This window comes from Acinetobacter endophylla (assembly GCF_053543775.1).
In genome coordinates this window covers 1-40,578 of record NZ_JBLVOM010000313.1, presented here as the reverse complement: position 1 = coordinate 40,578, position 40,578 = coordinate 1, and the positions used below count along the sequence as shown (strand labels likewise).

Annotated in this window: 37 protein-coding genes, 3 pseudogenes and 1 other annotated feature; of the genes and pseudogenes, 19 read left to right on the top strand and 21 right to left on the bottom strand. The window is 41.6% G+C overall.

Annotated elements, in window-relative coordinates; genetic code table 11:
- The 3 genes from ACNPNW_RS17240 to dxs form a co-directional block, all read right to left on the bottom strand.
- Window positions 1-1,192: DEAD/DEAH box helicase (locus ACNPNW_RS17240; RefSeq protein WP_448767230.1), on the bottom strand; the 1,192-nt coding region annotated here is incomplete at its 3' end.
- A 549-nt stretch (window positions 1,193-1,741) separates the two neighbouring features.
- Window positions 1,742-2,572, bottom strand: coding sequence for an inositol monophosphatase family protein (locus ACNPNW_RS17235; RefSeq protein ID WP_448767229.1), 831 nt, complete (start codon window positions 2,570-2,572; stop codon window positions 1,742-1,744).
- Between the two features lie 114 nt (window positions 2,573-2,686).
- A complete protein-coding gene (gene dxs / locus ACNPNW_RS17230) occupies window positions 2,687-4,597 on the bottom strand; it encodes a 1-deoxy-D-xylulose-5-phosphate synthase (RefSeq protein WP_448767228.1) in 1,911 nt (636 codons plus the stop codon).
- A 308-nt stretch (window positions 4,598-4,905) separates the two neighbouring features.
- On the opposite strand from dxs, the gene ribA reads away from it, so the two are divergent.
- On the top strand, window positions 4,906-5,508 hold the full coding sequence (gene ribA / locus ACNPNW_RS17225; protein WP_004645027.1) for a GTP cyclohydrolase II: 603 nt from the start codon (window positions 4,906-4,908) through the stop codon (window positions 5,506-5,508).
- A 138-nt stretch (window positions 5,509-5,646) separates the two neighbouring features.
- Here the strand turns inward: ribA and hemN are convergent, their stop codons facing one another.
- A complete protein-coding gene (hemN, locus tag ACNPNW_RS17220; RefSeq protein ID WP_448767227.1) occupies window positions 5,647-7,020 on the bottom strand; it encodes an oxygen-independent coproporphyrinogen III oxidase in 1,374 nt (457 codons plus the stop codon).
- A gap of 238 nt (window positions 7,021-7,258) precedes the next feature.
- Here hemN and hemF point away from each other — a divergent pair, with 238 nt between their 5' ends.
- From hemF to ACNPNW_RS17195, 5 genes are all read left to right on the top strand, one after another.
- On the top strand, window positions 7,259-8,215 hold the full coding sequence (hemF, locus tag ACNPNW_RS17215) for an oxygen-dependent coproporphyrinogen oxidase (RefSeq protein WP_448767226.1): 957 nt from the start codon (window positions 7,259-7,261) through the stop codon (window positions 8,213-8,215).
- A gap of 134 nt (window positions 8,216-8,349) precedes the next feature.
- Window positions 8,350-8,556, top strand: coding sequence for a hypothetical protein (locus ACNPNW_RS17210; RefSeq protein WP_448767225.1), 207 nt, complete (start codon window positions 8,350-8,352; stop codon window positions 8,554-8,556).
- 99 nt (window positions 8,557-8,655) lie between these two features.
- The gene (gene aroE, locus ACNPNW_RS17205) at window positions 8,656-9,444 is read left to right on the top strand and encodes a shikimate dehydrogenase (RefSeq protein ID WP_448767224.1); all 789 of its coding nucleotides are present in this window, start codon (window positions 8,656-8,658) and stop codon (window positions 9,442-9,444) included.
- A 398-nt stretch (window positions 9,445-9,842) separates the two neighbouring features.
- On the top strand, window positions 9,843-11,666 hold the full coding sequence (locus ACNPNW_RS17200; protein ID WP_005249863.1) for an acyl-CoA dehydrogenase C-terminal domain-containing protein: 1,824 nt from the start codon (window positions 9,843-9,845) through the stop codon (window positions 11,664-11,666).
- Between the two features lie 347 nt (window positions 11,667-12,013).
- The gene (locus ACNPNW_RS17195) at window positions 12,014-12,223 is read left to right on the top strand and encodes a cold-shock protein (protein ID WP_004281542.1); all 210 of its coding nucleotides are present in this window, start codon (window positions 12,014-12,016) and stop codon (window positions 12,221-12,223) included.
- Window positions 12,224-12,439: 216 nt separating this feature from the next.
- Here ACNPNW_RS17195 and ACNPNW_RS17190 read toward each other — a convergent pair whose 3' ends face one another.
- Window positions 12,440-13,141, bottom strand: a complete 702-nt coding sequence (locus ACNPNW_RS17190; RefSeq protein WP_448767223.1) for an IS1 family transposase — start codon at window positions 13,139-13,141, stop codon at window positions 12,440-12,442.
- A gap of 302 nt (window positions 13,142-13,443) precedes the next feature.
- Here ACNPNW_RS17190 and ACNPNW_RS17185 point away from each other — a divergent pair, with 302 nt between their 5' ends.
- The gene (locus ACNPNW_RS17185; RefSeq protein ID WP_004278917.1) at window positions 13,444-13,650 is read left to right on the top strand and encodes a KTSC domain-containing protein; all 207 of its coding nucleotides are present in this window, start codon (window positions 13,444-13,446) and stop codon (window positions 13,648-13,650) included.
- 11 nt (window positions 13,651-13,661) lie between these two features.
- Here ACNPNW_RS17185 and ACNPNW_RS17180 read toward each other — a convergent pair whose 3' ends face one another.
- Together ACNPNW_RS17180 and ACNPNW_RS17175 are read right to left on the bottom strand one after the other, a co-directional pair.
- Window positions 13,662-14,252: an O-methyltransferase gene (locus ACNPNW_RS17180; RefSeq protein ID WP_448767222.1), complete on the bottom strand. Its 591-nt coding sequence runs from the start codon at window positions 14,250-14,252 to the stop codon at window positions 13,662-13,664.
- Window positions 14,253-14,276: 24 nt separating this feature from the next.
- Window positions 14,277-14,495, bottom strand: a complete 219-nt coding sequence (locus ACNPNW_RS17175) for a DUF1653 domain-containing protein (protein WP_004278919.1) — start codon at window positions 14,493-14,495, stop codon at window positions 14,277-14,279.
- 233 nt (window positions 14,496-14,728) lie between these two features.
- On the opposite strand from ACNPNW_RS17175, the gene ahpF reads away from it, so the two are divergent.
- The 3 genes from ahpF (at window position 14,729) to ACNPNW_RS17160 (ending at window position 17,177) form a co-directional block, all read left to right on the top strand.
- Window positions 14,729-16,294 (top strand): alkyl hydroperoxide reductase subunit F, encoded by a 1,566-nt coding sequence (ahpF, locus tag ACNPNW_RS17170; protein WP_448767221.1) that lies wholly within the window; start codon window positions 14,729-14,731, stop codon window positions 16,292-16,294.
- A 286-nt stretch (window positions 16,295-16,580) separates the two neighbouring features.
- Window positions 16,581-16,826 carry a hypothetical protein gene (locus ACNPNW_RS17165; RefSeq protein ID WP_004278921.1) on the top strand — a complete coding sequence of 82 codons (246 nt, stop codon included), beginning with the start codon at window positions 16,581-16,583 and terminating at the stop codon, window positions 16,824-16,826.
- Window positions 16,827-16,970: 144 nt separating this feature from the next.
- The gene (locus ACNPNW_RS17160) at window positions 16,971-17,177 is read left to right on the top strand and encodes a hypothetical protein (protein ID WP_005106537.1); all 207 of its coding nucleotides are present in this window, start codon (window positions 16,971-16,973) and stop codon (window positions 17,175-17,177) included.
- Here ACNPNW_RS17160 and ACNPNW_RS17155 read toward each other — a convergent pair.
- Both ACNPNW_RS17155 and ACNPNW_RS17150 read right to left on the bottom strand, forming a co-directional pair.
- The gene (locus ACNPNW_RS17155) at window positions 17,161-17,799 is read right to left on the bottom strand and encodes a LysE family transporter (protein WP_448767220.1); all 639 of its coding nucleotides are present in this window, start codon (window positions 17,797-17,799) and stop codon (window positions 17,161-17,163) included. The genes ACNPNW_RS17160 and ACNPNW_RS17155 overlap by 17 nt on opposite strands.
- Window positions 17,800-17,916: 117 nt before the next feature.
- On the bottom strand, window positions 17,917-18,483 hold the full coding sequence (locus ACNPNW_RS17150) for an FxsA family protein (RefSeq protein ID WP_005247360.1): 567 nt from the start codon (window positions 18,481-18,483) through the stop codon (window positions 17,917-17,919).
- A gap of 125 nt (window positions 18,484-18,608) precedes the next feature.
- On the opposite strand from ACNPNW_RS17150, the gene ruvC reads away from it, so the two are divergent.
- On the top strand, window positions 18,609-19,154 hold the full coding sequence (gene ruvC / locus ACNPNW_RS17145; protein ID WP_004278925.1) for a crossover junction endodeoxyribonuclease RuvC: 546 nt from the start codon (window positions 18,609-18,611) through the stop codon (window positions 19,152-19,154).
- 3 nt (window positions 19,155-19,157) lie between these two features.
- On the opposite strand, the gene ACNPNW_RS17140 is transcribed toward ruvC, so the two are convergent.
- Window positions 19,158-19,430 carry an acylphosphatase gene (locus ACNPNW_RS17140; RefSeq protein WP_448767219.1) on the bottom strand — a complete coding sequence of 91 codons (273 nt, stop codon included), beginning with the start codon at window positions 19,428-19,430 and terminating at the stop codon, window positions 19,158-19,160.
- 10 nt (window positions 19,431-19,440) lie between these two features.
- Window positions 19,441-20,898, bottom strand: coding sequence for a bifunctional ADP-dependent NAD(P)H-hydrate dehydratase/NAD(P)H-hydrate epimerase (locus ACNPNW_RS17135; RefSeq protein WP_004731509.1), 1,458 nt, complete (start codon window positions 20,896-20,898; stop codon window positions 19,441-19,443).
- A 23-nt stretch (window positions 20,899-20,921) separates the two neighbouring features.
- Between ACNPNW_RS17135 and queG the strand changes: the two genes are divergently transcribed.
- The 3 genes from queG (at window position 20,922) to bioB (ending at window position 23,487) form a co-directional block, all read left to right on the top strand.
- Window positions 20,922-22,016 carry a tRNA epoxyqueuosine(34) reductase QueG gene (gene queG / locus ACNPNW_RS17130; protein WP_448767231.1) on the top strand — a complete coding sequence of 365 codons (1,095 nt, stop codon included), beginning with the start codon at window positions 20,922-20,924 and terminating at the stop codon, window positions 22,014-22,016.
- A gap of 132 nt (window positions 22,017-22,148) precedes the next feature.
- Complete coding sequence (locus ACNPNW_RS17125; RefSeq protein WP_004278929.1) at window positions 22,149-22,352, top strand: hypothetical protein; 204 nt, start codon at window positions 22,149-22,151, stop codon at window positions 22,350-22,352.
- Window positions 22,353-22,485: 133 nt separating this feature from the next.
- A complete protein-coding gene (gene bioB / locus ACNPNW_RS17120) occupies window positions 22,486-23,487 on the top strand; it encodes a biotin synthase BioB (protein ID WP_004278930.1) in 1,002 nt (333 codons plus the stop codon).
- Window positions 23,488-23,494: 7 nt separating this feature from the next.
- Here bioB and ACNPNW_RS17115 read toward each other — a convergent pair whose 3' ends face one another.
- The 3 genes from ACNPNW_RS17115 to ACNPNW_RS17105 all read right to left on the bottom strand — a co-directional run bounded on the left by ACNPNW_RS17115 (window position 23,495) and on the right by ACNPNW_RS17105 (window position 26,277).
- Complete coding sequence (locus tag ACNPNW_RS17115) at window positions 23,495-23,731, bottom strand: hypothetical protein (RefSeq protein ID WP_004278931.1); 237 nt, start codon at window positions 23,729-23,731, stop codon at window positions 23,495-23,497.
- An 836-nt stretch (window positions 23,732-24,567) separates the two neighbouring features.
- A complete protein-coding gene (locus ACNPNW_RS17110; RefSeq protein ID WP_005103523.1) occupies window positions 24,568-25,254 on the bottom strand; it encodes a metallophosphoesterase in 687 nt (228 codons plus the stop codon).
- A 33-nt stretch (window positions 25,255-25,287) separates the two neighbouring features.
- A complete protein-coding gene (locus ACNPNW_RS17105; RefSeq protein WP_005103524.1) occupies window positions 25,288-26,277 on the bottom strand; it encodes a hypothetical protein in 990 nt (329 codons plus the stop codon).
- A 103-nt stretch (window positions 26,278-26,380) separates the two neighbouring features.
- Here ACNPNW_RS17105 and ACNPNW_RS17100 point away from each other — a divergent pair, with 103 nt between their 5' ends.
- Window positions 26,381-27,253, top strand: coding sequence for a competence protein CoiA family protein (locus ACNPNW_RS17100; protein ID WP_005103526.1), 873 nt, complete (start codon window positions 26,381-26,383; stop codon window positions 27,251-27,253).
- Window positions 27,254-27,375: 122 nt separating this feature from the next.
- On the opposite strand, the pseudogene ACNPNW_RS17095 reads toward ACNPNW_RS17100, so the two are convergent.
- The 4 genes and pseudogenes from ACNPNW_RS17095 to ACNPNW_RS17080 form a co-directional block, all read right to left on the bottom strand.
- Window positions 27,376-28,653 (bottom strand): annotated as a pseudogene (locus ACNPNW_RS17095) (McrC family protein).
- 12 nt (window positions 28,654-28,665) lie between these two features.
- The gene (locus ACNPNW_RS17090) at window positions 28,666-30,804 is read right to left on the bottom strand and encodes a DUF8426 domain-containing protein (protein WP_005263363.1); all 2,139 of its coding nucleotides are present in this window, start codon (window positions 30,802-30,804) and stop codon (window positions 28,666-28,668) included.
- 33 nt (window positions 30,805-30,837) lie between these two features.
- On the bottom strand, window positions 30,838-31,107 hold the full coding sequence (locus tag ACNPNW_RS17085) for a hypothetical protein (protein WP_448767218.1): 270 nt from the start codon (window positions 31,105-31,107) through the stop codon (window positions 30,838-30,840).
- Window positions 31,108-31,416: 309 nt separating this feature from the next.
- Entirely contained in the window at window positions 31,417-32,391 is a 975-nt protein-coding gene (locus tag ACNPNW_RS17080) for a calcium/sodium antiporter (protein ID WP_005103529.1), read from the bottom strand.
- A gap of 172 nt (window positions 32,392-32,563) precedes the next feature.
- On the opposite strand from ACNPNW_RS17080, the gene ACNPNW_RS17075 reads away from it, so the two are divergent.
- The 3 genes and pseudogenes from ACNPNW_RS17075 to ACNPNW_RS17065 form a co-directional block, all read left to right on the top strand.
- Window positions 32,564-32,659 carry a hypothetical protein gene (locus tag ACNPNW_RS17075; protein ID WP_410110854.1) on the top strand — a complete coding sequence of 32 codons (96 nt, stop codon included), beginning with the start codon at window positions 32,564-32,566 and terminating at the stop codon, window positions 32,657-32,659.
- Complete coding sequence (locus tag ACNPNW_RS17070; RefSeq protein WP_005263365.1) at window positions 32,653-33,177, top strand: TIGR00645 family protein; 525 nt, start codon at window positions 32,653-32,655, stop codon at window positions 33,175-33,177. The genes ACNPNW_RS17075 and ACNPNW_RS17070 overlap by 7 nt, the downstream gene beginning before the upstream one ends.
- 322 nt (window positions 33,178-33,499) lie before the next feature.
- A pseudogene (locus tag ACNPNW_RS17065) lies at window positions 33,500-33,613 on the top strand (ArsB/NhaD family transporter); the annotation flags it as partial.
- 36 nt (window positions 33,614-33,649) lie between these two features.
- On the opposite strand, the gene ACNPNW_RS17060 reads toward ACNPNW_RS17065, so the two are convergent.
- The 3 genes from ACNPNW_RS17060 to ACNPNW_RS17050 form a co-directional block, all read right to left on the bottom strand.
- Window positions 33,650-36,904, bottom strand: coding sequence for a type I restriction endonuclease subunit R (locus ACNPNW_RS17060; RefSeq protein ID WP_448767217.1), 3,255 nt, complete (start codon window positions 36,902-36,904; stop codon window positions 33,650-33,652).
- A 34-nt stretch (window positions 36,905-36,938) separates the two neighbouring features.
- A complete protein-coding gene (locus ACNPNW_RS17055) occupies window positions 36,939-37,856 on the bottom strand; it encodes an Abi family protein (protein ID WP_448767216.1) in 918 nt (305 codons plus the stop codon).
- A 186-nt stretch (window positions 37,857-38,042) separates the two neighbouring features.
- Window positions 38,043-39,386: a restriction endonuclease subunit S gene (locus ACNPNW_RS17050; RefSeq protein ID WP_138742853.1), complete on the bottom strand. Its 1,344-nt coding sequence runs from the start codon at window positions 39,384-39,386 to the stop codon at window positions 38,043-38,045.
- 108 nt (window positions 39,387-39,494) lie between these two features.
- Between ACNPNW_RS17050 and ACNPNW_RS17045 the strand changes: the two are divergent.
- Window positions 39,495-40,555 (top strand): annotated as a pseudogene (locus tag ACNPNW_RS17045) (IS3 family transposase); the annotation flags it as partial.
- Window positions 39,611-39,727: a sequence feature (AL1L pseudoknot), on the top strand. (Overlaps the previous pseudogene by 117 nt.)
- Window positions 40,556-40,578 lie beyond the last annotated feature (23 nt).

Below are 40,578 nucleotides of genomic sequence, written 5' to 3'. Positions count from 1 at the left end.
CATCACGACTACCGCGTGCAGGAGGTGGAGATGGCTCAAGGCCTTCAATTTCAGATACGTTCAGACGCGCATCAAGGAAGTCTTCCAAAGCACGGATTTTACCGCGTTCACGGTAAGTCGCCAAAGTAATGGCTTTACCAGTACGACCCGCACGACCTGTACGACCGATACGGTGTACATAGTCTTCGTTCTTCATTGGAAGACCGAAGTTGATTACGTGTGAAATAGTTGGTACGTCAAGACCACGTGCCGCAACGTCAGTTGCAACCAAGATCTTCGCACGACCTTCACGAATGCTACGTAAACGACGGTTACGAACCGTTTGTGGCATAGCACCATGAAGCGCTACAACTGATAAACCTGCTTCAGCAAGCTCTTCAGCCAACATATCTGTGTCTTCTTGAGTTGACGCAAATACAACTGCTTGATCAACGTCTTCTTCGTTTAACCAGTGAGTCAGTAATTTTTTCTTGTGTTCGAAACCGTCAGTCCAATGCAAAGTCTGAGTAATATCAGTATTTGTAGAGTGACCTGTTTCGATCGAAATACGCATTGGATCATTCATCATGCGTTCAGCAAGTGTAATGATACGTGGTGCAAACGTCGCAGAGAACATAAGAGTCTGTTTGCGGTTTGCAGCCAACTCACCAATTGCTTCCAAGTCTTCAGAGAAGCCCAGGTCAAGCATACGGTCAGCTTCATCGACGATTAACGCGTCAACTTTATCCAAATTGATTTGACGACGATTCACCAAGTCAAGTAAACGACCTGGAGTTGCAACAACAACTTGCGCGCCTTTTAACTGTTGAATTTGCTTACCAAAAGGCATACCGCCCATGATTGCTGCAATACGAACACCTTTCATATGACGTACAAGCGCAATTGCGTCTTGACACACCTGTTGTGCCAATTCACGAGTCGGTGAAATCACCAAAATATTCGGTTGAGTAACCGCTTTCATACGGTCTTTAAACGGTACTAATGTATCTTGGTTTGCCAACGCATTTAACGTAGGCAGTAAGAATGCAGCAGTTTTACCAGAACCTGTTTGGCTTGATACAAGAAGGTCTTTACCTTCAAGTGCAGCTGGAATCGCTTGTTCTTGTACAGGAGTAGGAGTAGTAAAGCCTAAAGCGTCGAGAGCCTGGGTTAGAGATTCGTCGAGAGAAAAATCAGCAAAAGTTTTGCTCATAGAGAGTGTTCACCCTGAAGTGGGTGCTCCATTAAATAAATTACAATATGGACATCGGCAAAAAGCGGCACAGCAAATAGAGCTGAAAAAGTTAGGATTCAGCAGCGATCCGAATAACGACGATGTGGATATAACGCACGTATATGATTACGGCCGCAAACCTGAAGGAATCGCTTAAGCGATTGGGGCGCGAAGGATATGTCCTCTCTATGGACAGAACGCGCATACAATGATTAGAAGATAGTGTTCAGGTAAAGAACGGAAAATTAAGTGCGTGCCGAAATTATAGCAGAATATTCCACAATGTCATTAAGTTTTAAAACTAATTTTCTTTATTCATAAATTATGTATAATTTTCTTATACTTAAAGAATTATAAAAGTGTAGTTATTGGTCTAAAAAGTCAATTTTCTGTAATTCACCGGACATTTCCGATATCTAGTCAGTGTTAAAAATATAGACATTACCCGATTAAAAGAAGATAAGTATATAAAAAAGGCATCCCGAAGGATGCCTTTTAGAATATTAAATCTGCTTCATCTAAACCCGATTATTTTGCTGCTTCACCCCAAGCAGGAACAACTGCTTGCATTAAAGGCTTAAGCATTTTCATTGAACAAGCCAAAACTTGACCATTTTCCATAGAGTCGCTACCACCACGTGCATCAACTACAGTACCGCCTGCTTCTTTCACGATCAATTCACCCGCTGCGATATCCCAAGGTTTCAAACCAAGTTCAAAATAAGCGTCGAAACGACCGGCAGCCACATAAGCCAAATCCAATGCTGCAGAACCTGAACGGCGATATTGCGCACCAGCTTCAGTTACGTTTAACAAGGTTTGAAAATGGTTCTTGGCATAAGACACAACTTCGCCATTACGCTTGGCACGATAAGCGTGACCAACAGCCATAAAGGTATTTTCCAGGCTGTCTTTAACATTCACACGAATACGGCGCTGGTTCATCATGGCACCACGACCACGACTGGCAGAGAATAGCTCATCTTTCACCGGGTCATAAATCACCCCGTGTTGAGTAATGCCTTTGTGCTGAACTGCGATAGAGATACAGAAATGCGGGAAACCGTTAATGAAGTTTAAAGTACCATCTAGCGGATCGATCACCCAACACCAATCGGCGTCATGACCTTTCCCTTCCTGATAGCCAAACTCTTCACCAAGGAAACTGTGATTTTTATAGCTTTTACGTAGGGTATCGATGGTCAACTGTTCCAAATAACGATCTACACGCGTTACCGGACCATCAATTCCTTTTTCTTCGACTTGTAGATCGAGTTTATGACGATTCTGATGCGCTTTTAAAAGCTCTTGACCAACTAACTGAGCCGCACGCGCAGCCATCACCACCATAGGTTCCATTGAACACCCACTACAAATTTGAAGACACTGATAAAGAATAATGCATAAAAGCCCCGATATCTTAGCAAATATCAGGGCTTTTTTGGGAAAAATGTGTCTAAAATTTTTAAGATATTATGACAAGACGCTTTGCCCTAGGTTGGACCAAGCATGATTGATTGATTTTTCAATACCTTGCGCATCCAGCCCCGCCTGCTGTAACATCTGTGCATGAGTCGCTTGTGCCATAAATGTATCATCCAGACCCAAATTCAGTATCGGTTTGACAATCTGCGCTTCTGCCAGATATTCATTCACGGCACTACCCGCACCGCCCATCACTGCATGTTCTTCCACCGTGACAAACAGACTGGTGCTTAAAGCGAGATCATCGAGCATTTGAGTATCCAGTGGTTTGACAAAACGCATGTTAACCACACGCACGCCAATCTCATGTTTCACGGCAAATGCTTCAGCAGCGTCGACTGCAGCCTGTACCCGGCTACCAAATGCCAGTACAGAAATATATTCATCATACTGCCCATTAAAGCTGGCCACAATTTCCGCCTGACCGATCGGAATCTCGATCATCTTTTGCTGGATATCGACGCCCAGTCCATTGCCACGCGGATAACGTACCGCTGCCGGCCCTGGATACAAATACGCTGTATGCAGCATTTGACGGCATTCATTTTCGTCTTTCGGCGCCATGATCACGATATTCGGGATAGTACGCATATAGGCATAGTCATAAGCACCGGCATGCGTCGGGCCATCTTCACCAACCAGACCGGCACGATCAATACCGAAAGTAACATCCAGATTCTGCAAAGCCACGTCATGTACCAGTTGATCATAACCGCGTTGCAGGAAAGTCGAGTAAATTGCAACCACCGGCTTCAAGCCTTCACAAGCCATACCGGCAGCCAAGGTAACCGCATGCTGTTCGGCAATCGCGACATCAAAGAAACGTTCTGGATATTCTTTGGCAAACTTCACCATGCCTGAGCCTTCGCACATGGCGGGAGTAATCGCGAGCAAACGTGTGTCTTGTGCCGCTTCATCGCAAAGCCATTGCCCAAATACATCCGAATATTTCGGTGCAGTATTGCTGGCGGCAACGGCGTTGATTTTGCTAATCGCGTGATATTTGATTTGATCGGATTCTGCCGGAGCAAAGCCTTTGCCTTTTTTAGTATAGACATGAATCAGGCGTGGGCCTTTACGCTTTTTCAGCGCATTAAAGACATGCACCAGCTGTTTGACATCATGACCATCGTACGGGCCAAAATAGTCAAAGCCGATGGCTTGGAATAAGTTATCTGCAGCATCGGTTGCTGCACTGTGCAAACGCGAGTTATACAACCATTCTGGATGTGGCTGTACATATGCCTCACCCTGCTCGGTAACATTAACGAACTCACCGCGCTCCCAAATGGCAGCCAGATGTTTGGCAAAACCACCGGTACTGCAAGAAATCGACATATCATTGTCGTTCAGCACCACCATCAGATCAGCACTGTGTGCCACGGCATCATTCAAAGCTTCAAAAGCCATACCTGCCGTCATGGCGCCATCGCCAATAATCGATACCACTTCACACGGCTTGTTCTGATAACGACGTGCCAGCGCCATACCTAGGCCAGCAGAAATCGCCGTCGAAGAATGCCCTACCCCAAAGGTATCAAATTCAGATTCTTCACGAGCCGGAAACGCAGCCAGACCATCTTTGGCACGAATCGTGGTGAGCTGTTCACGACGACCAGTCAACACTTTATGCGGATAGGCCTGATGACCTACATCCCAGATCAGGCGATCATGTGGCGTATTAAAGCAATAGTGTAAGGCCACGGTGAGCTCAATTACACCGAGGTTGGCACCAAAATGTCCGCCACTTTGCCCGGCAGCATACAAAATGAATTGACGTAACTCATCCGCCACTTGTTCTAGCTGGCTTTGCTCGAGTGCACGCAGTTGCTCAGGATGATTGATCGCATCAAGCAACGGTGTTACAGGGCGTTGAGTTGGGATTTCTGTATACAGCATATTATGGCAAAGCCTTCTAAAGCCTGGCAAATCTAAAGCTAGGTCAATGGGGAGTACCCGATCATATAGCTGAATTGTAGCAGCTTCAATTCAGCTACGCTTCTAGCGATGCAATATTAAACAATGATCTCGTCGGGGTGAAAAATTGCAGCCTACGATTATCCTGAATAATCTTACTATTTATCAACTATTATCGTTCGCTTTCTACAAAAAAGAAAATCTATTGCAGAATTTCGACTTTGCAATTCTACCAATGTTCAATCATTACGCTATACTTTAGCCAATTTCAGGATTTAACGGGTTCAGCTGTGCCAATCGAATTTGTCGCAACGTCAAGATTACCTACCGCTCACGGTGAATTTAAAATTACTGTATTTCAAGACCCTAAGACTGGCGAAGAACATGTCGCACTTTCCAAAGGACTTGAAGAAGTATCAGATGAGCCTGTAGTGGTGCGTGTGCATTCTGAATGTTTAACCGGTGATGCCTTTGCTTCACTCAAATGCGACTGTGGCCCGCAATTGCAAGCGACTTTAAAACTGATCAATGAATTAGGCCGCGGAGTCATTCTGTATTTGCGTCAGGAAGGTCGTGGCATTGGCCTGACCAATAAAATTCGCGCTTATGCCCTGCAAGATCAGGGACATGACACCGTAGATGCCAATTTAATGCTGAACCTGCCAGCAGATGCACGTCAGTATGATATGTGTAGCATCATGCTGGATCATTTACAGGTGAAAGCAGTACGTCTCGTGACCAATAATCCTTCTAAAATTGAAGCTTTAAAAGCCCAGGGGATTAATGTGATCGATCGTGTGCCTTTGACTGTGGGTTTAAACCCTTTTAATGAACAATATCTTAAGACCAAGCACGAACGCATGGCACATCTTTATAAAAAGGATGATTTTTAATATTTTTAACCCCCGTCCCACCTTATTTTAACTTAATCCCTCCAAACCTCCCTTTCTTGCGCTTCGACTTAAAGCCATACTTAAGTCTTGCTCAGGGAGGCTTTCCCTCTTTTTCTTAAAAATGGGGTTAGGGGAAGATTAAATCGTCATGGAAAAAATCCGGTTCTCTGGCATCCGTCGCTTTAAACGTAAATCAAAAGCCATACAAATATTGCGTACAAATGGTTTCCCTTTCTCCAGAATCGTGACTGACGAGTCTGAAAATTGAATCAAGCCATCCTGCGCCATTTCCTCAAGCTGTGCCAAAACCTCATCAATTTCAGGAAAAAGTATCTCGGAATTTTCCCATGAGGTACTAAAGCTGCACATCAAATTTAGAATATGTTGCCGAATGATCAGATCTTCATGATTTAATATATGTCCTCTAAATACCGGAATTTCATTCCGCGCCAGGCATTCATAATATTCTTCAATTGTTTTCACATTCTGCGCAAAGCTGTACCAGCTATCGCTGATCGAAGAAATCCCGAGTCCAATCATCACTTGGGTTTTAGAGGCGGTATATCCCATAAAATTGCGGTGCAATGTTCCAGCTTGAAAGGACTGGTACATCGCATCTTTTTCTAAAGCAAAGTGATCCATGCCAATTTCATGATAACCATGCGCGAGTAACTTCTTTTTACCTTCTTCATAGCATTCCCGTTTGATTGCATCTTTGGGCACATCGGCATCTTTAAAACCGCGCTGACCATTGCCTTTAATCCAGGGCACATGTGCATAGCTATATAAAGCCAGACGGTCCGGCAAGAGCGAATTGGTTTGTTCAATAGTATTTAAAACATCTTCCAGACTCTGAAATGGCAGACCAAAGACCAGATCATGGGAAATCGATTCATAGCCAATTTCTCGCGCCCATTCGGTTACCTGTTTAACATTTTCATAAGGCTGAATCCGGTGAATCGCCTTTTGCACGGTTTCATTATAATCCTGTACCCCATAACTGACTCGACGAAAGCCAAGGTCATATAAACCTTGCAAATGCTCACGCATGGTATTATTAGGATGGCCTTCAAAACTGAATTCATGTACAGGCGCTACATCTGCTTTGGCCAGAATGCCTTGAATCAGTTGAGCCAGATGCGCCATTGAAAAAAAGGTCGGCGTTCCCCCACCCAAATGAATCTCTTTAATGATGGGCTTTTCTTGTAATAGCTCACAATATAAATCCCATTCTTTCAACACTGCCTGAATATAAGGCTGTTCCATTTCATGTTTTTTTGTGACTCTCTTATGGCAACCACAAAAGGTACACAGGCTTTCGCAAAATGGCAGGTGGATATACAAGCTAATGCCTTCGCTTTGATTGGATTCATCAAAAGACTTTTTTAGCGTTTGCTTCCATTGTTCCAGCGAGAAATTCTGCTCTTCCCAATACGGAACCGTAGGATAACTAGTATAGCGTGGCCCGGGAACATTGTATTTTTGAATCAGGGAATTGACCTGTACCGACATGACACCCACCTATTACCATCGAGAAATGCTCAAGCCAATGAGCGCTTGTGAGTTATTGTGCTGAGCTTGAAAGAAGAATTCAACCTAGCCATTTGGTCGGATTTAATCATGCATTCTGCTTATGAATAGTGGAATGTAATGTCTGGGCTGATGAATTGCATCACCAAATTAGACCTTAATCTTTGACTGATTTTATGCTTTGATGTCGTTAGTTTTTTATTTCCCTACGAGGGCTCTGATGCAGCATCCTACATCTACGGATATTCAACACGTTCGTGAATTTCTCCTCGACTTGCAGGCACGGATTTGTGCAGCATTAGAACAGCAGGAACGTGCTGGCGGCGGTACGGCCGAATTTATCATCGATGACTGGGAGCGTCCAGAAGGTGGTGGTGGCCGTTCACGTGTTTTGCAAAATGGTACGGTGATTGAAAAAGGCGGCGTGATGTTCTCCCACATCAACATTTCTAAGCTGCCTGCTTCTGCGACTGAACGTCATCCTAATATTGCTGGCGCCAAAGCACAGGCCATGGGGGTATCGCTGGTGATTCATCCGAAAAACCCGAATGTGCCCACCTCACATGCCAACGTGCGTTTATTTGTCGCAGAAAAAAAAGGTCAGGATCCGGTCTGGTGGTTTGGTGGCGGTTTTGACCTGACTCCGTTTTATCCGAATGATGAAGATGTACTGTCCTGGCATCAAACAGCGCATGATCTGTGCGCGCCATTCGGCGAAGAGGTTTATCCTGAACATAAACAATGGTGTGATAATTATTTTTATCTAAAACATCGCGACGAGCAGCGCGGTGTGGGTGGTTTATTTTTTGATGACCTGAATCAATGGGATTTTGAAACCTGTTTCCAGTATATGCAGGCTGTAGGCAATGGGTATCTGGAAGCCATTCTGCCGGTTTTCCAGCGCAATCAGGATAAGCCTTATACCGAAGCACAACGCGAGTTTCAGTTATACCGTCGCGGCCGTTATGTGGAATACAATCTGGTTTATGACCGCGGCACCCTGTTTGGCTTGCAGACTGGTGGCCGGATTGAATCGATTCTGGTCAGCCTGCCCCCGCTTACCGGATGGTCATATCGCCCTGAATGGGATGAGGGCTCACCGGAAAAACGTTTAACAGATTACTACCTGAAACCACATAACTGGTTAACAGAATTAAAATCCAACGCAATGAAATGATACAAACGGCCCTCAAATAGAGGGCTGTTTTAATAGATATATCCTCTATACTGCTGCATAGAAATACCTGATTTGATCGCGGCACCCTATCGCTACATCGATCATATTCCATTTGATGTCTAGTGAGAATAACAATGCATAATCTTCAATTAAATCTACCTGTGTTGGCCTTTTGGCTTTTTCTGGCTCTCGCCATCAGCGCGATAAGTACCGCAATTTTGAGTCACAACCTGATTCTGGATGGCGCCGCTATTCTGGTGAGTATCCTGACTGGGTTTGGGGTTGTTCTCAGTATGGCGCTGATGTTTGCGGAACATATTATGGATATTTGCAGTTCCTAAAACCCGGATCACTTAACAGCAATTTAAAATCGCGCAGGCTTTAGTCTCTGCGCTTTTTCACGTATATTGATGGCCATTTCCGCACATGGACATTGTGAAATGAGCAAACAATTTTCCGTGATTGGTAACCCGATTGAACAATCACGTTCTCCAGAATTGCATCACGCCTTTGCTGCTAAAACTGGTGTCGACCTGAGTTACACCAAGCGTCTGGCGCCACTGGATGGCTTCGTAGCCAACATTCAGGAATTCTTTAGCAATGGCGGTAGTGGCATGAATGTCACCGTACCCTTTAAAGAACAGGCTTTTGCCCACTGTCAGGTGCTGAGTGAACGGGCCAAAATTGCCAAAGCCGTGAATACGCTATGGATGGAAAATGGTGTGCTGCATGGCGACAATACCGATGGTCAGGGACTGGTTGAAGCAATTCGAGCACTAGATTGGCCACTGGAAAATACAGATATTTTAATTATTGGTGCAGGCGGTGCCACGCGTGGTGTGATTTATCCACTCGCCCAAGCAGGTGCGAAAAAAATCGTAATCGCCAATCGTACCTTGGCACGCGCGGAACAACTGGTCGCTGATCTTCAGGATGCCGTACCTCAAGTCGAATTACAGGCGATTTCACTAGACAATTTAGCCGGTGAATTTGATTTGGTGATTAATGCCACCTCTGCCAGCCTCAGTGGTGATGCTTTGGTTTTACCAGAGGCGTTACAGTTTAAACGGGCCTATGAAATGGCCTATGGCAAACCTTCTTCCTTTCTCGATCAAGCCAAAGTACGCGGTGTACCGACATCTGAAGGTTTTGGCATGCTGGTCGGTCAGGCAATTGAATCTTTTTACATCTGGAATGGTATCAAGCCGGATTTAAAAGAGTTTCTTTAAAACCCCTATCTCTCCAATGAGTTCAGTTCGGGTTGCAACTGCAACCCTTTACTCTCCTCCTACTACTTTTTATAAGCTGAAAAACCATGAATTGGTTTTAATGACATTTTAGAATGAGTTATTTTGCGACCTGAATCCGAGCACAATTCATACAAAAATATACTGGACAAATCACCTTTTAACTCATTAAATTCCATTGATATAACAAGTTTTTAATCTTCCTGTAATGTAAACACCTAATGATGAAATTCGATGATTTCATTCATTAGCCTTAAAAATCGATTCGCTTTTCTGACATTTTTATTCACTGAATTCATCAATGTTTTTTTATCCCGAATGTGAATAATCAAAGAATCGATACAGATAATCCAAAACTAATTTCAATCAGGATTAAACGCATGCCAGCATATAAAGCCCCTTTACACGACATTCGCTTCCTTATGAATGAAGTGCTTGACTACCCTGCGCACTACCAGAATTTGTCGAATGGTGAATATGCCGATGCCGACACGGTAGATATGATCTTAGAAGGCGCTGCAGATTTCTGTGAAAATGTACTGTCGCCGTTGAATCAAAGCGGTGATGAAGAAGGCTGTCATTTTGAAAATGGCGAAGTAAAAACACCGAAAGGCTTTAAAGAAGCTTACGACCAGTTCGTACAAGGTGGCTGGCAAGGTCTGTCTTATCCTGAAGAATTTGGTGGCCAAAACCTGCCAATGTCTTTAAACCTGATCAAATCGGAAATGATGGGGACTGCAAACTGGTCATTCCAGATGTATCCGGGTTTAAGTGTGGGTTGTATCAACACTATCATGCAATATGGTACCGATGAGCAGAAAAACACGTATCTGCCTCACTTAGTTGCAGGAACTTGGGCGGGCACCATGTGTCTGACTGAGCCACAATGTGGTACGGATCTGGGGCAGGTTAAGACCAAAGCAGAGCCGAAAGAAGATGGCAGCTATGCCATTTCAGGCACCAAAATCTTTATTTCCGCAGGTGAGCACGACCTGACTGAAAATATCGTACATATCGTACTGGCACGCCTTCCAGATGCGCCGCAAGGTACCAAAGGGATTTCTCTGTTTATCGTACCGAAATTTATTGCTGCTGCAGATGGCGGGATCGGCGAGCGTAATCCAGTGAACTGCGGTTCGATTGAACACAAAATGGGGATTCGCGCTTCAGCAACGGCTGTACTGAATTTTGACAATGCGACTGGCTACCTGATTGGCGAACCGAATAAAGGCTTGCACGCTATGTTCACCTTTATGAACACGGCGCGTATTGGTACTGCGATTCAGGGTATTTGTCATGCTGAATTGTCATTCCAGGGTGCTTTACCTTATGCTAAAGAACGTATGTCAATGCGTGCCTTGTCTGGCAAAAAAGATCCGGAAAAAGTAGCGGATGCGATCATTCACCATGCTGATGTCCGCCGTATGCTATTGACGCAAAAAGCCATTGCTGAAGGTGGCCGTGCCATGATTTATCATGCAGCAAAAATTGCCGACAACATGAATGATGCTTTGCTGCGTGGCGATACTGCAGCATTTGAACAGCATGATGACCATCTTGGGTTCTATACTCCAATCCTGAAAGGCTTCCTGACCGAAATGGGTTATGAGGCATCAAATCACGGTATGCAAGTCTTCGGTGGACATGGCTATATCAAAGAATGGGGCATGGAACAGATCGTACGTGACTCACGTATCTCTACCCTGTATGAAGGCACAACAGGTGTTCAGGCACTGGATCTGATTGGCCGTAAAGTGCTGTTGACATCAAAAGGTAAAGTTATTCGTGATTACACTGCTGAAATCCTGAAATTCTGCGGTCAGCATGCACGTAATAAATATATGCGCCGATTTGCCTGGGATTTAACCAAGCTATGTGCACAGTGGAATGCATTAACCGTACGTATCATGCTGGCAGCACGTAAGGACCGTGACATCGTCTCTTCTGCGTCAGTCGATTTCCTGATGTTCTCCGGTTATGTGATGATGGCCTACTTCTGGGCACAGCAAGCTGCAGTCGCTTCAGCCAAACTAGCTTCTAATGACGGTACGGAAGTTCCAGAATTCTATAAAGCGAAAATCAAAACTGCTGATTTCTACTTTGAACGTATTCTGCCACGTACTCAAGGTCATGCTGAAGCGATGGTGAATCCCTCTAAAACCATGACGGCACTGGCACCAGAACACTTTAGCTTTGACTACTAAGCTGTAAATTGAGTTAAAAAGGGCGCTTCGGCGCTCTTTTTATTGATGTAGATACCCTTGTTTAACTTAAAAAACCTTTCTGGATAGAAAATATACAAATTTAATTTTATATTTTTCAACATCCTAATAAATTAGCCAAATAAAACGCTTGTATATCTCAAAATAAGCGGTATGATAATCCCAACTAGAAAAATTCTTGTTTTGGTTAGTCTTCTTTTAAGTATCGCAGTTTTAGTCATAAACCTTCGTATTACAGATCAAAAAGCTCCATCCTTTTTATTTTTCAAAGTTACAGTTAGTCATCTGAAATTTTGGCTATAAATTCATACGATTCAATAGGTTATATTATGTCTAATACAGTTAACGGTACAGTAAAATGGTTCAACGAAACTAAAGGTTTTGGTTTCATTCAACAAGAATCAGGTCCAGACGTTTTTGCTCACTTCAGCGAAATCACTGGTTCAGGTTTCAAAACTTTAGTTGAAGGCCAAAAGGTTTCTTTCAGCGTAGCTCAAGGTCAAAAAGGCCCGACAGCTGTAAATATCGTTGCTCTATAATTTAGAAGCAAGATATTGAAAAAAGCACTCTTAGAGTGCTTTTTTTGTGCCTATCATTTCTCTCATACCGCTCGCTTTTAAAGATCATTGGGTTGTTCTAAAAACCGGTGTGCTCTATGCCAGGCTAAAAATACCGGATCAGGGGCAAAACGTTTTGGTACGTCGATTCGTTTACCGTGATAAAGTTTTGGTGGTGTTTCAAAAAGTATGCTGGCGTTAAACAAATCCGTTATTAAGGTAAAAGAAAGTCAAATCAAAGGCTTTAAAATGATTTTCGAGCTTTTTAGAAAAGTTGCAACTTCTCCTAAATCCACGCCTGATTCGATGACGAATTCTACAGTTGTTACCTTCAATACCGACGGTAAAAAACTTACCGATCACTTGCTTGCAACATTGAAATGCTGTGATAAAACTATCCCAGTGATCACTCGCAATTCCAGCATATTGAACCCCAAGCTTTTTAAGTCTAGCTTTAAGACGTTGAACCGTTGCTAAATCCCGCTTACCCCAAACATAAGCAACAATTTCTCCAGATTCTCGATGGTAGGCATAAATAAGCCATTGTTTATTTTTCTTATTCCCTACAAAAGTCCAAAGTTCATCGACTTCAAGACATTCGTAGTGGCTTTGTTTAGGCTGAATCTGATAGATCGATTCACTTAAGGTTCGTAATACCTTGCCAATGCTGATACGCTCGACTTCAGCAATATCTCTTACACCGCTTCCTCTGACCATTAAATGTAATATCTTGCCGGTAATACCTGAGTTACATCCTTGATAGCTTAATGCATGATCACCAATAAACTGACGTTTGCAATCTTTGCATTGATGGTTTTGTTTCCCATCTACTTTGATGCCATTTCTCTTTATATTGTTACTTAGACAGGTAGGACATTTGATTTGTAGCGTTATTTTCATACCTCTATTTTATCAAAAGCCATATTGTTTTTTTCAGCATACTTTTTGAAACACCACCATAAAAATAACTCAAAGGAGGATTTTAAGTATTTAAAACCAATTCTTCAAATGAGGACACGCCCTAGGACTTTAAATATTGCAGTCCTATTTTTTTCTTGATCCATCATATAAAAATTCAGGCATATCTTTTGCTTCGCTTTCTCATAATCCTTACCGATTCTTACAATTGAGCTATACATCTGCAGAGCCATATGGCATAAGTTCAAATGATAAGATAAGAAATATTCAGTGGAGGAACGCATATGCAAAAACTGCTTACCGTGATTTCTTGGAAATACAATCCCTCAAGCCGCCACCTGAAAATTGTATACAGTAATGGTCATACCGAGCTGTATCATCCCGTACCTGAATTTATTTATGACAACCTGCTAAGACGCCAAGACAAAGCCGCATTCGTGGAAAAGTATCTCGAATATAATTTACATTTTAATAAAATTTGCATGGATTGAAGTGAATCCATTTAACGAAATCCCACCATCAGCAAACCTGCGCCTATGGGTACAATACTCATGATAAAACGTGGGTCTTGCTGAATTAAGGCAATAAACTCTTCGACTTCTGCTGCATGTGAAATGACATTATCAACTACCAGTAACCCGCCCTTTGCTTTAAGTAATCGACTCAAATGTGGCCAGTAACTGACATAAGCATCTCGTTCAGCATCTAACAGGATAAAATCAAATATTTCCTGTTCTGCCTCCAGATAAACCTGAGCATCAATTACTTTAAAATTGATTAAATCTGCAAGATCTATTTCTGTCGCATATTGCTTTGCCTGAGTAACCCGTTTTGCATCAACTTCAAGAGTTGTGATCATTGCTTGAGTCTGCCGAGCCGCTTCTGCCAGCCATAAAGTGGAATAGCCGGTAGAGGTGCCAATTTCCAGAATACTTTTCGATTGTTGCGCACGAATCAACATAGACAAAAATTGACCTGATTCTGGTTCTATATTGCGATATCGGTGCAGGCGATCTGCCTGCTTAAGGTCATGCCTCTGAAATTTTTCATATAATTCTTGCATGAATCTTTCAAATTCATCTGAGTTTTGCATCACTCCTCCCTGAGTCTGTTTGGCTTAAAGTGCCTGAATCAATTTAAAACGCTCCACTTCACGATCATCGTGGGTGGTAATGGTTTCAGTGAACATCGTTAAAGGACGTACCCAAATCGAATAATCTCCATAGAGACATTGATAAACCACCAGCTTTTCTTCAGTTTCACTGTGCGTGGCGACATGAAACACCTGATAAAGCTGTCCCTTATAATGTTGATAAATACCGCGTTGTAATTCCATCATTCAAGTCTCAAATATCTTGTTTTAATCTTAGCTGAAAATCCTTATTCTTGCTCTAAACTACTTGAAAATTAATCTTTCGCCCCGATATAGAACTCTGAAATTAATGATGAATTTCTCAATAAATCTGTAAATCCGATCAATAAAATAAAAACAAACTGTTTTAACTATTTATTCAATTCATTTAATATCCTGTTATCAAATAAACATTTACTCCTTTGGAGACGTTAGCAATGTTAGACCAAAATACTTCAGCTCAACTTAAAACCCTATTAGAACGCCTAGAAGGCCCGATTGAATTGGTCGCGACTTTAGATGGCTCTGACAAATCAGCCAAAATCCAGGAACTGGTGTCCGAAGTGGCTGCACTGTCTGACTTAGTCACTGCACGCTTTGACGGGACCAATGCACGTGCGCCAAGTTTTGGGATTGCCAAACAAGGTGAGGAACCGCGTGTGTTCTTTGCAGGCTTGCCAATGGGCCATGAGTTCACTTCGCTGATCCTGGCATTGTTGCAAACCTCAGGTTATGCACCGAAAGTCTCTGATGAAGTACTGGCGAATATTAAGAGCCTGGGTGTTCAATCTAACTTTGACGTGTTCGTATCGTTAAGCTGCCATAACTGTCCGGATGTGGTTCAGGCACTTAACCTGATTGCCATCTATAACCCGGGCACTACAGCGACCATGATTGATGGGGCTTTCTTCCAGGACGAAGTCGAAGAACGCAAGATCATGGCGGTGCCGATGGTATTCCAGGACAACCAGCATATCGGTCAGGGTCGTATGACGCTGGAAGAAATCATTGCCAAGCTGGATAGCAATGCCGCTGCCAAAGATGCGGAAAAGCTGAATGCCAAAGACGCCTTTGATGTTCTGGTGATTGGTGGTGGACCTGCGGGGAATACTTCAGCCATCTATGCAGCGCGTAAAGGCATTAAAACCGGGATCGTGGCTGAACGTATGGGCGGGCAGGTCATGGATACCATGGACATTGAAAACTTTACGTCTGTACAGAAAACTCAAGGTCCAAAGTTTGCCGCAGAGATGGAAGCCCACGTGCGTGAATACGGGGTCGACATCATGAACTTGCAACGCGTGTCTGATATCAAAGGGGCAGACGAAACGGCCAATGGTCTGGTGGAAGTGACTTTAGAGAATGGTGCCAAACTGGAATCGAAAACTGTAATTCTGTCGACCGGCGCACGCTGGAGAGAGATGAACGTTCCAGGTGAGCAGGAATACAAAACTCGTGGTGTGGCCTACTGTCCGCACTGTGATGGCCCACTGTTTAAGGGTAAACGTGTCGCCGTGATTGGCGGTGGTAACTCGGGGGTGGAAGCTGCGATCGACCTGGCAGGGATTGTAGAGCATGTAACTTTGGTGGAATTTGATACCAAATTGCGTGCGGATCAGGTGCTGCAAGACAAACTGAACAGCTTGCCGAACACCACCGTGATCAAGAATGCCTTGTCGACTGAAGTGCTGGGTGACGGTTCACAGGTGACGGGTCTGAAATACAAAGACCGTGCCACAGATGAAGAGCATACAGTAGAACTTGCAGGGATCTTCGTGCAGATCGGTTTGTTGCCAAATACGGACTTCCTGAAAGAAACGGCTGTTGAATTAACTAACCGTGGCGAGATTGTGATTAACGACCGCAACGAAACCAATGTCAAAGGTGTGTTTGCGGCAGGTGACTGTACCACAGTGCCTTACAAGCAGATCATCATTGCCACCGGTGAAGGTGCCAAGGCATCACTGTCTGCTTTTGATTACATCATCCGTTCTGGGCAGTAAGTTTTAGACTAGCTCAAATAAAGCCCGCTTGATGCGGGCTTTATTATGTATATTTTCAAGAGAATTAACTCTTAATTCATTGATTATCATTTGATTAATGAAAATATTTCTTACATTTTAAGAAAATCCTACTGCTTGTGTAATGAATTTTTATACTCTATTGTCTCTATGTAATTATCAGCAATTGCTTATTGCAAGCTGATGCTGCTCTACCTATGATAAAAAACCAATTGAATCATCTTTCATGATCGAAGAATAAAAAGGATAACATCCTGGGAGAAGAACAATGCAGTATCAATATCATTGTGCTTGCTGCGAAAAAGTAGTCGACTCTACAGAAAAATCATGCTCAAACTGTGGCTCACATCATATTCGCAGCCCTTTTGGTTTCTGGATTTTTTGTCTTGTGGCCTGCCTCGTTACAGCAATCGTATTTAAAGTCGTGCATTTGTATGTGCAATCACAACAAGAAGTTCCTATACAACACTCTATACTGGATGTTTTAAAAGAAGAAGATAAAAGACTTCGCTAATTTCATGCATCTCACAGCAAAGACCTGTTAGTTCAAACAAGTCTTTTTATTACTCTTAAATAATTCAAATAGAGATGCGGAAAATAACCTCATCAAATCCAGCTTTGATTTACAATAGCTGTGGATTTGAATGAGAGATGTGCCATGGTTCAGTTAATTAAAAAAGGTGGATTGCGTGAGCGCGCTAACCGTAGTCGCAGTTATCAGGGCTCTGAAAATACTGAAACCACCTTAAAGCCTAATCGTTATCAAACGGCGGTTAAAACACCAGACAATTTAGCCTCCCCTTCCCCGACCTCACCAATATCTCCAGCATTAAATGAAGATACCCTCCTTAATTCATCAGAATAAGTGCTTCATACCATAACGACAATGCAAATAGCAGAAATAGTCCGCCTGACATCATATCAATATAACTCCCCGAACGCTGGTACAAGATTTTAATTTTTGGTTGGGAAATCAACAGCATCAATAAAGTGAAGGTGATAAAAGTCTGCAAGGGAATAATTACCGCTAACTGTGCTTTCAAATAATCGGAAGCAGACGAACTTAAGGCCAGTGAAAATACGCTACTAAAATAGATCAGTGTTTTGGGATTAGAAAGATTGGTCCATAAGCCCAACATAAAATAGTTTTTAGCTTGCACCTGTCCATTTGTATCGTCGTCGGTCTGATGTCCATTTTTAAAGCTATGCACACCACCCTTTAACATGGCCCATCCCATTTTAGCCAAGAATATGCCACCCAAAAGCATTAAGGCGTGCTGGATCCATGGAAACTGGTCAATTAACACAGTAAAACCCGCAAGTGTCAGTACTACCCAAACCACAATACCGGCAGAGATCCCTGCAATAATTTTCAAGGCATTCTGGCGTGTGGTAGATGCGGCACTTTTGGCAATGAGCAAAATATCGGGACCGGGACTGAGTTGAGCAACAAAATGTAGGAGACAGATCGTAAAAAGCAGAGACATTAAAATAAGGTAAATTTATAAAAATATATTATAACGTTTGTTCAAAGAGATTAGAAAGCTCCAATAAAAAACCGAATCATCAGATTCGGCTTAAATAGAATTTTTTAAATAAAACATTTATTTTGGATTGATATCTTTCATTTCAATTTTTTTCGCCTCAGGTCTCACTTCACGTGCTTCACCATCAATAATGTTGGAATCACCGCGACCTGATTGCTGATTTTGCATATCCTGCATTTGACGCATCATCTCGGCAAATGGGTTCTGGCCTTGTGCACCACCCATATCGCCCATCATGCCACCCATCATTTTTTCCATCATGAGTTGCTGACGTTTCATCATCGCTTTCATTATAGCAGCCTTAAAAACCTGCTGAACCGCTGGAATGAGCATCAATACTGCCAATACGTCGGTAATCAATCCAGGAATAAGCAGAAAGAAACCTGCCAGAATTTTAGGTAAATTTCCTGTTAATGCAGGATCTGCACTCATCTGTCCCATCTGCATTTGCTGCATTTGTGGCATTACACCGGCCGAGTATTTACGGATCAGATTCATACCAATAAAAAATGCGGCCACAAACCAGAAAAATACGTACCACATGCTCCCGACGAGGTCACCCACGCCAATCCAGACAAATACTTCTAGGATTAAGCCTGCAAGGATAATAAGAAATAATTTCATGAAAATTAATCTAATCTCAGTAAAATAAATAATAGGATGCTGGAATCAACTGCTTCATCAGGATCAAGCTTTTTTGATACGCTTATGTAACAATATGGGCATTATTCTATTTTTAAAGTGCGGGCATGTCATTAATTATTGGGATTGACCCCGGTTCTCGTTTAACCGGTTACGGAATTATCGAAAAAGACGGCTCCAAACTGACTTTTGTTGATGCCGGCACCATCAGAACAGAAACGACAGAAATGCCTGAACGTTTAAAACGGATCTTTGCCGGCGTGGAGCGCATTGTAAAATTTTATGGTCCCACTGAAGCTGCGGTAGAACAGGTCTTTATGGCACAAAATCCGGATTCTGCCTTAAAACTCGGTCAGGCCCGTGGTGCTGCTGTTGCGGCACTGGTCAATCTGGATTTGAAAGTCGCTGAATATACCGCGCGCCAGATCAAGCAGTCGGTAGTCGGTTATGGTGCTGCCGATAAAGAACAGGTGCAGATGATGGTGATGAATATTCTAAAACTCAGCATCAAACCGCAACAGGATGCCGCCGATGCGCTAGCTGCTGCTATTTGTCATGCCCACGCCTCAGGAAGTATGAGTAAAATGGCGGTATTAAATGCTTTGGGTGGTATGGCACGTGGCCGTAGTCGTGTCAGCAGCCGTCGTCGCTAAGGTTTAACGCAATATTATAAAGTCTTGAACATCTAGGTCCGATTCCAGATGCTTTTGAATAACCGTTTGTACGATGGCACGAGCAGGCCCTTGCCAACTTCGTGTAATCATTTCCTGAAGTTGGGAGTCTGTTCCAGCAATAACGGCCTCCACCTCACCTGTGCTCAAGTTCTTCACATATCCTTTCAGTCCAAGCGCCTGAGCCTGCTCGGCAAACCAGTAAAGGTATCCGACTCCTTGAACTTGGCCTGAAATATTCAGTTTGATGACTGGCACACTATTCTCCTTAGCGATTCACGACCTGATAAATCGCATGTTTCATATCCTGTGCCTGCAAGCCACGTTCGCCATTTTTGGCCAGTTCATCACCTGCAAGTGCATGCAGCGTCACAATTTCATGCAAATAAATTTTTTGCGCAAATTGCGCCTTTAGACTGGCAATCATGCCGGCCAGCACATCCCCCATTCCGCCAGTTCCCATACCGGCATTCCCGGCATTGCAGATGTAAAGCCTTTCTTCCAGAATCAGGCTGCCTGAACCTTTTAGCACCCACTGTCCCTGATATTTTTGTTGCAGGGCATGAATGGCTGCAATCCGATCCATTTCAACTTCCGCAGTGCTACATGCTAGCAAAGTTGCAGCTTCTCCTGGATGTGGTGTGGCATAAGTCTGGGAATTCAAAACTTGAGGCTGCTTGGCCAGAAACCATAAGGCATCCGCATCCAAAACAACCTCCAGATCAGATTGCTGAGTCAGCTCAAACCAAGCTGTATATTGTTGCTCTGACCAAGAATCACGACCTAATCCCATGCCAAAACAGACTGCATCGACCTGCTGAATCAGTGCTTGGCGTTGCTCCTGAGTTAAAAGATTGATATCACGCAGCATAATATTTGGCGCACGTGACAAAATCGCGGTGTGGTGTTTTGCATCACAAACGATCGTCACTTTACCCGCTCCGGCAGCAAATGCTGCCTCTGCTGCCATGATCACTGCCCCCCCCATATCGGCATGACCACCTACAACCAAGACATGACCATAACTGCCTTTATGACCAAAGGCTTCACGCTTCGGCAATTGAATCTGATGTGATGAAAGACAAGCAATTGGTTGAAGCTCAGTATCTGTCGGGATAGCAGAAATCAGTTCGATCTTGCCCGCATATTCTTTGCCTTGTCCGGTAAACAGTCCTGCCTTGAGCCCTAAACCTGTGAAAGTATAGTCAGCTTTAATCGCAACAGGCAAAGGCTGGCCGGTATTGGCATCCAATCCACTCGGAATATCAATTGAGATTTTGAGTCCAGTTTGCTGATTGATCGTTTGAATAACATTTTGCCAGTCAAAGTCCAGCTGACGGTTCAGACCAATTCCGAATAATGCATCGATATAGACCTCACATTCAGATTGAAAATCAAAATGCGAATAAGGCTGCAAGCCAGCTTGCTGAGCTTCCTGCACAGCCGATGCTAAATCTTTGGAATTACCCAACTCAACTGCATAAATATCAACACTGAAGCCCGCCTGTTTGAGATATTTGGCCACAAGATAGCCATCGCCGGCATTATTACCCTGACCACAGCAGACAGCGATTTTTTTTATTTTTTGCTGGGAAAATAAAGTGATCAGCCGCTGACTAATCCCCCAGGCGACTTGTTGCATTAAACCGTAGGAACTATTTTGCTGTTGAAACCAGCGCTGCTCCCATGCTTGTAGATCACGGCTATGGTAAACTTGTTGCTGCATTTCTTATTCCCTGTCTTTGGTTTATGGCAACTCCCGATTCTCAAGCGCAAATTAAAGTTTATCAACAAGATCCAGCCGAGCTAAAAGCATGGATTAAAGCGCAGGCTTTAGAATTGGGTTTTTCTGATTGTGTCATTGCAAAACCAGATGCTCAAGCAGAATTAGCACGCTTACAGGAATATCTGGATCGTGGTTATCATGGTGACATGAAGTTTCTGGAAGAGAATCTGGAAAAACGTGCCAATCCCGCCTTACTGGTTCCCGGCACACGTAGCATTATCTGTGTGCGTATGGATTATCTGGTCGACGCACCAGAACCACGTTATATCCCTTATGCACCCAACTCTGCCATTATCGCGCGTTATGCTCGTGGCCGGGATTATCATAAAACCATGCGCGGTCGCCTGAAAACCTTGGCGACAAAAATCCGGGGAAAAATCGGAGATTTTGAATCACGTCCTTTTGCGGATTCTGCACCCATTTTTGAAAAATCGCTGGCTGAAAGTGCCGGCATGGGCTGGACAGGTAAACACACCCTGCTGATTCATAAAACATCAGGCTCATTCTTTGTTTTGGGTGAACTGCTTACTTCACTGGAACTGCCTTTTGATGAACCTGCGACGAAACATTGTGGCTCCTGTACCGCGTGTATCGACATCTGTCCGACTCAAGCCATTGTAGAACCGTACATGCTGGACGCACGACGCTGTATCGCCTATCTGACCATCGAATATAAAGGCATCATTCCCGAAGATTTACGACGCGGAATTGGTAACCGGGTTTTTGGTTGTGACGATTGCCAGCTGATATGTCCATGGAACAGTTTTGCCCAAGTCACGTCGGTAGAGGATTTTCATCCACGGCATGGACTGGATCAGGTGAGTTTACTGGATTTATGGCAATGGGATGAAGCCACCTTTTTAAGTTCGACTGAAGGCAGCCCTATGCGTCGTACGGGTTACCAAAGCTTTATGCGCAATATCGCGATTGGTTTGGGCAATGCACCCTTTGATGGGCAGATTATTCAGGCCCTTCAGCAACAGCGTGATCAGCATGATGGAATTGTGCAGGTACATATCGATTGGGCCATTCAAGAACAACTGGCAAAATCCAGCTAATTTTCTCTCACTATTAAAATATATTTCAACTTTACCTAGATTCACAGTTTCACTTAAAAGCCTTACACACCCGTGTTTCAGACTATGGCATAAATAAAAATAGTCAGAATTGAAGAATGAAGTGGAGGAAAGATGATGTCATCAAAAAATCCAAATCAAGAACTGCTTGAGCAGCTTCAGCATGACCAGCAGAAGCAACAACAGCAGCAGCCGCAACATGGCCCGATTAATTCCCCAAAAAACAATCAGCATGAACAGGATCAGCGTGTGTTTAACAAGCAGCACCGTAGTGATCTGCATGGCCAGGATATTCATGGAAATCACAGTAATAAATAATCTGGCAACTGAAAAAATAAGCTCACCTCGTGTGGGCTTTGCCATTTATATAAGGTCATATTTTGCTAGTGAAGCAAAAGCTTATTTTTATTAAGATGAACCGAATGATAAATAAGCATAGACAGGGAAAGAGATGAACAGTAGTGATGCGGTACGTAATGATTGGTCACGTGAAGAAATACAAGCACTTTATCAACAGCCTTTAATGGATTTAGTATTTCAGGCGCAACAAGTTCATCGTGAACATTTCACTGCGAATACCGTTCAGGTCAGCACCCTGCTTTCGATTAAAACCGGTAAATGCCCTGAAGACTGTAAATACTGCTCACAATCAGCGCATTATGATTCCAAACTGGAAGCTGAAAAACGCATTGCGGTCGATAAAGTGATTCAGGAAGCCAAACAGGCGCTGGCATCAGGAAGTTCACGTTTCTGTATGGGGGCTGCATGGCGCAACCCGCATGAACGCGATATGCCTTATGTGCTGGAAATGGTGCGTGAAGTTAAAGCACTCGGTCTGGAAACCTGCATGACACTGGGGATGCTAAATGGATCTCAGGCTGAACGCTTGAAAGATGCTGGACTGGATTATTACAACCATAATCTGGATACTTCTCGTGAATACTATTCACATATCATCAGCACGCGTAGCTTTGATGATCGTCTGGATACTCTGGATCATGTACGTCAGGCTGGCATGAAAGTTTGTAGTGGGGGTATTGTGGGTCTAGGTGAAAGCCGTGATGACCGGATTGGTTTGCTATATGAACTTGCAACTCTGGCAATTCATCCTGAATCTGTGCCGATTAATATGTTAGTGCCGATTGAAGGTACACCGATGGCAGATGTAGAAAAACTGGATGTGATTGAGTGGATTCGTACCATTGCAGTAGCACGGTTGTTGATGCCTAAAAGCTATATTCGCCTTTCTGCAGGGCGTGAATCCTTAAGCGATTCGGATCAGGCTTTGGCATTTATGGCTGGTGCCAATTCTATTTTCTCTGGTGAAAAACTGCTGACGACCCCTAATACATCCCAAGGTCGAGATCAGCAACTTTTTGCAAAATTAGGTTTAGTTGCAGAACAGCCAAAACCGAGTGTTCGCAGTCTGGCTACAGATGCCATGGCAAGCTAACAACTGTTTAACTTGATGAACTTGCAGAAAAGTTATGTGCAGTAATTAAAATACCATAACGGGCATTCAGATAATCTCCGACTCGGATTTGATCTACTCCATTAGCATGATGCACCATCAGCGCTTGCGTGACTGCATCATAACTAAAGGAGTCATAACTATCTTGATGCAGGCTGAGCCAGTGCAGCGTATCTGCCAGCTTGCTGTCTACAATATAGGTATCTGCATGAAAATCTTTACTCATATGCCTGTTCATCGTGATGAAATTTCCCTTTAATTTTAACGGAAATTAGCCCATAACAAGCATAAAAAAAGTGAGCCATTGCTCACTTTTCTTGCAAAAACTTTAGTCCTTATTCGTACCGCACTTACGACACTCCCTGTGTTCCCCGATCTCTTGCATTTGCTCATACTCATAAATATGCAAACAAAACAATTTTCTTAAAAGCTGAAGCATCGTTGAAACTCCTGTTTAATCATTTTTTTTAATACGCTTCTTAAGATATTCCGTCCTGAAACATCATGATTTTTGACTAAAAAATCATCTCATATTAATTAGCATAATTTTTTCAGTTGTAAAATGCATTTCATCTACTTTTCACTTTTTTTGCAGGTATTCTTTGAACTACATCACAATTATTTCATAAATATGAACTTTTTTTTTGATTAAAGAGGATGTTTATGGAATCTAGATAACAAAAGTAATATCTGAGGGAGATGCTTTTTTATTAAGCTGGGAACGAAGAGTATTTATTGAAAGGTAAACCAGAAAAGTTAATTATCAGTAGAGGCAACCATTTTAAGTCCTTCGAGATAAGAGCAACGATCAATTAAGTGAATTGCTTACTTCAGATTTCATAATATCCAAAAACAAAAAACCACCTAGGATTAATACACCTAAGTGGTTTTTTTATATGGTGGGCCCAGACGGACAAAAACTATCACCTATCCTATTGTTTTTATTACACTAATTACTTTAAAAAAATTACAGGATACAAGCTAGGATACATGGTTTAAATGTTCATTTTTTAATCAATTAAACTTTATTTACCACCAAACTCCCCTACCACATCGCCAGATTCATTGGATTTTTACAATACAAAGTTTCTTGGTAAAAAAGGAACCAACATCAATGTAATGGCAGTTATCGATTTTAGTATGCTCTTTTACAATGGTATGTCCTAGATAAATTTCATCTATATTTTCGACAACATCATAGTGAACGTAATGCTGACGAATTCGTCCTCTCCCCCACAGCGCATTAGCATAAGCAGAACTTACACCTGAAATTTTATAGTCGCCTTTTGCAATGTCTTGCTTGAAAGCATTCCAATCATGTATATCAATATCAGCATGTACCACACCAATCTTTTTATGTTCCAATTGAACTTCGATTACTAAAGGCAATTGCTTAAAACGCTCGATAATTTCTAGTTGCTGTATTTGGGATAACTGATAAAACCATTCTCCACCGTTACGTGCGTGAATATCTCTAATTTTAGAGTCATGAAGTGACTTTATACACATTTCCTCATGGTTACCACGCACCGTATAGAACCATGGCTCACCCAATAAGGAAATACATGCTAAGTTTTCTTCACCTCGATCTACAAGATCGCCAGTACAAATAAGCACATCATTTTGAAAATCAAAATTAATGTTTTGGAGCTCCTGCATCAACAGGCTATAACAGCCATGTAAATCACCAACCACATATATATTATCCATTTGATTTGCATTGATTGTACAAATAGGAGAATAGCTCATTGACTTAATTCTTCACACTTAATTTTAATATCATTACCGACTTAACAGCTTTCCAATCATAAGCACTCGATCAAAGCTATACACATGCGCAAAAGGACTTTCTACACAACGTCCAACTAATGGCAAATTATGATCAGTTTGGCCAGTTCTAAGTACAACCTCTGCTGAACAAATAGGACATATCCCTCTAAACCGAGTTACACGTGTTAATTGATTACGCTCTCTATCACGATACATCTCAATATCAGCATGTTCTTCAGCTAATGAAATAAACGTCATAGGTGCTTTAATGACACGATGCTCCGGTAAATTCCACATTGGAACGAACCAATATTTGAATGATAGGTAAGAAAATCCAATTAGACAGACTATAAATAACAAATCAAGTGTCGTGAAGTTTTGTCCTTCACGTACTAAAACTATTGAAAATGCACAAATATATAAAGCCCATGAAATAAAACCGCCAAAGAGAACTATCAGCATAAACAGTCCTCTTATACTTTTATTTTTTATTTCACCATTCTTAAATATAAATCGATAAAACCACGACATCTTTATTGCTGAAGAATCTACACGTTCATAAGTGATGTACTCAATATCTTCCTCATTTACTAATTTTTCATCAACACTTTCAATTACAGTCTCTTGAATGTCCAACCAAAAAAGACGCTCATTACCTTTTCCACCAACAGTGTCGTTCGTGCGTACAACCGGCACATATCCGATTTCGGAAAATTTTTGAATATGCTTAGAACTTAAACGCTCAAGGTATTCATTCAGTTTTCTTTCATTGATCCATTTTCCTAATTCTTTTGGATCTACGTTATCCGCAGAAAGCTTCCCATCTACAGCTGCCTTCAATTTATACCTTGAATAGGCAACATGATCATCAACTTGCCCCTTTAATAGCCCAAGCGTCGCAGCACACATTACCTTTAAGCATTCATAAGCCCTATTTTGTGCTAAATCATCCTTGAGCACATTCCATAAAATTGAAAAAACTTTTAATTTTAATTCAAACACTTAAACCCCCACATACCCGTATATACCCCGTTTATACAGTGTTATCAGAATTAGACCATAAGCATAGTGAGTGAGTAAATCAACTTCACTAAGGATTTTAGTCATGACGATGCATATTGCATTAAACGAAAATAATAAATTGGTTAATATTGAGCAGGTTGAACGTGGACTCGCTTGCCAGTGTACTTGCTTTGAATGCGGTGAAGCCGTTATCGCTCGTAAAGGTGAGATTAAGGAACATCATTTTGCTCATGCAAGTAATAAAGTAAGCTGTACGATTAACTCTGAATCCGTACTACATAAATATGCCAAAGAGGTTATTCTTGAATCTATGGGACTTATGCTTCCTGCTCTACCTGACTCAGATAGTGAAGCTGCATGGTGGACCTTCGAAAAATTATTACCTGAATTTTCTCTCGGTTTAATTCGCCCTGACCTTATTGGTTATTTTGATGGCGAACCTATTTTAATTGAGATCGCAGTCACTCATTTTATTGATGCTGAAAAACTAAAACGCATTGAGGTTTTTAAATCAAAATGTATTGAAGTCGATTTATCATCACTTCTTAAAAATGATATTGCAATTCCAAGTACAGAAGCCAAACAGCAAATCCTCGAGAACCTAGACAATAGAAAATGGATTTACCCACTTCCGCAAGAACAATCCACTCAGCAACAAATAGCTTCTACTTCCTTCAAAGTAACCACCACACTACCAGTAACGCCTGAACTACAGAACACCAGTCCGAATTGGCAGGACTATAAATTTAAAGTTAAAGGCATGCACCTTAATGTTCGCCATTTTGCTAGTGGTATGATTTCAGTAAATAGTGCATACAACCCTGCAATCACTGCGATGCTAAAAGAATGGAAACGTGAAGGACGCGGCTCATACAATCCTACATATAAATCTTGGAACTACTGGCTCCCATTTTCGGAACAGGTTTTACAAAGACTCAAAGAACTCAATGAATAAAGGCATATTACCCATAAATACTTGTCTAATCACGACAAATGATAAGTACTTAAATTGGGACCTATCTAGCTAAAAAGTAGCTTTAAGTCCCAAATATGGTACTAACCTCACAAGATAAAAGACTAAATAATTTTAAAATTTTCTGGCTCATCCAGATTAAATGGTACGACTCGCAGCTTTGCACCATCCGTTTGCCTAAACTCAAACTCATCTAAAGGCCGATTAAACTTTTCAACTCTATAAGGATAAATCAATATTACTTCGCTCTCATGTTCTAAGTAAAAGTGACTGTAAGCAAACATCTGCTGAATATCACTGTCTTTTAAACCGTATCGTCCACTACGATCACTTTGATCAATCAACTTCCATTTGGTATCCATGACAATATTTTTATCATCAGATCGCTCAATAAAAATATCTGGCTTGAGTTTGAAGATATTGCTATTTTGATGTTTACAGATATGTTCCATCGCATGCTGTGTCTTGACCTTGGATTCAGGCAAGTTACGGCGCAGATGATAGGCCACGTAGTGCTCGAACAACTTTTCCATTGGGAACAGCAGGCTCATACCACGCCACTCACCGGACGTTGATACAGGCATATATTCGCCAAGGATTAGCTCAGTCCAAAGCTTAATCTCATCATAGAGCGCAAGTAAGCGTCCTGATTGCCATTGTCTCAAATCCTGCCTTATGTTCTGACTTCGTGGTATTTCACCCGTCATCAGGCGGAGTTATTGCGCTAATTTCCAATTACTCGCATCTTTAGCCTTTTTACAGACGATTTCCAATGCGGTACGAATCAGCCTATTTTCAGGGCGATTGACCTCATATACATCATGTTCGATTGGGAAAATATGCCTTTTAGAAGGAGGCTGGCGCATGTATTTTACATGCTGCAACTGCCCTCTTAAGAATTTCTGCTCTTCCTGAACTCGATTGTAGTCAAAACGTAAGCCACGTTGAACCAATCGTTCAAAAGAGGCTAAAAACTGGCTGATAATCCACTCATGCAGTGACTGTTTAAAGCGATTTAGGTTCGCCGCACCCGCTTCACGGTAGGGTAAATGCAAAGAAACACTGAGCATTTTCTGAAGCAGTCTACGTTCTTGCTGAATGATACTTTGATCATCAGTCCCACTCATTTCCACATGCTTCGGCAGTATTTCAATACGTGTGCCACATTTGGTTTCAATGACACCCACATACTGATCTAGCTTGATCTTTCTTCGACCTGCCAATTCAAATACTTTCGCGCCGTGCTTTGAAAAGGATGCAGCCAACTCACACAAATGCTCAAAGGCAGACTCAGAAATATAAGCATGGTCTAGTGTCGACTTAGGACAGCCTTCATAAGCGATACTGATGAAGGCATATTCTCGAACTGTAAAATCAGGCATAGATATCCCCGATTAATGCTTAATGATCTTAGTAAAACTTTCAATTGAATCAAATGTGGAATCAACTAATTCCCAGGTTTTTTGATCTTCAAAGAAGCCTTCTGAACCAGTATCGACATTAGGGAATAAAGCTGATTTTTCCACTACTTTTGGTTTAAGCATGCCATTGGCATTTAAGACCATATTGATCTTTGACCAATCATCAAAAAAGTATTCTTGAAGCTGTGGAATAATCCTCTGCTTAAAAATATCTGCGAGATTTTGCAAGGTTGGCTGATCTTTCAATGACATGAAATTAGCATGACCAATGCAATGATCACGATCCAGCAGGACTTCAATACGTTGATTAATGACCGTTAGTAACTGTTGAACATCTACGTCTTCGACATTCACATCATTTAGTAATTCTGGCTTTGGAGGCATTTCAATAAAGGTAAAGCGACGGCGCAAGGCAATATCTAAACCTGTTAAAGAGCGGTCAGATGAGTTCATCGTCCCAATCAGATAAACATTATCAGGCACACAAAATTCTTTTTTAGAATATGGCAAAGTTACAGATAAAGCTTCATCTGCTCCTTCACGTTTTGAAGCTTCAATTAAAGTAATCAATTCACCAAAGATACGTGAAATATTACCTCGGTTGATTTCATCAACAATCAATACATATTTATTTTCTAAGTTACTTGAATGCTTAGCTTCTGGCTGTAACAAAGCTGATAGCTTCGATTTATCAACAGCATTTTCTAAGTTATAGACTGTTGATTGAGAGAAAATTTTCTTAAAGTAATCCTCATTTTTCAAACTTGGTGAAAAAGTTTTTAGCCAATTGACCTTTCTGAGCTGATGATATCCAAACTCCTGATTTTCATCATACTCATAATTCCCTGTAACCTCAGCAATTGCTCTAAACTTCAAATTCCCATCAGTAATAACGACTAAATCACCATTCTGAATTTTATTCTTGAAAGTATTCACATAACCAGCAGCTGTATCTTCACTGTCTTTAGGATAATTAACTTCAGCTAATTTACTCTTGATGAACTGTATATTTTCGCACTTACTAAAATTAACTGCATCCCCCCATCCTAGCAGAATGACATTATTGTCTAAACAAGAGCGGTACAGGTCATCTTCAATCCCTGCTTTCCCCAAAGACATCTTCCAGACTTTTTTATTTGATAGGTCAATTTCATCTTCAATATTGGATTGAACATTTCCTTTAGCCAACTCAACGATTTCTTTAAATACCCCTGCTTTAACCGGATATTTTAAATTTCCTTTATCATCCGTTTCAGCACGAATCCCTTCTACAAAATCTTCATAGCTAAAGCTTTGATGAAAGGTGACAAATTTGATTTGCCCTTGAGATTTATATTCATCAAACCGTTTTTTGAGCACCGTGCGATCTTCATTCTCTAATGATTCAAGGGTTTTATTTTCAATAATGGATAGTGCATGGTTGATTGTATGAAATGTCTTACCTGTACCCGCAGCGCCAAATAAGATACGGTTTAAAGGTTGTTGAGTCATGACTTCATCCATTAATTCTTCAGTTTGCTGTTTCTTTTGTTTGTTATCCAGGTAGCCTTTTCTTACCATCGCAAAAAGCTTTTCTACATAAGGGAAAAATTGCTGTTCTCCCTTATCAGCCAATAAAAGAGGTAAAAACTCTGGAAGTGGTAATTTAGGGTATAGATGATCATAGCCAATACGTTTTGTATTCACTTTACTCACAATTGGAATGATGAAAGGATCGTTAAAATCCTGATATAAAAATGCAATCGTCCACTTCAGTCCTTTAGTAAACTGAATTTGGTCAATTGCCTTTAAGTCACGGCGCTGAGCTGCATCTACAATCTCAAGTATTTCTTGCTTGAGTGTTTCAAATGCGAGACTTGCATCATCCCCAAGCCGTTTATTCCATGAATACGGCTTTTCATTATGATATTTGTCGTTATCTCCTAGGCCTATAGGCTCCCAAATATCAAAATAACAAGCAAAGGTAGGATCGCCTTGTGTTGGATCAAAGCTGTCAATTTGCGTAATAAAACATTCTTTATTTTTAGCTTGGTGGTAGTGCTCAAGTGTAAGGTCTTTTAAACGGTCTATTGGCCAAAACTTTAAAAATTCCTTTACTTTGCGCTCAAGCACCGTAGCGTGAGATTGATGTATTTCTTGTTCATATCAATCACAGAATTCCTCAAGTTCTTGAGCCGATTCTATCTCGATATAATAAGCTCTATTACCTAACCACAAGTTTTTACTTTGTGATTTTAATCCACTATGCCGCCCATCATGCTCAGAGTATTTTCCGTTAGGAACTTCTTTCGTGGATTTGAATTGAAATCTATAATCCGTACAACCTTCAGGATCTATTTCAATAAAGAAACTTGCTTTTGAACCCGTCAGTACCAATGCAATTTCACGTCCAACCTCATTGGTAACAACAGTCATCTTTTGACGACTGATATATTGATCAGGATATTTTGCATTTAAAATTTCATCTGCTTCTGTTGGTGTCAGATAGGTCTGCTTAGGATGAGCCTCTATATACTCTTGCGCGCTATCATCTTGACTAACGCGTTTTTAGGTTTGATATTCAACTAAGCTTTCTGTCGCTTTAACCTCTGTGGTCTAACGGTCCAAACCATGATCTCCAATACTATCACTTTGAATACGCCTAGGTAGTTACATGAAAATCTATGACGGATCATTAGAAACTGTAAACTGTCGAATCAAACGTAGGTGATTATTAGTAACTTGCTACAGACTGACCGTCTGAATTAACCAGACAGTATAGCCGACGAAAAATAGTACTAAAGTAGTGCCAGAAGTACGACCGAATACACGCTTGGTTTTAAATGCAAATAGACACATCACAAACAGTAGTAAGGTTAAGAGACTCATCGCTAATATATCACGCGACAGAATAATGCTACTCGGAGTAATAGGCGCAATGAGTGCTGCTATACCTACGACTCCTAAAGTATTAAAAACGTTAGAGCCTATAATATTACCCAAAGCCATATCATGCTCACCTTTACGTGCGGCCGACAAGCTCGCAACTAATTCAGGCAGTGACGTACCGATAGCGACGATAGTGAGACCAATGATAAGCTCACTCAAGCCCCATAAAGTAGCAAGTTCAGTAGCGCCCCAAACGATAGCGCGCGAGCTTAGTATTAATACGAACAAACCAAGAAATAACCTACCTAAACCTTGTGCCATACTGTGTTCAGCCTTTGCAGTTTCTTCTACAGTATCGTCTTCATGTTCGTGGTTGCCTTCACGCAGGCTCAAGATGATTTGTATGCCTAAGACAACGACTAGAAGCACTATCAATACTATACCGTCGGTATTACCTAAGACACCATCGCTTAATTGCCAAGCAGCTACTGCCGTCACCAACAGTAGTAAAGGCATATCACGATTGATAATACTTTTTCGGATAATAATTGGACTTATTAATACCGTTGCGCCTAATACTAAGGCGATATTAACAATGTTAGAACCATAAGCATTACCCAATGCCAGCCCAGGGCTACCTTCTAAAGCAGCTAACATGGACACTATCATCTCTGGTGCTGAAGTGCCTAAACCTAGAATGATGACACCAATCAAAAAGCTGGGTACATTCAGCTTATTAGCTAAAGCGACGGCACCATCAATAAAAACATCAGCACTCCAAACCAAGATTGCTAGACCTACTACTACTACTGCTAGCATTGCTAACCACATCAGTGCGTTTCCTTATAAAAATTAGAGTAATCGTTAAGAAAAATGGGCATAAAAAATTGAGCAATAGAAGGCTCAGTTTTATAGTAGCATAAGCAACCAGCGCAATTATGAGGAAAGGTATTATTGTTTTTTATACTTTGAAGTCCTTAATGTCTCATTCAGTCTTGAAAGCATGATTAGTGCATTTGCGATTACCAATGATGTGATTGTCATCATATTAAGCCTTATAATTAATACCATCAAAAACCTTAAGATATCCATATGCTAAAGAAAACTGAGCAAAGATTAGAGAAAATCATATTTAATAGCCGTTGGCTACTAGCCCCATTTTATTTGGGATTAGTGCTCGGTATTATTTTATTATTTATCAAGTTTTTCCAAGAAATGTGGCATATGATCACCCATGTGCTCAGTGCGTCTGAAGCCGATGTGATCGTTGGTGCGTTAGCTCTTATCGACATGTCATTGGTCGCAAGTTTGTTACTCATCATTATATTCAGTGGTTACGAAATTTTTGTCTCAAAAATTGATACAGGGGGTCATGAGGATCGTCCTGAATGGATGGGAAAAACTAATTTCTCTGGCCTAAAACTTAAAGTCATTGGTGCTATTGTTGCCATTTCTGCTATCGATCTTCTTAAATCATTTATGGATATACCCAAAGATATGAGCGAGGGTGATGCTGATAGATTGATGTGGAAAGTGATTATTCATATGACGTTTGTACTTTCAGGCCTATTGTTTGCCTTGATGGACAAGATTGTTGGTGATACTAAAAAACATTAAAAAAAGCTCAATAGAAATCTATTTATTAATTTACGCAAATAGGCGCAAAGGAGCGTAGATGGCATGAGCTAGTTTATTAACCTTATTCGATGACATTAGTATGATGAGTGTTTATGTGACTTGTGCATTAAAATCCTGATGGTAATCTAATCAAGATCTATGAACGTCTAACAGAGATAGAGATTTTAACAAAACTTAAAAATAAGCAGCCAACCTTTTTAGTAGCAGGCACTGAGGGTAATTATGTCAACTAAGATATTTGATGTGGTAGTAACTGGCGGCGGTTGGCACAGGCTTTCTATCAGCTATCGTAGCGTATGTAATGAATAATATGCCGTCAACCCTTATCGGCGCACTTGCTATTGATAGCGCTCAAGTGCCTGCCGCAACGCGTCAGCTGATGATTTATGCCAATGTTATTGGTAATGATTTAGGGACAAAATTAACCCCAATTGGTAGCCTAGCAACCTTGTTATGGTTCTTTATTCACCAACACATCATAAATAATATGCGCAAACTGCCTCATCTTTGCAGGATCGCTCATGAGCTGTGTCATTTGCTCCGCATGAGCTTCATTACTATCCAATACGGCGTCATCCAATGCTGTATCAAACTCACCGAGCATCGCTTGTTCACGGGTATTGTTTTGGATCTGCTTCATCATCCGTACGTTCTCAGACATCTTATCTGCCACGGTATGCACATAATTAATCATGTCTTTATCGGTCAGCTTATCCGTGATAAAGATCTCATTCACACGGCTTAAAATCACTGACAGGAAGTCTTCTTTCTTGTCTTTCGCCTTGGCTGTACCCAAATCATTCCCAGGTTCAAGTTTATGCTCAGTACTGTCTGCTTTAAGCTGAATATCCTGCTGACGAAGCTTAGACAAGCGGTAATGGCTCATCGCCACATTGCTCAGATCAATCTCATCTTCATCTGCTGCTTGTTCACGCAGCATTGGGCGTAGGTTACGCGCAAAAAGACTGAGCTTCTCAAGTTCTTGATCGTCATACTCCACGATCTGAGACATAAACTCATAGAAACGGGTAAAGCTACCTAAGTCCTTTTTGAAGATTTCCAGAGCATCACGGGCTTTCTTCGCTTCTGCAAACTCATTTTCAGCATTGGCTATCAGTACGGCGTCACCTGTCTGTTTACAGCGTTCTAAACGGTTCTTGGTGACATCATAGTCATAAATAGCTTGCTTATAACGCATCTGCCAACGCTGTAGAGCTGGCTTACAGATGTTCGCGAGGGCTGCACTGGATTTATTTTTGCTGTAGAAGGCCTCAACAAACTGTTCTACCTCAGTCCAGAGGAAAATACCTGCGGCTTTCAGCTTTTCAAACAGATCATAAACCTGATCGGGATTGGATACATCCGCCAGTTCTGCCGTTTGATAATACGGTTGGAAAGCATCGAGAATGTCTTGTGGATCGTTAAAGAAGTCGAGCACAAAGGTGCCTGACTCCGCTTTACCCGGATAGGTACGGTTTAAGCGCGATAAGGTCTGTACGCATTCCACGCCACCCAATTTCTTATCGACATACATGGCACACAGTTTCGGCTGGTCAAAGCCGGTCTGGAATTTATTCGCTACAATCATCACCTGAAAGTCATCGCTATCGAATGCCTTACGCATCTCACGACCTTTCAGATTCGGATTCATATTGCTTTCAGTAAATTTCTGACCTAACAGATGACTACTGTCTGCATCATTGGCATTAAATTCTACATCGCCTGAGAATGCCACCATGGCTTGAATGTTGGCATAGTTCTGTTCAGCAATGTATTTATCAAAGGCTTGTTTATAGCGTACCGCTTCTTTACGAGAACTGGTCACCACCATGGCTTTGGCTTGCCCACCGAGTAAACCCATAATATTTTTCTTAAAATGCTCAATGATGATATGCACTTTTTGCGAGATATTATGATCGTGTAAGCGTACCCACTGATTCAGCTTGGTCTTGGCTTTCTTGGCATCGACCTGAGCATCTTTTTCTTCGATCTTCTGCTTGAGCTTGTAGATGACTTTATAGTTGGTGTAATTCTTGAGTACATCCAGAATAAAGCCTTCTTCAATCGCTTGGCGCATGGAATAGACATGGTATGCCACAGGAATATTGGTTTTAGACGGCGGCATACTTGGATCGGGCAAGCGCCCAAACAGTTGTAAGGTTTTATCCTTTGGTGTTGCAGTAAAGGCATAGAAGCTTAAGTTTGCACTGCCCTTACGTGATGCCATCACTGCATCGAGTACATCTTCAGAAGAAAGCTGTTCATCTTCTTCACGCTCTTCAATCATCAGGGTTTCTTTGAGCTGACGCGCCGTGGAACCGCTTTGCGATGAATGGGCTTCATCGGCAATGACGGCGTATTTACGTTCTTTTAAGCTGGTACTGTTTTCAATAGCACGCAGTACAAACGGGAAGGTCTGAATGGTGACAATAATGATCGGCTGCGCCATTTCCAAGGCTTTGGCTAGTTTCTCGGATTTAGAGCCATCACCTTCTTTATTGTTAATCCGCCCCACGACGCCATCGGCATGTTCAAACTGGTAGATCGTATCCTGAAGCTGTGCATCCAGAATGGTTCGGTCTGTCACCACAATCACCGAATCAAACATCTTTTTATTGTTGGCATCATACAGACTGGATAGTTGATGCGCCGTCCATGCAATCGAGTTGGATTTCCCTGAACCGGCACTGTGCTGAATCAGGTATTTTTGCCCTGTGCCTTCTGCCAATGAATCTTGAACTAGGTTATTCACCACTTTCCATTGGTGATAACGGGGGAAGATCAGGCTTTCTTTTTTGTATTTGCGCCCTTCCCAGTCTTCCTTTTCTTCAATCTGTAAATGAATAAAGTTACCCAAAATATTCAGCAAGCTATCTGGGGTTAGGACTTCATTCCATAAATAGCCTGTGGCATATTCATTCACATCTTCAGGCACATCATTGCCTGCACCTTGATCTTTGGTGCCTTTGTTAAATGGTAGGAAGTAGGTGCTGTCACCACTCAAATGCGTCGCCATATAGACTTCATACTGACTGACGGCAAAATGCACCAATGCCCCACGCTTAAACATCAGCAAGGGTTCAGGCTTATTGGTTTCAGGGTCTTTGGGCAATCGGGTTTTTCGGTACTGTGTCATGGCATTTTGCACAGCCTGTTTAAACTCGGACTTGAGCTCCAGAGTTGCCACAGGAAAGCCGTTGATAAACAGTACCAGGTCAATCCGCCATTTTTTGGCTTGCTTGCCTGTTGCCTCTAATTCAGCTTTGGATGTGTATGGGCTATACACCAGTTCAGGCACGACACGGCAGATATTTTGCTGATAGCGCTGATTCAGTTCGGGGTTTAAACCATGTTCAGGTTTAAACTGACAGAATGAAAAGCGTGTGCCACGGGTCTTGATGCCATGACGGAGTATGCCCAATGTGCCATAACTGCGGGATTCAACATCGGTGGCATTGATATCGGCTTTTTTAAGCTGAGCCACGACGGTATCTAAAAAATGGCGTTCGGTATCATTGGGGAAGATGTTTTTAAATTTCTGCCACTCGACCTGTTGGGTCTTTTGGACAAAGTCGAGTACGTCTTGCTCATACAGGGCTTTTTCACAATTGTAGCTCTGCCCAGAACCCACAATCCAACCATGCGATTGCATTTGCGCAATGATATCTTGCTGGAAGATAGTTTCTAAAGTTGCATCCGATCTCATGTTTCCCCTACCCCTAAATACTCAAATTTCTTTATTACTGTTCTATTTGCCAAACTGGATAGCTTTGCCAATCTTCAGGGAAGCCCATCGCTGTTTTTGATATGTTGTGATGTGTCAAAAGCAGATCAATCAGACGTTTACGCCATGTATGTTGTGGGGCGATTTTGTCCATGAAATAAAGCAGAAATACCAGACTGTTATAAATCTTTCGGTCTGCCGAGTGACTAGGTTCAAAATTGCATTGCGCCCGAAGCCCCATCGGCTTACTGCGTGGCTTGGCGATGGTTTTGGTAAATTTGCGGTTCCATAGTCTTGAATGATGGGCAGAGGTATTTCTTAAGTAAACAAAGTGCTGTAACAGCCCTTCAAACTGTTTTTCATCGCAATCAAAATGACTGGAAATGGCTTTACGTGTCTGAATCGGTGCCAGCAGCTGATACCACTTAGACAGTTGCCCAAAACTCATGACTTCGCAGGTGGCCCAGATTGGTGGCAATTCGGGATCATCATAGGTGCGTTTATAATGTTCGATAAAGACTTCGTCTGCTCGGCCTACTTCACCTTCAAGTGATTCTAATAATTTGTGCCATCTAAAGGCGGGTTTAAAATATTGCCCTTGTAGATAGGCATGACAGCCATGCCGATGTGCCAGTTCATAGGAAAAACGGGTACGAACGGCAACTTCCAGACGCTCTATGGCATCCAGGATGAGTAGCCTTAATTCACGGTCGAATACATACAGCTCTAGAACCTGCTCAAAACTGGTATCAGGTTTAAAGCAATGCGGTGAATGGGTGTGTTCAAATGGAAGCCAATAGGCACCTAAGCGATAATAATTGATTTGCTCCAGGTAAAATTGTGCCTGTTGCTCATTGGCAAACTGCATACCACGCGCTTTTAATAACTCGATTTGTTCAGCAAATGTTTTGGCAGGCTTGTTAAAAGATTTCATGATGGCTTGCCCCTATTTTTATATTTTTTAGGGCTCCAGAAACAAGTAACCCGACAGTTTGAGGATGCAATTGCTTGCCTAGCCTTGTCGGGTGTTGTTGAGCATATAGTGAATCATTGCAATTATTTATGCAATGATTTTTTGTATCTGCTGGAGTCCGCATTGGTTTGAGGCAGCTCAGCATACTCACGCGCTTAACTCCGTTTTCGCTTCATTGGGATGTTGCCAATTTCGTACATCGATCTTTCCTGTCACCGCAGAGGAAATCAGGGCTGTACGGCGTTCTTTAATTATTTCAATTGCTAATTTTGCTTTATTAATTAAGTTATCTATCTCTGCAAGCTTTTTGTCTAAGTAATTAACTATCATTTTTTGCTCTTCAATTGAAGGCAATACTACTTTCCAAGCTTTAATATGACCCTGAGATACTTTAGCCATAGTCATACTTGATCCTCTAGCATCTAACTCTATTTGAGTTCTACCACTATTAGATAATAACCAGTAGCACAAAAACTCATTTATTACGTCAGAGGTAGTATTTAATCGATATACTAAATCGCACATCATTATTGGATTTTCAGGTTCTACCTTAACCACACAAGCATCAGCAACTAATAAAGGAGTATTTGCACGTGTTACAAGTAAATCTCCTTTACGAACTCTATATTTCTCTTCTAACTGGCTTTTAAAGTCCAATGTTTTTGACTCAGATACAATAAATTTTCCTTTTTTTACGGCACTGATTTTAAGTACACCACATTCATCTTCTTGTGGTGGTTGGTTTTGTGCTATTGGACTACTACCTTGTTCAATAGAATTAAGTACTATTTGAATATTAACGATTTTCCATAAATCAGGCACTTGCCCTAACCACTCCACACCTGAATCTTTCATTTTTACTTCAGGATTTAAACCTTTGGTCACGACATGGCTAATCACCGCTTGACGCTTTTCTTTAAGCAGTTCAATCAGCTTTTCTTGTTTGGCAATTAACGTGTCAATTTGTGCGGTTTCATGGTCAAGGAAATTGGCAATTTGTATTTGCTCAACATGATCAGGCAAATAAAAATAACAATTAGCTATATCTGAAAAGTTTACTGTTTGTCTCACACCTGCACCTAGAGTTTTCATATGAGCAACATCAAACTCTTGAAGTAACCATCTGACATAGTTTTTATCAAGTGATTGATCACAATGCAGAACGATATACCCTGTGCTTACTACCACATCAATTTTTGATAATGCTGTTCTTAAGCTTTTTAAATCGTAATTTAGATTCAAAGGATTAATTAAAAACTCATCTTTCAAAACTTCTTGATAACTTGCTTTAGTATCGGGAGAGAGATTTACTTCATTTTTATAAATTACTTCACCAAAACTAATTGATCCCGCAGGAAGATCAGGATTTGAAGTCTTTAATTTTTCAGTAAGTAACCATTTAAACCGTTCACAGGTCCAATGTATAGGTACATTACCCATCCAAACGATACCTGAATCTTTATATTCAGCATATTTCTCATATTTAGCCATTAAGAATGCACCTCTTGCAGAAGAGCCATAATTTCACGGCTGACTGCATCCAAATCTGCATCAATCTCACTTAAATCACGTGGCGGTTCATAGACATAAAAGTGACGGTTAGATCAACAAAATCCCGCCAAAGTACAACAGGTATCTGACCAAGAAAAAATGAAGCAAATGGAACGTGAAATTAAAGAATTAAAACGTGCCAATGAAATTCTACGTAAAGCAGCCGCTTTTTTCGCCCAGGCGGAGCTCGACCGCCCACACAAATAATGGTGGATTTTATCCTTAACAATAAAGATCGATATGGTGTTGAGGCGATTTGTAGGATTTTACCGATCGCTGCTTCAACCTATTACCGGACTTTAGATCTCACAGTAAATCCAGAACATCGAGCGAAACGAGATTTACATGACTTGCAGCATGCTGAGGAGATTAAGCGAATTTGGAAAGAAAGTTCAGGTCGGTATGGTGTGCGTAAGGTCTGGCAACAACTGAAACGTGAAGGCTATGTGATTGCACGTTGTACAGTTGCTCGATTGATGCAAAAGCTAGGTATACAAGGTGTTTGGCGTGGTAAGAATAAACAAACCACCCGTAACCGAGATGACCAAAAACGGGCAGATGATTTAGTGAAACGTAATTTTAATGCTGATCATCCAAACCAACTATGGGTGGGTGACTTTACGTATATTCAAACTCATTCAGGCTGGGTATATACCGCATTTGTTAATGACGTGTTCTCACGAGCAATTGTTGGATGGAAAGTATCTACACGGATGAATACAGATATGGTACTCGATGCATTGGAGCAAGCATTGCACGATCGAGGCATGCCAAAGAATGTGATTCATCATTCCGATAGAGGTGTTCAATATCTTTCTATTCGCTATACCAATCGTTTAGAAGCTGCAAATTTACGAGCATCAGTCGGTACAACTGGTGATTCATACGATAATGCTCTGGCTGAAACGGTGAATGGCTTATACAAAACAGAGGTGATTGAATATTTAAAAGCAGATTGGCAAGGTTTAGCAGATGTACAACTTGCGACACTAAACTGGGTAGATTGGTTCAATAAAAAGCGTGTACACAGTGCACTGGGTTATGTATCGCCTTTTGAGTTTGAAGCAATGTACTATGATAAGATTAACCCGTTAGGTCAGGTGGCCTAACTTAAATAAAAAAGTCTCCGACA

Coding starts and splice junctions, on each gene's coding strand:
- aroE (WP_448767224.1), top strand. CDS start 8,656: ATGAGCAAACAATTTTCCGTGATTGGTAACCCGATTGAACAATCACGT.
- ACNPNW_RS17235 (WP_448767229.1), bottom strand. CDS start 2,572: ATGGAACCTATGGTGGTGATGGCTGCGCGTGCGGCTCAGTTAGTTGGT.
- ACNPNW_RS17100 (WP_005103526.1), top strand. CDS start 26,381: ATGACGATGCATATTGCATTAAACGAAAATAATAAATTGGTTAATATT.
- ACNPNW_RS17080 (WP_005103529.1), bottom strand. CDS start 32,391: ATGTGGTTAGCAATGCTAGCAGTAGTAGTAGTAGGTCTAGCAATCTTG.
- ACNPNW_RS17070 (WP_005263365.1), top strand. CDS start 32,653: ATGCTAAAGAAAACTGAGCAAAGATTAGAGAAAATCATATTTAATAGC.
- ACNPNW_RS17135 (WP_004731509.1), bottom strand. CDS start 20,898: ATGCAGCAACAAGTTTACCATAGCCGTGATCTACAAGCATGGGAGCAG.
- ACNPNW_RS17195 (WP_004281542.1), top strand. CDS start 12,014: ATGTCTAATACAGTTAACGGTACAGTAAAATGGTTCAACGAAACTAAA.
- bioB (WP_004278930.1), top strand. CDS start 22,486: ATGAACAGTAGTGATGCGGTACGTAATGATTGGTCACGTGAAGAAATA.
- ACNPNW_RS17155 (WP_448767220.1), bottom strand. CDS start 17,799: ATGTCTCTGCTTTTTACGATCTGTCTCCTACATTTTGTTGCTCAACTC.
- ACNPNW_RS17125 (WP_004278929.1), top strand. CDS start 22,149: ATGATGTCATCAAAAAATCCAAATCAAGAACTGCTTGAGCAGCTTCAG.
- queG (WP_448767231.1), top strand. CDS start 20,922: ATGGCAACTCCCGATTCTCAAGCGCAAATTAAAGTTTATCAACAAGAT.
- ACNPNW_RS17160 (WP_005106537.1), top strand. CDS start 16,971: ATGGTTCAGTTAATTAAAAAAGGTGGATTGCGTGAGCGCGCTAACCGT.
- ACNPNW_RS17185 (WP_004278917.1), top strand. CDS start 13,444: ATGCAAAAACTGCTTACCGTGATTTCTTGGAAATACAATCCCTCAAGC.
- ACNPNW_RS17085 (WP_448767218.1), bottom strand. CDS start 31,107: ATGACTGTTGTTACCAATGAGGTTGGACGTGAAATTGCATTGGTACTG.
- ACNPNW_RS17175 (WP_004278919.1), bottom strand. CDS start 14,495: ATGGAATTACAACGCGGTATTTATCAACATTATAAGGGACAGCTTTAT.
- ACNPNW_RS17180 (WP_448767222.1), bottom strand. CDS start 14,252: ATGCAAAACTCAGATGAATTTGAAAGATTCATGCAAGAATTATATGAA.
- ACNPNW_RS17150 (WP_005247360.1), bottom strand. CDS start 18,483: ATGAAATTATTTCTTATTATCCTTGCAGGCTTAATCCTAGAAGTATTT.
- ACNPNW_RS17200 (WP_005249863.1), top strand. CDS start 9,843: ATGCCAGCATATAAAGCCCCTTTACACGACATTCGCTTCCTTATGAAT.
- ACNPNW_RS17110 (WP_005103523.1), bottom strand. CDS start 25,254: ATGAGCTATTCTCCTATTTGTACAATCAATGCAAATCAAATGGATAAT.
- ACNPNW_RS17210 (WP_448767225.1), top strand. CDS start 8,350: ATGCATAATCTTCAATTAAATCTACCTGTGTTGGCCTTTTGGCTTTTT.
- ACNPNW_RS17115 (WP_004278931.1), bottom strand. CDS start 23,731: ATGAGTAAAGATTTTCATGCAGATACCTATATTGTAGACAGCAAGCTG.
- ACNPNW_RS17050 (WP_138742853.1), bottom strand. CDS start 39,386: ATGGCTAAATATGAGAAATATGCTGAATATAAAGATTCAGGTATCGTT.
- ruvC (WP_004278925.1), top strand. CDS start 18,609: ATGTCATTAATTATTGGGATTGACCCCGGTTCTCGTTTAACCGGTTAC.
- ACNPNW_RS17055 (WP_448767216.1), bottom strand. CDS start 37,856: ATGAAATCTTTTAACAAGCCTGCCAAAACATTTGCTGAACAAATCGAG.
- ACNPNW_RS17060 (WP_448767217.1), bottom strand. CDS start 36,904: ATGAGATCGGATGCAACTTTAGAAACTATCTTCCAGCAAGATATCATT.
- hemF (WP_448767226.1), top strand. CDS start 7,259: ATGCAGCATCCTACATCTACGGATATTCAACACGTTCGTGAATTTCTC.
- ACNPNW_RS17075 (WP_410110854.1), top strand. CDS start 32,564: ATGATTAGTGCATTTGCGATTACCAATGATGTGATTGTCATCATATTA.
- ACNPNW_RS17165 (WP_004278921.1), top strand. CDS start 16,581: ATGCAGTATCAATATCATTGTGCTTGCTGCGAAAAAGTAGTCGACTCT.
- dxs (WP_448767228.1), bottom strand. CDS start 4,597: ATGCTGTATACAGAAATCCCAACTCAACGCCCTGTAACACCGTTGCTT.
- hemN (WP_448767227.1), bottom strand. CDS start 7,020: ATGTCGGTACAGGTCAATTCCCTGATTCAAAAATACAATGTTCCCGGG.
- ahpF (WP_448767221.1), top strand. CDS start 14,729: ATGTTAGACCAAAATACTTCAGCTCAACTTAAAACCCTATTAGAACGC.
- ACNPNW_RS17190 (WP_448767223.1), bottom strand. CDS start 13,141: ATGAAAATAACGCTACAAATCAAATGTCCTACCTGTCTAAGTAACAAT.